49 protein-coding genes are annotated in these 54,037 nt (G+C 58.0%); 23 read left to right on the forward strand and 26 right to left on the reverse strand.

Annotated elements, in window-relative coordinates:
• The 3 genes from B145_RS25290 to B145_RS0111060 all read right to left on the reverse strand — a co-directional run.
• On the reverse strand, positions 1–836 hold an 836-nt coding region (locus tag B145_RS25290; protein WP_018606800.1), incomplete at its 3' end, for a carbohydrate ABC transporter permease.
• A 12-nt stretch (positions 837–848) separates the two neighbouring features.
• Entirely contained in the window at positions 849–1,820 is a 972-nt protein-coding gene (locus B145_RS0111055; RefSeq protein ID WP_018607337.1) for a carbohydrate ABC transporter permease, read from the reverse strand.
• 72 nt (positions 1,821–1,892) lie between these two features.
• Positions 1,893–3,134, reverse strand: a complete 1,242-nt coding sequence (locus B145_RS0111060; protein ID WP_018607339.1) for an ABC transporter substrate-binding protein — start codon at positions 3,132–3,134, stop codon at positions 1,893–1,895.
• Between the two features lie 880 nt (positions 3,135–4,014).
• On the opposite strand from B145_RS0111060, the gene B145_RS0111070 reads away from it, so the two are divergent.
• A complete protein-coding gene (locus B145_RS0111070) occupies positions 4,015–5,037 on the forward strand; it encodes a LacI family DNA-binding transcriptional regulator (RefSeq protein WP_018607343.1) in 1,023 nt (340 codons plus the stop codon).
• Positions 5,038–5,060: 23 nt separating this feature from the next.
• Here B145_RS0111070 and B145_RS27450 read toward each other — a convergent pair whose 3' ends face one another.
• Positions 5,061–6,203 carry a methyltransferase family protein gene (locus B145_RS27450; RefSeq protein WP_018607345.1) on the reverse strand — a complete coding sequence of 381 codons (1,143 nt, stop codon included), beginning with the start codon at positions 6,201–6,203 and terminating at the stop codon, positions 5,061–5,063.
• A 272-nt stretch (positions 6,204–6,475) separates the two neighbouring features.
• On the opposite strand from B145_RS27450, the gene B145_RS0111080 reads away from it, so the two are divergent.
• Entirely contained in the window at positions 6,476–8,248 is a 1,773-nt protein-coding gene (locus B145_RS0111080) for an ABC transporter ATP-binding protein (RefSeq protein ID WP_018607348.1), read from the forward strand.
• Positions 8,249–8,324: 76 nt separating this feature from the next.
• Here B145_RS0111080 and B145_RS0111085 read toward each other — a convergent pair whose 3' ends face one another.
• From B145_RS0111085 to B145_RS0111125, 9 genes are all read right to left on the reverse strand, one after another.
• Positions 8,325–9,332 carry an inorganic phosphate transporter gene (locus B145_RS0111085; protein ID WP_026259042.1) on the reverse strand — a complete coding sequence of 336 codons (1,008 nt, stop codon included), beginning with the start codon at positions 9,330–9,332 and terminating at the stop codon, positions 8,325–8,327.
• A gap of 9 nt (positions 9,333–9,341) precedes the next feature.
• Positions 9,342–9,953 (reverse strand): DUF47 domain-containing protein, encoded by a 612-nt coding sequence (locus B145_RS0111090; RefSeq protein WP_245541852.1) that lies wholly within the window; start codon positions 9,951–9,953, stop codon positions 9,342–9,344.
• Positions 9,954–10,076: 123 nt separating this feature from the next.
• Positions 10,077–11,015 carry a 4-hydroxy-3-methylbut-2-enyl diphosphate reductase gene (gene ispH, locus B145_RS0111095; protein WP_018607353.1) on the reverse strand — a complete coding sequence of 313 codons (939 nt, stop codon included), beginning with the start codon at positions 11,013–11,015 and terminating at the stop codon, positions 10,077–10,079.
• Between the two features lie 38 nt (positions 11,016–11,053).
• A complete protein-coding gene (locus tag B145_RS0111100; protein WP_018607355.1) occupies positions 11,054–11,488 on the reverse strand; it encodes an FKBP-type peptidyl-prolyl cis-trans isomerase in 435 nt (144 codons plus the stop codon).
• Positions 11,489–11,491: 3 nt separating this feature from the next.
• Entirely contained in the window at positions 11,492–11,983 is a 492-nt protein-coding gene (gene lspA, locus B145_RS0111105) for a signal peptidase II (protein ID WP_018607356.1), read from the reverse strand.
• Positions 11,980–14,796, reverse strand: coding sequence for an isoleucine--tRNA ligase (gene ileS, locus B145_RS0111110; protein ID WP_018607358.1), 2,817 nt, complete (start codon positions 14,794–14,796; stop codon positions 11,980–11,982). Before ileS ends, lspA begins: the two co-directional genes overlap by 4 nt.
• A gap of 7 nt (positions 14,797–14,803) precedes the next feature.
• Positions 14,804–15,748, reverse strand: coding sequence for a bifunctional riboflavin kinase/FAD synthetase (locus B145_RS0111115; RefSeq protein WP_018607360.1), 945 nt, complete (start codon positions 15,746–15,748; stop codon positions 14,804–14,806).
• A 192-nt stretch (positions 15,749–15,940) separates the two neighbouring features.
• Positions 15,941–16,507 (reverse strand): YXWGXW repeat-containing protein, encoded by a 567-nt coding sequence (locus tag B145_RS27455; protein WP_211209813.1) that lies wholly within the window; start codon positions 16,505–16,507, stop codon positions 15,941–15,943.
• Positions 16,508–16,634: 127 nt separating this feature from the next.
• Positions 16,635–17,405: a ParA family protein gene (locus B145_RS0111125; protein ID WP_018607364.1), complete on the reverse strand. Its 771-nt coding sequence runs from the start codon at positions 17,403–17,405 to the stop codon at positions 16,635–16,637.
• A 267-nt stretch (positions 17,406–17,672) separates the two neighbouring features.
• Between B145_RS0111125 and B145_RS27460 the strand changes: the two genes are divergently transcribed.
• Together B145_RS27460 and B145_RS0111135 are read left to right on the forward strand one after the other, a co-directional pair.
• On the forward strand, positions 17,673–18,131 hold the full coding sequence (locus B145_RS27460) for a hypothetical protein (protein ID WP_157288375.1): 459 nt from the start codon (positions 17,673–17,675) through the stop codon (positions 18,129–18,131).
• Between the two features lie 40 nt (positions 18,132–18,171).
• A complete protein-coding gene (locus B145_RS0111135; protein WP_018607366.1) occupies positions 18,172–18,537 on the forward strand; it encodes a hypothetical protein in 366 nt (121 codons plus the stop codon).
• A 132-nt stretch (positions 18,538–18,669) separates the two neighbouring features.
• Here B145_RS0111135 and B145_RS0111140 read toward each other — a convergent pair whose 3' ends face one another.
• The 4 genes from B145_RS0111140 to B145_RS0111155 all read right to left on the reverse strand — a co-directional run bounded on the left by B145_RS0111140 (position 18,670) and on the right by B145_RS0111155 (position 22,997).
• Complete coding sequence (locus B145_RS0111140) at positions 18,670–20,907, reverse strand: arginine/lysine/ornithine decarboxylase (protein WP_018607367.1); 2,238 nt, start codon at positions 20,905–20,907, stop codon at positions 18,670–18,672.
• Between the two features lie 161 nt (positions 20,908–21,068).
• The gene (gene dcd / locus B145_RS0111145; RefSeq protein ID WP_026259044.1) at positions 21,069–21,635 is read right to left on the reverse strand and encodes a dCTP deaminase; all 567 of its coding nucleotides are present in this window, start codon (positions 21,633–21,635) and stop codon (positions 21,069–21,071) included.
• A gap of 178 nt (positions 21,636–21,813) precedes the next feature.
• Positions 21,814–22,029: an NF038104 family lipoprotein gene (locus B145_RS0111150; RefSeq protein ID WP_018607369.1), complete on the reverse strand. Its 216-nt coding sequence runs from the start codon at positions 22,027–22,029 to the stop codon at positions 21,814–21,816.
• A gap of 56 nt (positions 22,030–22,085) precedes the next feature.
• Positions 22,086–22,997 (reverse strand): LysR family transcriptional regulator, encoded by a 912-nt coding sequence (locus B145_RS0111155; RefSeq protein ID WP_018607370.1) that lies wholly within the window; start codon positions 22,995–22,997, stop codon positions 22,086–22,088.
• A gap of 136 nt (positions 22,998–23,133) precedes the next feature.
• Here B145_RS0111155 and B145_RS0111160 point away from each other — a divergent pair, with 136 nt between their 5' ends.
• Positions 23,134–24,006: an aldo/keto reductase gene (locus B145_RS0111160; RefSeq protein WP_018607371.1), complete on the forward strand. Its 873-nt coding sequence runs from the start codon at positions 23,134–23,136 to the stop codon at positions 24,004–24,006.
• Between the two features lie 3 nt (positions 24,007–24,009).
• Here the strand turns inward: B145_RS0111160 and B145_RS0111165 are convergent, their stop codons facing one another.
• Both B145_RS0111165 and apbC read right to left on the reverse strand, forming a co-directional pair.
• Positions 24,010–24,384 carry a c-type cytochrome gene (locus B145_RS0111165; RefSeq protein WP_018607372.1) on the reverse strand — a complete coding sequence of 125 codons (375 nt, stop codon included), beginning with the start codon at positions 24,382–24,384 and terminating at the stop codon, positions 24,010–24,012.
• A gap of 3 nt (positions 24,385–24,387) precedes the next feature.
• Positions 24,388–25,479, reverse strand: a complete 1,092-nt coding sequence (apbC, locus tag B145_RS0111170; RefSeq protein WP_018607373.1) for an iron-sulfur cluster carrier protein ApbC — start codon at positions 25,477–25,479, stop codon at positions 24,388–24,390.
• Between the two features lie 266 nt (positions 25,480–25,745).
• Between apbC and B145_RS27465 the strand changes: the two genes are divergently transcribed.
• Positions 25,746–26,552: a YXWGXW repeat-containing protein gene (locus B145_RS27465; RefSeq protein WP_211209814.1), complete on the forward strand. Its 807-nt coding sequence runs from the start codon at positions 25,746–25,748 to the stop codon at positions 26,550–26,552.
• Here B145_RS27465 and B145_RS0111180 read toward each other — a convergent pair.
• The gene (locus tag B145_RS0111180) at positions 26,546–28,066 is read right to left on the reverse strand and encodes a B12-binding domain-containing radical SAM protein (RefSeq protein WP_018607375.1); all 1,521 of its coding nucleotides are present in this window, start codon (positions 28,064–28,066) and stop codon (positions 26,546–26,548) included. The genes B145_RS27465 and B145_RS0111180 overlap by 7 nt on opposite strands.
• Before the next feature lie 181 nt (positions 28,067–28,247).
• Here B145_RS0111180 and B145_RS0111185 point away from each other — a divergent pair, with 181 nt between their 5' ends.
• The 3 genes from B145_RS0111185 to B145_RS0111195 all read left to right on the forward strand — a co-directional run bounded on the left by B145_RS0111185 (position 28,248) and on the right by B145_RS0111195 (position 30,229).
• Positions 28,248–28,664: a GNAT family acetyltransferase gene (locus tag B145_RS0111185; protein WP_026259045.1), complete on the forward strand. Its 417-nt coding sequence runs from the start codon at positions 28,248–28,250 to the stop codon at positions 28,662–28,664.
• 135 nt (positions 28,665–28,799) lie between these two features.
• The gene (locus B145_RS0111190; protein WP_018607377.1) at positions 28,800–29,588 is read left to right on the forward strand and encodes an alpha/beta hydrolase; all 789 of its coding nucleotides are present in this window, start codon (positions 28,800–28,802) and stop codon (positions 29,586–29,588) included.
• Positions 29,589–29,668: 80 nt separating this feature from the next.
• Positions 29,669–30,229: an isochorismatase family protein gene (locus tag B145_RS0111195; protein WP_018607378.1), complete on the forward strand. Its 561-nt coding sequence runs from the start codon at positions 29,669–29,671 to the stop codon at positions 30,227–30,229.
• 129 nt (positions 30,230–30,358) lie between these two features.
• Here the strand turns inward: B145_RS0111195 and cadR are convergent, their stop codons facing one another.
• Positions 30,359–30,790 (reverse strand): Cd(II)/Pb(II)-responsive transcriptional regulator, encoded by a 432-nt coding sequence (gene cadR, locus B145_RS0111200; RefSeq protein ID WP_026259046.1) that lies wholly within the window; start codon positions 30,788–30,790, stop codon positions 30,359–30,361.
• An 87-nt stretch (positions 30,791–30,877) separates the two neighbouring features.
• Here cadR and B145_RS0111210 point away from each other — a divergent pair, with 87 nt between their 5' ends.
• The 7 genes from B145_RS0111210 (at position 30,878) to B145_RS0111240 (ending at position 39,016) form a co-directional block, all read left to right on the forward strand.
• Complete coding sequence (locus B145_RS0111210; protein WP_083917723.1) at positions 30,878–33,175, forward strand: heavy metal translocating P-type ATPase; 2,298 nt, start codon at positions 30,878–30,880, stop codon at positions 33,173–33,175.
• A 50-nt stretch (positions 33,176–33,225) separates the two neighbouring features.
• Positions 33,226–33,543: a hypothetical protein gene (locus tag B145_RS25315; protein WP_018607382.1), complete on the forward strand. Its 318-nt coding sequence runs from the start codon at positions 33,226–33,228 to the stop codon at positions 33,541–33,543.
• A gap of 4 nt (positions 33,544–33,547) precedes the next feature.
• Positions 33,548–33,862: a hypothetical protein gene (locus B145_RS0111220; RefSeq protein WP_018607383.1), complete on the forward strand. Its 315-nt coding sequence runs from the start codon at positions 33,548–33,550 to the stop codon at positions 33,860–33,862.
• A 166-nt stretch (positions 33,863–34,028) separates the two neighbouring features.
• Positions 34,029–36,143, forward strand: a complete 2,115-nt coding sequence (metG, locus tag B145_RS0111225; RefSeq protein WP_018607385.1) for a methionine--tRNA ligase — start codon at positions 34,029–34,031, stop codon at positions 36,141–36,143.
• Between the two features lie 238 nt (positions 36,144–36,381).
• Entirely contained in the window at positions 36,382–38,013 is a 1,632-nt protein-coding gene (locus B145_RS0111230) for a SulP family inorganic anion transporter (protein WP_026259047.1), read from the forward strand.
• A complete protein-coding gene (locus tag B145_RS0111235) occupies positions 38,006–38,287 on the forward strand; it encodes an acylphosphatase (RefSeq protein ID WP_018607390.1) in 282 nt (93 codons plus the stop codon). Before B145_RS0111230 ends, B145_RS0111235 begins: the two co-directional genes overlap by 8 nt.
• A 129-nt stretch (positions 38,288–38,416) precedes the next feature.
• Positions 38,417–39,016 (forward strand): peroxiredoxin, encoded by a 600-nt coding sequence (locus B145_RS0111240; protein ID WP_018607391.1) that lies wholly within the window; start codon positions 38,417–38,419, stop codon positions 39,014–39,016.
• Positions 39,017–39,332: 316 nt separating this feature from the next.
• On the opposite strand, the gene B145_RS0111245 is transcribed toward B145_RS0111240, so the two are convergent.
• Positions 39,333–39,635: a hypothetical protein gene (locus B145_RS0111245; protein ID WP_018607392.1), complete on the reverse strand. Its 303-nt coding sequence runs from the start codon at positions 39,633–39,635 to the stop codon at positions 39,333–39,335.
• A 779-nt stretch (positions 39,636–40,414) separates the two neighbouring features.
• On the opposite strand from B145_RS0111245, the gene yaaA reads away from it, so the two are divergent.
• Both yaaA and B145_RS0111260 read left to right on the forward strand, forming a co-directional pair.
• Positions 40,415–41,209 (forward strand): peroxide stress protein YaaA, encoded by a 795-nt coding sequence (yaaA, locus tag B145_RS0111255; protein WP_018607395.1) that lies wholly within the window; start codon positions 40,415–40,417, stop codon positions 41,207–41,209.
• On the forward strand, positions 41,206–42,333 hold the full coding sequence (locus B145_RS0111260; RefSeq protein ID WP_018607396.1) for a M14 family metallopeptidase: 1,128 nt from the start codon (positions 41,206–41,208) through the stop codon (positions 42,331–42,333). Before yaaA ends, B145_RS0111260 begins: the two co-directional genes overlap by 4 nt.
• A 72-nt stretch (positions 42,334–42,405) precedes the next feature.
• Here B145_RS0111260 and B145_RS0111265 read toward each other — a convergent pair whose 3' ends face one another.
• Both B145_RS0111265 and B145_RS0111270 read right to left on the reverse strand, forming a co-directional pair.
• On the reverse strand, positions 42,406–43,557 hold the full coding sequence (locus tag B145_RS0111265; protein WP_018607397.1) for a type IV pilus twitching motility protein PilT: 1,152 nt from the start codon (positions 43,555–43,557) through the stop codon (positions 42,406–42,408).
• A gap of 205 nt (positions 43,558–43,762) precedes the next feature.
• A complete protein-coding gene (locus B145_RS0111270; protein WP_157288376.1) occupies positions 43,763–45,067 on the reverse strand; it encodes a hypothetical protein in 1,305 nt (434 codons plus the stop codon).
• A 298-nt stretch (positions 45,068–45,365) separates the two neighbouring features.
• Here B145_RS0111270 and B145_RS0111275 point away from each other — a divergent pair, with 298 nt between their 5' ends.
• On the forward strand, positions 45,366–45,821 hold the full coding sequence (locus B145_RS0111275; protein ID WP_018607399.1) for a hypothetical protein: 456 nt from the start codon (positions 45,366–45,368) through the stop codon (positions 45,819–45,821).
• 9 nt (positions 45,822–45,830) lie between these two features.
• Entirely contained in the window at positions 45,831–46,733 is a 903-nt protein-coding gene (locus B145_RS0111280; RefSeq protein ID WP_018607401.1) for a DUF2145 domain-containing protein, read from the forward strand.
• An 8-nt stretch (positions 46,734–46,741) separates the two neighbouring features.
• On the opposite strand, the gene B145_RS0111285 is transcribed toward B145_RS0111280, so the two are convergent.
• Positions 46,742–47,773 (reverse strand): 5'-methylthioadenosine/S-adenosylhomocysteine nucleosidase, encoded by a 1,032-nt coding sequence (locus tag B145_RS0111285; protein ID WP_018607403.1) that lies wholly within the window; start codon positions 47,771–47,773, stop codon positions 46,742–46,744.
• 172 nt (positions 47,774–47,945) lie between these two features.
• Here B145_RS0111285 and argG point away from each other — a divergent pair, with 172 nt between their 5' ends.
• Entirely contained in the window at positions 47,946–49,286 is a 1,341-nt protein-coding gene (gene argG / locus B145_RS0111290) for an argininosuccinate synthase (RefSeq protein WP_018607405.1), read from the forward strand.
• A 92-nt stretch (positions 49,287–49,378) separates the two neighbouring features.
• Here argG and B145_RS0111295 read toward each other — a convergent pair whose 3' ends face one another.
• Entirely contained in the window at positions 49,379–51,484 is a 2,106-nt protein-coding gene (locus B145_RS0111295) for an alpha,alpha-trehalose-phosphate synthase (UDP-forming) (RefSeq protein ID WP_157288377.1), read from the reverse strand.
• A 210-nt stretch (positions 51,485–51,694) separates the two neighbouring features.
• On the opposite strand from B145_RS0111295, the gene B145_RS0111300 reads away from it, so the two are divergent.
• The gene (locus B145_RS0111300; protein WP_018607408.1) at positions 51,695–52,840 is read left to right on the forward strand and encodes an AraC family transcriptional regulator; all 1,146 of its coding nucleotides are present in this window, start codon (positions 51,695–51,697) and stop codon (positions 52,838–52,840) included.
• Between the two features lie 316 nt (positions 52,841–53,156).
• Positions 53,157–54,037: porin (locus tag B145_RS0111305; protein ID WP_026259051.1), on the forward strand; the 881-nt coding region annotated here is incomplete at its 3' end.

Raw genomic sequence — 54,037 nt, forward strand, 5'->3', positions numbered from 1 at the left:
TTCACCGCACCTGCGGTCAATCCGGAGATCAATCGCTTGGACGCCATCACGAAGAGGATCATCAGTGGCAGCACGGCCACGGCCGAGCCTGCCGAGATCGCCCCGTAAGGGGTCTGGCCGGTGCCTTGCAGCGCGCGTAGCGCCAGCGGGATGGTGTACATGTCCATGTCACGCATCACGACCAGGGGGCCCATGAAGTTGTTCCAGGACCCGATGAAGGTCAAGAGCCCCAGGGTGCCCAGTGCCGGTCCAATCAGGGGCAGGATGACCCGGAAGTAGATGCCGAACTCACTGCAGCCATCAATGCGGGCGGCGTCGATCAGTTCCTTCGGGATCGCGGACTCGATGTACTGGCGCATCAGGAAGATGCCGAAGGCACCCACCATGGCCGGCACGATCAGGGCCTTGGGTTGGTTCATCCAGCCGATCCAGCTCATGGTCAAGGCGGTCGGGATGATGCCCACGAAGGAGGGCAGCATCATGGTCGACATGATCAGGCCGAAGATCAGTTTCTTGTAGCGGAACTGGTACATCGCAAAGGCGTAGCCGGCGAGCGAACAGAAGAACAGGTTTGCAGCCGTGGTGGCAATGGCGATGTACACGCTCCAGCCGATGTTGTGCCAGAACGCAGGCAGACGCCCGAGCAAGTCGTTCCAGTTCTCAAAGAAGTGTGTGCCAAACCACAGGGGTGGGGGCACCGAGAGGATCTCGGTGTTGGTGTGGGTAGCGAACACGAACATGAACCAGAACGGGGCGAACATCATCACGCCGCCAACGGCGATGATCAGGTAGGCCAACAGGATGGGCAGGCTGGGTAGAGAGATTTTCGATTTCATGATGGGCTGCTCCTATTCCTTGCTCGCCAGCAGCTTGTTGTTGATCACGGTGAGGACGACGATCAGGGCAAAGACCAGCCAGGCAATCGCAGCAGCGGTGCCGAAGTCGTTATCCATGAAGCCGGTGCGATACATGTGCATGGCAACGGTCAGGCCCGCCATATCCAGGCCGCCCGAACCGCCGGTGATGATGAAGGGCTCTTCAAACAGCTGCAGGTTGCCGATGATGGTGAAGGTCACACACATGAACATCATGGGCTTGAGCAATGGCAAGGTAATGAAGCGGAACTGTTGCACGCGGGTGGCACCATCCATGGTGGCCGCTTCGAACAGATCCTTGGAAATGGTTTGCAGGGCGGCCAGATACATCACCGTGTTCCAGCCCACATAACGCCACCAGACCACAAAGGCAATCATCGGCTTGATGTACTGCGGTTGGCCCCAGTCAATGTTCTGCGCCGGGAACAACCAACCGATCACCGGGGTGTGAGACATCCCGGTCAAGAAGCTGTTGACCGCACCGAAGTCACGCGAGAACAGCGTGGTGAAAACCAGGGAAATCGCCACCGACGAAGTGATAAAGGGCAGGAAGTAGACGCCCACCACGGTGTTGCGCATACGCCCAAAGACCGTATGTAACAGATACGCCAGGGGCAGACCAATCAAATGCTGTGGCAACCCGGAAGCCAGCCCCAGCCAGACGGTGTTGTACAAGGCTTTCCAGAAATAGTCATCCTGAGTCAGGATGTAGGTGTAGTTCTCAATACCGACCCACTTCATCGCCTCCAGGCCCATCGCAGGGTCCCATTGGTGGAAGGATAGGTAGACCGCAAACAGCAGCGGGAACAGCCCGAACAGACAGAATATGATGAAGAACGGGCTCACGAACACATACGGCGCCCAGTCACGACCTTTCAGACGCTTGCGGCGTGCGATCGGTTGTGTTGCGGCTGCGGCGGTTCCGACGTCCTGGTGTATAGGCATGATGGATGACACGATCAAATCCTCTGGACAGCGCCCTCATCGAGGGAGGGCGCTGAGTGCTACGACAAACGATTAACGGCGAACGCGACGCTCAATTTGTGCCTTGGCATCAGTCAGTGCAGTCTTGATGTCCTTGTTTTGTTCAAGAACCTTGTCCAGTTCGGAGTTGATGATGTCTTGAGCGGTAGAGTCATACTTGTCGACATCAAATGCAGCGATGTGCTCTGCTGCAACCTTCCAGAGTTGGCGAGCTTTTTGACCACCGAGGAATTCGATCGGTTGGTTCATGAAGTCGTCATTCTGGGCGGCGATCAGAGACGGGAAGGCTTCAACTTGACGGAAAGCCTCAATCTGTTGGCCCTTGTCAAGCGTCAGGTACTTGATGAAATCCCATGCTTCTGGCTTATGCACAGCCTTCTTGGGGATGCCGTAGAACGAGCCGCCGTAGGATGCAAACGAACCAGCAGGCAGTTGGGCAGAGCGCCACAGACCCTTGGTGTCCGGAGCGATCCAGTTCTTCAGGTGACCACCCAGCCATGCGCCCATCATTTCTGTAGCGATCTGGCCGCGCTTGAAGCCTTCGGACCATTCGTTGGACCATGCGCCGATCTTGCCGTCGATCCCTGCAACGCGAGCTGCCTTGGCGATTTCAAAAGCCTTTACGAAGCGGGGATGATCCACCACAGGCTTGCCCTTGCCATCAAAGTACAGACCTTCGCCGTCCTTCACACCGGAGCGGATGGCGATTGCCATCAGTTCGTTGGCATGCGGGATCATGTAGGCGCCGGTCGCTGCCTTAACCTTCTTGCCTGCTTCAATGTAGGTTTCCCAGCTCTTGGTCAGGTCTTCTTCCTTGACGCCGGCCTTGTCCATGATGTCCTTGCGATAGAACATCGTGCCCGGGCCAATGTCACAGGGGATCGCTGCCAGTGCCCCCGTGCCCGCCATGGCTTGCGGCAGGCTGAACTTGGAGATCTGAGCCTTGTATTGCAGGCCGTTGTAAGGGGCCTTGGACAGGTCTTCCAGACCGCCGGATTCAGCAAACTTGCCGATGAAGCCCATATCCACGGCCATCACGTCCGGCAGATTGGCACCTGTAGCAAGTGCCGTGGTCATGGCGGTGTGGTGGTCGCCATAGGCCAGGCTTACCAACTTGATTTCGACATCCGGGTGCAGCTTTTTGTAACCGGGAATGGCGGCCTTGATCGAACGATCCAGGTCAGGGAATGCAGCCACGGTGAGCGTGGTTGCAGCCATGGCACTGATGCTTACCAGACCCAGGGCGGCAACCAAGGGACGCAGAATGTGTTTCATAAGTTTGCTCCTCTCCTATTTGTGAGAACGTTTTCACGTTTCGCGATTTCTCGCGGGTACTACAAACCTTTTGCAGCAGACGCCGAGACCTGTTTGGGCGCCAGCGCGTAACTTCAGCAATCTTTTGACGTAACTACACGGACAACAAGGGGATTTATGGCGCCAAGTCCGGCGGTTTCAGCTTCTTTGGCCGTACCGGCAGAAGGGGGTTGCCTCTTCATAGACTTGTCTCCTATATTTTTTCGGCCAGACATGTCTGAAACCGTTTTCATCATTGTATGTGAGATTACAGAATTATGGCCCCGCTTTGTCAACGTAAATTATTCGTCGTAAGGGAAATCCCTAGGCCGGCGCATCTCAACTGTTCGTGCGGATTCTACTCCATGAGTTTGGCCTGTGAAGAGATGTAAGGGGGGCGGCGAGGCAAGTGTTGTATTCATACTGAATGAATTCCTGTGTGTGATCGTTTTCTTGAGTTCATGCATCTGGCACATGTATCGATCGGGAAGATAAGGCCACAGGCACTTTGGCGTTTGCTATGGGCGTGGGAAAGAGCGTGCAATTTGAGCAGATGAGCGAGGTGTTTTCCCTTTAGGGCAGGGGGGCGGCAAGAAGTCTTTGTTAACGCAAGTGAATATTTCAGGCCACGGGTGAGATGCGGGGCGCCTGGTGCGGTTCTGCGCTGTTTTGGGTGTTGCGTTTTTGTCTGGCCAGCACCAAGGCATCGCTGATTTATTTGGGCTGAAAGACGAACTTTTGTGAGGGCAAATGTGCAGGAATGCATAGCTCAAGCAAGTTTTCAATTGAAAACGTTGTCAGCTTGACCCGAACGTGCAATCATCGTGCGCATTCGTTATTGCAGTGGTTTCCCAAACAAAGCATGGCTTTAGACCGATTGGTGGCAGACCGACAAGCTGTGACGGTGCTGGACGTGGCACGCGAAGCAGGCGTCTCGGTCAGCACGGTTTCACGCATCATCAATGGCACTGTCAAAGTGTCGGAAGACAAGCGTCTGGCGGTCGAAGATGCAATCCGCAGGCTTGAATTCAAACCCAATCTTTTTGCCCGAAGTTTGAAGAAGGGCACCACGATGACAATCGGGGTGCTGATCCAGGACGTTGAAAGCCCCTTCTTTACCCGTGTGATGTGTGGCCTGGAAGAAGGCGTGTTGGATACCGGGTATGCCTTGATTATCGTCAGCGGCCACTGGGATGCGGCTGAGGAAGCCGAGCGGATCAAGTTGCTGATGGCGCGTCGGGTTGATGGGCTGGTGATCTTGACCGGGCACCTTTCAGATGCCCAGATTGCCGAGTTTGCGCAGATGCAGCCTATCGTCGTGACCGGGCGGAAGATTGATGCTGAAAATGTGCGCTCAGTGTTCTTCTCCAATGAGGAGGGGGGCTATCTGGCTACCCGGCATCTGGTCAGCCTGGGACATCGCAGGATCGCGTTTATAGCCGGGCCACCCACACATAGCGATGCAATCAGCCGTTTCGAGGGCTACCAACAGGCCTTGGCTGAAGCAGGAATCGTGCTGGACCCCGCTCTGATCGTGCAGGGGGACTTCAAGGAAAATGGCGGGGTATTCGCCATGAACCGCTTGCTGGATTCCGGGGCCCCGTTTACAGCGGTCTTTGCCGCCAACGACCAGACCGCGCTGGGGGCACGTATGGTGCTCTCCCGTCGTGGTATCCGCGTGCCAGACGATGTGTCACTGGTGGGCTTTGATGATCTGCCGACTTCTGCCTATCTGACCCCCCCTCTTACCACGATTCGCCAACCTCTGTTCGAGGTCGGGCAACACTGTGCGAGCCTGCTCTTGGGCATGCTTGGTCAGCAAGGCAAGGCCATTGCCTTGCCGCCTCTGGAACTGGTGGTACGGGAGACAACCCGTCGCGTTTAATTCCGGCCCGCACCCAAAGCGGGTTAGATCACGCCGGGGATGAATCTCCAGCGCACCGCCAACATGTATTCCTTGTAGCCATTGTTGGCACGCAGCAGATGGTGTTCCTCGGTGATGGCTCTTGCCGCATAGATCAGACTCCAGGCTGCGGTGCATAGCACGGCAAGGCCCAGGGCCTGAACCCCTTGACCAAACGCCATGTAAAAAGTGGGGAGTGCGCCGATCCACCAGGCCAGATTTTTGGCCGTATAGGCGGGATGGCGCACAAACGCATAGGGGCCGCTGCAGACGATACCCCGGTTGGTCAGGTTGCTGGCCTTCAGGCCCAGCGCAATGGAAGCCCAGGAGTAAATCCCCATCAGAAGCAGGATGCTGCAGTTGGCCAGCAGGTGGATGGTGTCATTGGCAAAATGGGGGAAATCAGCGCTTTGCCAAGCGAAGGCACGCCCGGTCAGAGCATTGAACGGGGGATAGCATGCCAGACAGACGAGCCAACCCAGGAGACTGGGTTCCACTGAGATGATCCGGTTTTTCCAGCGCGGCATCTCGATGATGTAGCCCAGGGTAAATAACAGCGTATCGACAAACAGAATCAGTTGAAACGCTGCCATGAACAAGGCGTGATCAAATAGCCCCCGGCCGGTGACTCCTTGCTGCACATCGCTGCGAACCAGTTCGACGTTGTGCAGCATGTCCCCGATGTGTGCCAGACACCAATTGATCATCAAGGGAGCGAAGAAAAATTTCAAGAGCAAGGCCAGCGCGGCTTGCCGGGTGGTGTGCGAGATCAGCGCCTTGGCAACGGGCTGTTTGCGGGATGACTTGCGCCTCCTGCCTTTGCGTGTCAGCGTCGGGGTGGGTCTATGCCAGCGACCTAGGCCCAGATATAGCCCTCGGAGGGCAGTCCAGGCCTTGGCATGCACATACGGTTGAAATGCGTAGTAGGGCACCAGGATGATGGCATAGGCGATCAGCACGGCGATGAACAAATTGTAGACCGGGATATGGATACTGACGGTCTGGAAGAACTGGATCGTGGCAAACGCCCTGAGAATGCCTTGATGAAAAGGCGACAGGTAAAAGCAGATATACCAGCCTGAAAGCATGAGCGCCAAAGTGGAAAAATAATTTTTGGCAAAACGGGTGGTGGTGATGCGAGCAAGCATGGTGTGGCAATGCAATAAAGGCTGGATTGGTTGTGGGCCCGCAGCGCAGCCATGCTGGGCACGACCTTTCTGTGAAGGCGCGCTCAAGCCCCTATGTGCTGCGGGCAAGCCCGATGGGGGCAATTCTCGCTTGTTTTATGCACGTGATTGCAACCATCCGGCGTTTTTCTACAGCAATTGGTGTTCAATGGGGGCTTGGCATACCCGCAGCAGCGTAAAATGATACCGGTCGCCTGATCTTGCGCCACTTCCCCCTTGCAGTGAGCCTCCCCATGAAGCATATGCCTGCGCCCGATACCCTTCCGTTCCGTGATTTACCCCGCGCCTTGTGGTTCTTTTTGGCAGAAGAACGCTGGCGATTTTTGTTTTTCATGCTGGTGCTGATCCTGGTGCTGTTTTATGGCATGGTGCCGCCATACCTGATCGGCCTGATTGCCAATTTCCTGATCGGCTACGTCAAGGCTCCGGCTGAGTTGAAACCCTCTGTGCATACCCTCTATACGCTGGTGGGGACTTTGGCGGTCTGCCATGCGCTGATTGCCCTGATACGGCTTTCCAGCAAGCGTGTGCTGGGCATGATCAGCCTGAATGCCCGTTACCGTGCCAAAGTCTGGGGGTTTGAACGCCTACTCGATTTTTCCCTAGCCTGGCATCAGCAGGAAAACACCGGCAACAAAGCCCAGCGCATCCTGACTGGCGCCGAAGCAGTGCGCGAGTGGACGGGGGAGATGTTCAACAACCTGCTCGCTGCCTCCACCGCATTTATCGGCGCTCTGATCGCCTGTAGCGTGTTGCACCCGGCCTTCGCGTTGTTCTTCCTGTATTTCCTCGGGGTCTTGGTGAGTATCGAGTTGTATTTTGACTATCGCATCTCGCGGATCTCGGACCAGATCAATCGCTCGATGGAGAACGCCAGCGGCAGTTTTGTGGAGAGTGCCTCCAACATTCTGGCCGTTAAGGCCTTGGGGGCGGCTGAGAGCATGAGCAACAACGTGGCTCAGCGCGAGGAAATGGCACGGCTGCTGGGGCATGAACGCTTGCGCCTGGGCAACACCAAATGGATGTGCTTCCAGATTCACAACGCCTTGTCTTGGGGGGCGTATCTGGTCGCAGTTGCCTACATGGTCATGCATGGCCGCCTGGAGGCAGGGTTTTTCCTGACCTATGCGGTGTATTTTGATCGGCTGCGCGAGTCGTCCATCGACTTTACCGACCGCATCCAACTTATGATTGAGCGCAAGTCCAACCTCGCCCGCATGATGCCTTTCTTTTGGGGAAACAATGCACAGGTCAAGGGCACCCAGGCCTTCCCCAAGGATTGGCAATCCATCCGTTTGCAGGAGGTGTCGTTCCGTTATGGCGACAAGCCCGCAGTCGGCCCCATGTCGCTGGAGATTCCCCGTGGGCAGGTGGTCGGGATTGCCGGGCATTCGGGTTCAGGCAAATCCACCCTGATCAAGTTGTTGCTGGGGTTGTATCAGGTGGAAGCTGGGCGCCTGGATATCGGCAAGGTGGCGGTGGCAGACATCCGTCACGAGGAACTGACTTCGAATGTAGCCGTCGTCTTACAGGAAACTGAACTGTTCAACCTTTCCTTGCTGGAAAACATCTGCATGATGCGCGAGGTGGATTCGGTCCTGCTGGAGCGTGCCTGCCGTGTTGCCTGCCTGGATGATCTGATTGCCCGCCTGCCGGATGGTTTGCAGACCATGGTTGGGGAGAAAGGCAGCACCCTGTCTGGCGGCGAGCGCCAGCGCATCGGAATCGCCCGGGCCCTCTATCGCAACGCCCCGATCCTGCTGCTGGATGAGGCCACCTCTGCGCTGGATTCGGTGACCGAGCAGAAAGTGATGGACGCCCTGATGGCCGAGCGTGTCACAGGTGTCACGATGCTGATCGTGGCACACCGCATCAGCACGCTCAAGGACGCGGACCGGATTCTGGTATTCGAGCGCGGGCAGATCGTGGAGGAGGGGGGCTTTGCCGCACTCTCGCATGACCCCGCGTCACGGTTTGGTGGAATGTTCGCAATCCAGGCTGCCTGATGCGATGGTAGAAATCAAAAAGCGCGACACCATGAATGGGTCGCGCTTTTTGCCATTCAGCAGTAGCCAGTTGTTTTTACAGTACGTGGTGGCCAATCCACCATGCAATGGCCGCAATGATCGCACTGCAAGGGATGGTGAGCACCCAGGCCCAGACGATGCTACCTGCCAGCCCCCACTTCACGGCAGAAAAGCGCCGGGATGAACCCACGCCGACAATGGCACCGGTGATGGTATGGGTGGTCGAAACCGGCACCCCCAGCCAGGAGGCCACGTACAGGGTCAGCGCGCCGCCGCTGTCGGCACAGAAACCGCTGTAGGGGCGCAGCTTGGTGATGCCCTGGCCCATGGTCTTCACAATCCGCCAGCCCCCGAACAGGGTGCCAAAGCCGATAGCCGAATAGCACGCAATGATGGTCCAGTTCGGAATGGATTCGCCTGCTTTGAGGTAGCCCGAGGTCAGCAAAAGCAGCCAGATGATCCCGATGGTCTTTTGTGCGTCGTTCCCACCGTGCCCCAGGCTGTAGGCGCTGGCAGAGAGTACCTGCAGGCGGCGGAACCAGCGGTCTACCTTGGTGGGAGTGGTGCGCGCACACAGGTGGGTGACCAGCAACATCATCAACGAGCCCAGCAGCATGCCCAGTACGGGGGAGATGACGATGAAGGCGACCGTCTTGCCGATCCCCGACCAGATCAGCGGGCCGGAGCCTGCCTTGGCCACCGTGGCGCCGACGATGCCGCCGATCAGCGCGTGGGAGGAACTGGAGGGGATACCGAAATACCAGGTCAGGATATTCCAGCAGATGGCGCCGATCAGGGCACCAAACACCACGTAGTGGTCAACCACGCTGGGGTCGACAATACCCTTGCCGACTGTGGCGGCCACGTGGGTGCCGAACACGCCGATGGCGATGAAATTGAAGGTAGCCGCCAGGGCGACTGCCTGATTGGGCTTCAATACCCCGGTGGACACCACCGTGGCGATGGCGTTGGCCGCATCGTGAAAGCCGTTGAGGAAGTCAAAGAACAGCGCAAGTGCGACGAGGAGGATCAACCCCGTCATGCCTAATTGAGTAAGTTCCATAGCAGGGGATCAGGCGTTTTCCAGCACGATGCCTTCGATGACTTTGCCTGCATCCTGGCAGTGGTCGGTGATCTTCTCCAGCCCCTCGTAGATGGCCTTCATCTTGATGATCTGCACGGCATCGCGTTCATCGCGGAACACGCGGGAGAGCGCGCTGCGCATCACGCGGTCGCAATCGGATTCGAGCTGATCGATTTCGCGGCAGGTGGTGAGCACATCGGCAGAGTTTTCCATGTTGTCGATGAGCTTGACGGCCTGCTTGAGGCGCTCACAACAGGAAAGCGAGAGTTCGGCCAGCTGGATTGCGTCCGGGGTGATGCGGCGGATGTTGTACAGGCTCATGGATTCGGCCACGTCCTGGATCGAATCCACGATGTCATCCGTACTGGTCACCAGTGCGTGAATGGCATCACGGTCGAACGGGGTGATGAAGGACTTGTGCAACAAGGCCATGGCATCGTGGTTGATCTTGTCGGCGCTGGTTTCGATGGCATCGATCTTCTCGATGTGGATGGCAGCGTTTTCCATATCAGTGACCAGCGCGACCAGCTCGCGTGCGGCCAGCACTACCTGCTCGGTATGTGCGTTGAAGTAATCGAAAAAACGGCCCTCACGGGGCATGAAACGTCCGAACATGGATGTAGGGTGACAAAAAAAGATGCGCAATGATAACAGTGTATGAGGCTGTCGAAAGAGGTGTTCTCTGATGCTGGGCAAAACCGGCACAGAGATTTACCGCTTTGTTCAACTTTCGGCCTGAAGTTCCTTGGGAATCGGGAAGGTGATGTTTTCATTGGCACCTTCTACTGAGCGGACCTCCCCAGCCCCCAGTTCGCGCAGGCGGGCAATGACTTCTTCTACCAACACTTCCGGGGCCGACGCGCCCGCCGTGACGCCTACCCGTGGTTTGCTCGCCAACCAGGCCGGGTCAAGCCCCCCCGCGTTGTCCACCAGATAGGCAGGGATGCTGCGCAAGGCAGCCACTTCGCGCAGGCGGTTGGAGTTGGAACTGTTCTTGGAACCCACCACGATCATCAGATCAACTTGCGGGGCAATGAATTTGACCGCGTCCTGGCGATTTTGCGTGGCGTAGCAGATGTCGTCCTTCTTGGGGCCGATGATGGCGGGGAAGCGGGCCTTGAGGGCATCCACGATCACCTGTGCATCGTCGACCGACAAGGTGGTCTGGGTGACGTAGGCCAGCATGCTCTCGTCACGCACCTGCAGGGCCACCACGTCTTCCACCGATTCCACCAGATACATGCCGGAGGTCGATTGCCCCATCGTACCTTCCACTTCCGGGTGACCCTTGTGGCCGATCATCACGATCTCGCGCCCGGCTTCACGCATCTTGGCTACTTCCACGTGTACCTTGGTCACCAGTGGGCAGGTTGCATCAAACACGCGCAGCCCACGGGCGTCGGCTTCTACCCGCACCGCCTGGGATACGCCATGAGCGGAAAAGATCAGGGTGCTGCCATTGGGCACTTCAGCCAGATCTTCGATAAAGATGGCGCCCTTGCTGCGCAGATCATCGACGACGAACTTGTTATGCACCACTTCGTGCCGCACATAGATGGGGGCGCCGTAGAGCTTGATGGCACGCTCCACGATCTCGATGGCGCGTTCCACCCCGGCACAGAAGCCACGGGGGTTGGCAAGGAGGATTTGGGGTTTGTTCATGTTTGCTTCCTGTGGGACAACCCACGCTCCATATTCTGTCAGATGACGCCGATGATCTGGACTTCCACCGCGACGGGTTTACCCGCCAGTGGGTGATTGAAATCCACCAGGGCATAGTCGGCCGTCAGTTCGCGCACCAAGCCGGGATAGCGGCTGCCATCTGGAGCGGGGAAACCATACACCGCATCGGCTTCAAGCTGCATGTCTGCCGGAATGTGGGCACGGTCGATCTTCTCCACCAGTTCTGCGTTGTAGGGGCCGAAGGCTTCGCCTGCCTCAAAATGGAAGGTTTCGTGATCGCCCGCAGCCAGCCCGATGAGCCGGGCTTCGAGTGCTGGCATCAACTCCCCAACCCCCAGTTGCAAGGTGGCAGGGGAGGATTCGAAGGTCGAGAGCATCACGGTGCCGCTCTCGGCGTGGCTGACCCGAAAGTTCAGAGTGACCAGACTGCTGGGGTGGATGCATCCGCTCATATATCAGATCTTTATCGTTGTGTTCTTCTGCTTGCGGCTCTCACGGAACTGGGCCAGTACCATCAGCGCCACCCCCAGGCAGATGGCGGAATCTGCCAGGTTGAAGGCGGGCCAATAGTGGCGATCTACGTGAAAGGCCAGAAAATCGACCACTGCGCCATAGGCGAAGCGGTCGATCACATTGCCCAAGGCACCGCCGACAACCATCGAAAACGCCCAGGGTTGCAGCCATTCGCTACGGTTACGCCAGATCATGACGAGCAGCCAACTGCTGATGACGACTGCCAGCGCGGTGAAGAACCAGCGCTGCCAGCCACCGTGTTCTGCCAGGAAGCTGAACGCCGCGCCAGGGTTGTAGACCAGCACCAGATCGAAGAAGCTGGTGACCGGCAGGCGCTCATAGAGCTGGAAGTGTTGCAAGACAGCGATCTTGCTCCACTGGTCCAGGCCGATCACCGCTGCAATCAGGGCAAGCCACCCCACAAAGCGAATCATGCGTGGCTCCGTGCTTCGCCCGCGCCATGCAGGTTGTCGTCGCAACGCCCGCACAGTTCCGGGTGTTCCGGGTTGCTTCCCACATCAGCACGGTAATGCCAGCAGCGGGAACACTTCTGGTGGGCGCTTGGGGTGACCACGATCTTTTCTTCGGCTGCGCTGGCGACTTCTACAATGTCTGCCGCAGAGGTGATGAAGACAAAGCGCAGATCATTCCCCAACGTCTTCAGTGCAGCGAATTTGTCGCCCGTAGCATGAACTGTCACTTCCGCCTGCAACGAGGAACCCACTTGGCCTGCGGTACGCACGGCTTCGATTTCCTTCATCACTTCGGCACGCACGGCGCGGATCGTGTTCCACTTGGCTTCGTCCTTGTAATCGGCGAAAGACAGCCCGTCGATCATCGCTGCGGGCAGATCATGCCAGCGGTGCAGCATCACGCTGTCGTCCTTGTCGCCACTCATCACGGCCCAGGCTTCTTCGGCGGTGAAGGAGAGGATCGGCGCCATCAGTTTCACCAGGGTCTGGCTGATGTGCCACAGAGCTGTTTGCGCGGAACGCCGTGCCACCGACTTGGTCGCACTGGTGTAGAGGCGGTCCTTGAGGATGTCGAGGTAGAAACCACCCAGATCTTCGGAGCAGAAGATCTGCAGTTTCTGCACGATCTTGTGGAATTCGTAAGTCGAGTAGTCGGCTTGGCAGCGTTCATTGAGTTGCGTCGTCAGCCACAGGGCGTAACGATCCACCTCATAGATTTCCTTGGGCTGTACTGATTCCTTGGCCACATCGAAATCCGAGGTGTTGGCAAGCAGGAAGCGTAGCGTGTTGCGCACGCGGCGATACACCTCGACCACGCGGGCGAGGATTTCCTTGCTACCGGCAATTTCGCCAGAGTAATCGGTGCTGGCGACCCATAGGCGCAGGATGTCGGCGCCCATTTTTTCAGTGATCTCTTCGGGCAGAATCGTGTTGCCCAGCGACTTGCTCATCTTGCGGCCCTTTTCATCCACGGTGAAGCCGTGGGTGAGCAGCGCCCTGTAAGGCGCGTGACCATCGATGGCTGCGCCGGTGAGCAAGGAACTATGGAACCAGCCGCGATGCTGGTCGGAGCCTTCCAGATACAGGTCGGCACGCGGACCGTGTTCGTGGCCTTCGTTGTGCGAGCCGCGCATCACGTGCATGTGCGTGGTGCCCGAATCGAACCATACGTCCAGGGTGTCGCTGATCTTGTCGTACAGCGGGGCTTCGGCACCCAGCAGTTCGGCTGCATCCAGCTTGAACCAGGCTTCAATGCCTTCTTTCTCAACACGCTGGGCGACTTCTTCCATCAATTCCACGGTGCGCGGATGCAGCTCCCCGGTTTCCTTGTTCAGGAAGAAGGGGATCGGCACGCCCCAGGTACGCTGGCGCGAGATGCACCAGTCGGGTCGCCCAGCGATCATCGCATGCAGGCGTGGCTTGCCCCAGGCCGGGTAGAAGACCGTTTCTTCGATGGCCTTGAGGGCACGTTCGCGCAGCGTGGCGCCTTCCTTGGGTTGCTTGTCCATGCCCACGAACCACTGCGCGGTGGCGCGATAGATCAGCGGGGTCTTGTGGCGCCAGCAGTGCATATAGCTATGGCTGATGGTTTCGTGATGGAGCAGCGCACCCACTTCCTGCAACTTGGCCACCACGTTCGGGTTGGCCTTCCAGATGAACTGACCACCGAAGAATTCGAGGCTTGGTGCATACACGCCATTGCCTTGAACAGGATTGAGGATCTCGTCGAAACCACGACCATTCGCGCGCCAGATGTTGAAGTCATCCACACCGTAGGCTGGGGCACAGTGCACGATACCCGTACCGGTATCCACGCCCACATAATCAGCCAGATAGACTGGCGAGAGACGATCGTAGAAGGGGTGATGGAAGGGGATGCCCGCCAGACGTTTGCCTTCGGCCTCGCCTAGCACTTCGCCATGCAGCTTGTAGCGCTTCAGGCAGGCTTCGACCAGTTCGGCTGCGAGGATCAACAGCTTGTCGCTCACGTCGACGAGTGCGTACTTCACTTCCGGGTGGATGTTCAGTGCCTGGTTGGCGGGGATGGTCCACGGGGTGGTGGTCCAGATTACCGCATAGGCGGGCTTGGCCAGACCTTCCTGGCGGAAGGCGATGGAGAGTTGCTCCGGCTCGGTACACTTGAAGGCTACGTCGATGGCGTCGGACTGCTTGTCTTCGTACTCGACTTCGGCTTCTGCTAGCGCAGAGCCGCAATCAAAACACCAGTTGACCGGCTTGAGCCCCTTGAAGACGTAGCCGTGCTTGACCATCTCGGCCAGCGCCCGGATTTCACCGGCTTCGTTGGAATAGGCCATGGTCAGGTAGGGGTTGTCCCATTCACCCAGTACGCCCAGGCGGATGAAGCCAGCCTTCTGGATTTCGACCTGTTCGGTGGCGTAGGCGCGGCAAAGCTCACGCACCTTGGCGCCGGGCAGATGCTTGCCGTGGGTGACTTCCACCTTGTGCTCAATGGGCAGGCCGTGGCAATCCCAGCCCGGTACGTAAGGGGCGTCGAACCCGGACAAGGTTTTGGAGCGGACGATGATGTCCTTGAGCACCTTGTTGAGCGCATGGCCCAGGTGCAGACTGCCGTTGGCGTAAGGGGGGCCATCGTGCAGAATGAATTTGGGGCGACCTGCGGATACCTTGCGAATCTTCTCGTAGAGCTTCTTCTGTTGCCACTGTTGAATCCAACCCGGTTCCCGCTTGGGCAGATCGCCACGCATGGGGAAAGGGGTATCCGGCATATTCAGGGTCTGACGATATTCGGCCATTTTTCTCTCACAAGCTCACAAACTCAGGGTGTGCGGCAAAGTAGTTCCGCACCTCATTACAATCGGTCTGGATGGCGTGCTTCAAGGCATCCAGTGAAGGGTATTTCTGTTCATCGCGTACCTTGTGCCAGAAGCGCACACGCAGGCGCTGCCCATACAGGTCGCCAGAGTAATCCAGCACAAACACTTCCAGCTTTAATGCCAGGCGATCGCCGATCGTGGGGCGCACGCCTACGCTGGCGGCCCCGATGGCTCGCTGGAAAGGCCCGCCATCCACGGTCACGGCAAACACGCCAGCCAGCGGCAGGCTGGGCTGGCGCAACTGGATATTGGCGGTGGGAAAGCCAATAGTGCGGCCAATCTGCGCCCCCGGCAAAACCCGGCCTTCCACAACGAAAGGCTCCCCCAGCAGGCGCGCGGCATGCTCGATCTGTCCTGCCTGCAAGGCTTCGCGCACGGCGGAGCTGGAGGCGCGCTCGCCCGCCACTTCCAGGGTCGGCATGGCTTCTACCGTGAAGCCATGCAGCTTGCCGCCCGCCAGCAGCGCGGCAAAATCGCCGTCCCGCCCTCGTCCGAAGCGGAAATCATCACCAATCATCAGGTGTCGGGTTTGCAGGTCTCGCGCCAGGGTCTGGCTGATGAAGGCATCAGCACTTTGTTGTGCAAAGGCAGCGTTGAAACGCTGGACGATGACCCGGTCAATCCCTGTCTGCGACAGCAGTTGCAACTTGCGGCGCAGGCTGCACAGGCGCGGAGGGGCCGCCTCCAGCGAAAAGTATTCGCGTGGGTGCGGCTCAAAGCACAGGGCTACGGCAGGCAGCCCCAGCGCGTCGGCCTTGGCCCGCAAACGGGCCAACAATGCACGGTGGCCCAAGTGTACGCCATCGAAATTTCCGATGGTCAGAACACAGGGGCCTTGAGCTGAAATGGGGATTTGCCGACAGACCTGCATAAATGCCTGATGAAAAACGATGAATTATAGCGGCAAGCGCCTGATTCGGCATCTGGCAGGTGAAAAACTCGCAAGAAAAGATGGAGGGGGCGGCGCAAGCCTGATCCTGTTGTGCAGACCCGAGGCTTGTTGAAGGGAGGGGGCAGGGCGTAGCCCGGTACTCAGGCTACGTCCCTGATTGGTGAAACCAGACTAGCGATGGTGGTCTCCGCGATCATCATCGTGGCGTTCCCAGCCACGGCCCCAGCGCTCATCATGACGGTCATCGCGGCGATCATCACGACGTTCTTCGTGATCGCGCCGCCATTCGTGTGCGCGGTGGTCTTCCCACTCCCGGCGGCGTTCCCACTCGCGGTGTTCATCCCGGTACTCGTAACGTGGGGGCGGGGCTACACGCCAGTATTCCTCCACCGGGCGTACGTAGTGCGGTTCCCAGCGGCCGGGCTCAAAATGCCAGCGAGGCCCACGTGGTTCCCAGCGTTCCGGTACCCAGGTATAGCCGGAGCGCACCACAACCCATGTACCGGGCATCCACAGGTAGCGACCATCGTCCCAGCGCCAGAAGCCAGATTGCCACATGTATCCGGGGCGGGGTGGAGGGGCGGGCTCATAGCGTATTGGTGGCGGTGGCGCATCCACATCGATACGCACACCTGGCAGCCGTACACCGACCGAGACGTCTACACCCGCGTAGCTGGCGTTTGCTCCCAGGCCAGCCGCCGCCATCAGGCATGACATGACTACTTGTTTGATCCTCACGATACAACTCCTCGTTATCAGCGTGGTGCCATGCACCCTTGATGGCTATAACGCGGGGGAGGAAGGTGCCGCCTACATGCTACTGTAAGTATTTGTAATTGTTGTTTTGTGTCAATGGCTTGCGTTGCTAGGCCATGCCAAGGCGGGCGTGCAGGGCGAGGTATTCCTGGGTGAGTTTGTGGCGGGGATCAAGGTGAATCATGGGCTTGGCCGTCTGGTGGCTTTCGCGGATGCGTACCGAGCTGGAAAGGTAGGTGGGCAGAATCGGCAGGCCCTCTGCCAACAAATCGTCCACCAGTTTTTGTGGCAGGCTGGCCCGCGCCTGGAACTGATTGACGACGATGCCCTCAACCTGCAAGGCTTGGTTGTGATCGGTACGGATCTCCTCCACATTCTCCAGCAGCGCATACAGGGCCCGGCGCGAGAAGTCGTCACAGTCAAAGGGGATCAAGCAGGCATCCGCAGCAATCAGCGCCGAACGGGTGAAGAAATTCATGGCTGGCGGCGTGTCGATATAGATCTGGTCGAATTGATCGTCCAGTTCCGCCAGGGCGTCGCGCAGCTTGTAGATTTTGTAGCGCGATTCAAGCTTGCCCATCAACTCTTCCAGCCGTGGCGAGGACGCCATCAGGTACAGATGCTCAAAAGGGGTGGGGAGTGCATGGTCAGCGGTGGCGCGCTGTTCGAAGCGGATCGTGAGTGTCTGCTCGAACAGGTCGGCCAGATTGGGTTCGATACCCTCTGCCGCTGCCCCCATCAGATAGTGGGTGGAATTGCCCTGCGGGTCCAGGTCAACCACAAGGGTACGTAGCCCGTTGTTTGCCGAGATGGCTGCAAGATTGCAGGTGATGGTGGATTTGCCGACGCCGCCTTTCTGGTTGAATACCACGCGTTTCATCTTGCATCCTTCCCATTTGGCTGAACAGAGGGTGTCCCCATCAGTATATGCTTGACGCGCATGTCATCCCTGCTCTTTAGTGCAGGTCTGCTACGTTTTTTGTGCGCCGGGTCGTTTGCGATGTTGACCAGGGTAAGTCAAGGCTGCATACCTTGGCAGGCGCCACGCATCTTGGCATTTACCGTACTTTGCCAAAATGGTGTTGGATTCGCACTACAAGGTGCCGTGGAATGGAATAATGCGCTTGCTTATGGCTGGGGGGATCTTTTGAAACGTACAAAAATTGCGGCTCGGGCGCTGATGGCCTTTTTTGCATGCGTGGCGGGCAATGCGTCCTGGGCAACCGATCTGGTGAGTTTTGGCGGCGCCTCGTATCACTTTGAACGTGATCTGGGGTATAACGAGTTCAACTATGGGCTAGGGTATGAAAGAGATTTGCGTGATGACTTCTCGATCTCTGGCGGAGTGTTCAAGAACAGTATCCGGCGCGCGGCATTTTATGTGTTGGGCAACTATTACCCGGTGACGCTCGGGGCCGGGTTCCGGCTCGGGCTTGCCATCGGGGGGGTGAGCGGTTATCGTCATCTTGCCGTTGCCCCGGCCCTGTTGCCTGCCTTGGAATGGCGTGGTGAGCGGCTGGCCCTGCAAACCTATGTGATCCCGACCATCAAGCCCCATATTGATGGTGCTGTGGTGCTTCAGGTCAAATATCAGTTATCAAAGTAGAATCATTATTGAAGTGGATTGAACGGAGACGGCGGGCGCAATGAATAGATGGAAGCGAATTGCGGGGGGCGTGGTGCTTTGCGGTTGGGTGGCGTTGGCACCGGTGGCTGCGCAGCAAGTGGTATTGACGCCGGCTCAGACTGCCATGCTCAAACGGGAGCAGGTCAAGGCGGAAGACCAATATGTCAGCCAGGTGGCCAAGATTGCCGGTGTGCGTCAGCGCACCGTGCGCCAGGCCATTCCTGATCACGCCCGCATCACCGATCCGGTGGCCCGGGTGATTTCTGCATTGGAGCATACCTTGGGCGAACCTTTGAGTGACGAGCAAAAGGATGCGATCCGTGCAGCGGATGCGGAGTACACGGCTGCCATCAAGGCTGCTGAAGAAACTGTCATGAAGCGCTGAATGAAACACTGATTTTGACACCGGAATAACAAGCCTCTCTGTCGAAAATCAGGACGTGTGTTTTATGACAAAAAGAAACGGCCTGATGGTTTTCCATCAAGCCGTTTTGTATTCAAGCTGCTCGGGATCGTCTTATTTTACGCAATCCACACAGTAGCGAATGTATCCGTCCTTGTTCTCCTTGACCAAGCCGTGGATATCAGTCTCGAAGCCAGGGAATTGCTCGTTGAATTCGCGGGCGAATTTCAGGTAATCCACGATGGTCTTGTTGAAGCGCTCGCCCGGAATTAGCAGCGGAATGCCGGGTGGGTAGGGTGTGACCAACATCGCCGTGACGCGGCCTTCCAGGTCGTCGATCACCACACGCTCAATTTCGCGGTGGGCCATCTTTGACCACGCATCGGTTGGGCGCATGGCCGGTTCCATGTCAGACAGATACATCTCGGTGGTTAGTCGTGCGACATCGCGCGCCTTGTATACATCGTGGATGCAGTGGCATAGTTCGCGTAGCCCCATTTTTTCGTAGCGTGGGTGCTTGGCGATGAACTCCGGCATCACGCGCCACAAGGGCTGGTTGGTGTCATAGGCGTCCTTGAACTGTTGTAGCTCAGTCACTAGCGTATTCCAACGGCCTTTGGTAATGCCGATGGTAAACATGATGAAGAAAGAATACAGGCCGCATTTTTCAACGATGATGCCGTGCTCAGACAGGTACTTGGTGAGCACGCCTGCGGGGATCCCTGAATCGGCGAAGTCGCCATCCACGTCCAGCCCCGGTGTGATGATGGTGGCCTTGATTGGGTCGAGCATGTTGAAGCCTTCGGCCAGATTGCCAAAGCCATGCCAGCGGTCATTGGCCTTGAGCATCCAGTCTTCGCGCTCGCCCATGCCTTCTTCGGCCAGATAATCCGGCCCCCATACCTTGAACCACCAGTCCGCACCCCATTCCTCATCTACCTTGCGCATGGCGCGGCGGAATTCCATGGCTTCGGCAATCGATTCTTCAACCAGCGCGGTGCCTCCCGGTGGCTCCATCATTGCAGCGGCCACGTCGCAGCTGGCAATAATCGAATACTGCGGGCTGGTGGAGGTGTGCATCAGGTAGGCTTCGTTGAACAGATCCTTGTCCAGATGGCGGGTTTCCGAATCCTGCACCAGAATTTGCGATGCCTGCGACAGACCCGCCAACAGCTTGTGGGTCGATTGGGTCGAGAAGATCATCGACTCCTTGCAGGGGGAGCGGCCCTCGCCAATGGCATGGTAGTCGCCATAGAAGTCGTGGAACGCAGCATGCGGCAGCCACGCTTCGTCAAAGTGCAGGGTGTCGATCTTGCCGTCGAGCTCTTCTTTGATCTCTTCCACGTTGTACAGCACACCGTCATAGGTGCTCTGGGTGATTGTCAGCACGCGGGGACGGATGTTTTTGTCTTTGGCAAACGGGTTTCTGGCAATCTTCTTCTGAATGTTTTCCCACTTGAATTCACTCTTCGGAATCGGCCCGATGATGCCAAAGTGATTGCGTGTGGGCATCAGGAACACAGGGATCGCCCCGGTCATGATGATGGAGTGCAGGATTGACTTGTGGCAGTTGCGGTCGACCACCACCACGTCACCCGGCGCCACGGTGGAGTTCCACACGATCTTGTTGGAAGTCGAGGTGCCGTTGGTGACGAAGAACAGGTGATCTGCGTGGAAAATGCGCGCAGCATTGCGCTCGGAAGCAGCCACCGGGCCGGTGTGGTCGAGCAGTTGGCCCAGTTCATCCACAGCGTTGCAAACGTCGGCGCGCAGCATGTTCTCACCAAAGAACTGGTGGAACATCTGGCCGACCGGGCTCTTCAGGAACGCCACGCCGCCCGAGTGCCCCGGACAGTGCCAGGAGTAGGAGCCGTCTGCCGCGTAGTGGGTCAGCGCACGGAAGAAGGGGGGCGGCAGGCTTTCCAGGTAATCCTTGGCCTCGCGCATCACATAGCGGGCGATGAATTCTGGGGTGTCTTCAAACATGTGGATGAAGCCATGCAGCTCGCGCAGCACATCGTTGGGGATGTGGCGGCTGGTGCGGGTCTCACCGTACAGGAAGATAGGGATGTCTGCATTGCGCAGACGGATCTCTTCAACAAAGGCGCGCAACTCGGCAATGGTGACATCGGCTTCGTCAGAGGAGAACTCCTCGTCGTCAATCGACAGGATGAAGCCCGAGGCGCGGCTTTGCTGCTGGGCGAAAGAGGTCAGATCGCCGTAACTGGTCACCCCCATCACCTCCATGCCTTCGGCCTCAAGGGCCTTGGCGAGCGCGCGGATGCCGAAACCCGAGGTGTTTTCCGAGCGGAAATCCTCGTCGATGATGATGATCGGAAAATGAAAGCGCATGGCCCTTCCTGTCTATCAAAAAAATTGGCTGTATCGAACTATGTGGCAGCCGGGTTACAGATACTCGTGCACGGCGCGTCCGGCAAAGAGTGCAAAGGGCCGCAAAAGCGCGAAGCTTATAGCGGCCCAAATCGAAAAAAGTGTGTGTGCGCTAGGCGGAACTATATTTTTGGCAGTGTGACGCCAATCTGCCCCTGGTACTTGCCCCCACGGTCACGGTAGGAGGTTTCGCAGACCTCGTCGGACTCGAAGAACAGCACCTGGGCGCAGCCTTCACCTGCGTAAATCTTGGCTGGCAGCGGTGTGGTGTTGGAGAACTCCAGCGTCACATAGCCTTCCCATTCCGGCTCGAAGGGGGTGACATTGACGATGATGCCACAGCGGGCATAGGTACTCTTGCCCAAGCAAACGGTCAGCACCGAGCGGGGGATGCGGAAATACTCCATCGTGCGGGCCAGCGCAAACGAGTTGGGCGGGATGATGCAATAGTCGCCTTCGATTTCGACGAAAGACTTCGGGTCGAAGTTCTTGGGGTCGACGATGGTCGAATTGATGTTGGTGAACACCTTGAATTCCGGCGCGCAGCGGATGTCGTAGCCGTAGCTCGACGTGCCGTAGGAGACGATCTTCTGGCCATTGACCTCACGGATCAGCTCGGGCTCGAAAGGCTCGATCATGCCGTGTTGTTCTGCCATGCGGCGAATCCATTTATCCGATTTGATGCTCACGTGTGGTGCCCAGGGTAATCTTGAAAAACGGCGATTCTAACGCGATGTTCCCCGGATTTTGCATGCTTTTTTTGATCAAATGCTGAAAACCTGCAAATCGTAGGGGTGGTGAGGGTGCGGTGTTCCGGTTTTCTGCCCTCAAACGCCCGACAGAAGCCATTGTGCGCAGTCGCCCAGATTATTTGCTTTCTTCTGGCTTATCGTCCTTTTGCTCGGTTTTCTTGCTGTCGCTGTCATCTGTGGCGACGTCAACCACGGCCTTGCCGACCTTGAAGGGGATTTTGACGACTTCGATCCCCACGTCTACGGCAGTGCCGACAATGGTGCCCAGGCAACCGCTCAGACTGAGGGGCAGGGCCAGGATGCAGAGCAGACGAAGGAAGGTGCGTGACATGGTAGGCAGTGTTATTGATGCAGGGGATTTCAATAGCCTAGCATGTACCGCCGGTTTTACAGTACGGCGTTCGTCCGCTGCATGGAAGAGAAAACCTCAGCCAGCCAGTCGATGAATGCCCTGAGCCGGGTAGAAAGTTGGGCGTGGTAAGGGTAGAGGATGGACACCGGCACCGGGGGCGGGCGCAGTGTGGACATAATTTCACACAGAGCGCCGCAAGCAAGGTCCGCCGCAACGTGATGGCGGGGCGCCTGGATGATCCCCAGGCCCGCACGTGCGCAGGCCACATAGCCTTCGGCGTTGTTGATGGCAATGTCCGAGTGTCTCAGGATGGACTGGACCCGCCCCGCCACACAGAAATCAAACGGGGCAGGTTTGCCGGTGGTGGTGGAAAAGTAATTCACCACGGCGTGCTGCATGAACTCTTCAATACTGTCCGGCCGACCCTGGCTGGCCAGATAGGCGGGGCTGGCGCAGGTGAGCTGCTCAAGCAAAGCCAGGCGCCGCCCAACCAGCGGCGAGTCGCCCAATTCTCCTACGCGCACGGCGCAATCGATGCCTTCCCGCAGCAGATCGACCAGCCGGTCTCCCATGCTGACTTCCAACTGGATTTGGGGGAAGCGGGCATGGAATTCGGGCAGGCGAGGAATCACAAAATGCAGCCCGATGGTGGGTTGCAACTCTACGCGCAGAATGCCTTTGGGAATGGTGCGGGTGGCAAAGGCCGATTCGGCATCTTCCAGATCGGCCAGCAGGCGCAGGCAACGTTGATAGTAGGCGTTGCCGTCTAGCGTGACGCTGACTGCGCGGGTTGTCCGGTGCAAAAGCGAGACCCCCAGTCGGCGTTCCAGTTGCTTGATGGTGTGGCTGGCCGTGGCACGGGGAATGTGAAGCTCATCGGCAGCACGGGTGAAACTGCCGAATTCCACGACTTTGGAGAACAGCTGCATGGCTTGGAAACGATCCATCTGGGTGCACCGGTGGGCGAGGTAATTGTTGTGTATTTTTGAATAAATTACCCAATTTATCCATCTTTATCCAATGCGGGCGCGATGAAATGATGTGTGCCAGAAGGTTTTGGTTCATCCACACAGGGAGCACACCATGGCATTACCCGTTGCACTGGGCACCGTCAATTTCGGAACTTCCATCGACAAGGAGCACTGTTTTCAGGTGCTGGATATGTTTCAAAGCCTGGGTGGAACCCGCATTGATACGGCAGACAACTACGCGTTCTGGCATCCGCAGGGCCAGGGCGGCGAAAGTGAGCGTGTGATCGGCGCCTGGCTGGCAGACAAGAATCGCAGCGATTTCGAGATCATCACCAAGATCGGCGCCCAGTCGCTGAGCAGTAAGACCTTTGACAATCTGACGGGGCTCTCCGCTGCGGCTGTCCTGCGCGCCGTCGAAGGGTCGCTGTACCGATTGGGGACCTCCTATATCGACGTGCTGTTTGCGCATCTGGATGATCCGCACACGTCCCTGCTGGAAACCTGGCAGGCTATGAGCCAACTGGTTGCCAGTGGCAAAGTGCGCAAGCTGGGCATCTCTAACTACTCAACCCAACGCGTAAAAGTGCTGGATGAGCTGATCGTGCAGCATGGGCTGGAGCCCGTATCCTATGCGCAGTATCGGCATACAGTGATACCGCCCGTGCCTGGGGCTGATTTTGCGCCGCAGATTGCCATTGATGATGGATTACTTGCGCAACTGCGGAACATGTCAGCCCCGCTTACCATCATGGCCTACTCCCCTCTGCTGGATGGTCATCTGGCTGTGGCAGGGGCAGAACTGCCCGCGCAATATGATTCAGCCGCCAACAGGGAAGCCGTAGCGGCGATGGGCGAAGAGGCCCGCAGCCGCAATGCCAGTCTCGCGGCGGTCGTGCTGGAACGGCTGTGCCAGCAGGGCTTTCTTCCCATTACCGCAACGGGTAATGCGCAACGGCTGAGGGAAAACCTCAAGTTGCTCTGCTGAGCGCTACCTGACGGTTTGTAGATAGGCGATCACGTCGGCCACATCGGCGGCAGATGGCGGGCTCAGCAGCCGCATCTTGGTGCCGGGCAGGTCGGTTTTGGGCGAGGCCAGATAACGGGTGAGCCGTTCAGGTGTCCATTGCAGTTTGGCCGCGCGCGCTGCATCCGAATAGTTGTAGTAGGGCACGCTGGCCGAAGACCGGCCCACCACACCCGCCAGCGAGGGGCCGCGCTTGTTTTTGCCCGTGATGGTGGTGTGGCAATCGGAGCATTGATCCTGAAAGACCTTGGCGCCGTGCGCGGCATTTCCGACGGCGTGGGCGGGCAGGCAGGCCAAGGCGGCCCCGGCGATGAGCAGGGCGGTGAAGCGCGGGGGCATGGCTCAGTCCTTGTTGACAACGATAGTCGGGAACTTCAGTCGCATGTCGCGCTGCTTTTCTGCAATGGTAATGGCCACCTTGCGGGCGATGCTGCGGTAGGCCTCGGCAATCTTGCTGTCCGGCGCCGCGACCACGGTGGGCGTGCCCGAGTCGGTCTGGCTGCGGATCTGGATGTCCAGCGGCAAATCGCCCAGGAAGGGTACGTTATAGTCTTCGCACATGGCAGCGCCACCGCCTGCGCCAAAGATGTGCTCCGCATGGCCGCAGTTCGAGCAGATGTGGATGCTCATGTTCTCCACGATGCCGAGGATGGGGATGGAAACCTTTTCGAACATCTTCAGCCCCTTGCGGGCGTCCAGCAGTGCAATGTCCTGCGGAGTGGTGACGATCACCGCGCCCGTGACGGGGACGGTCTGCGCCAGCGTGAGCTGGATGTCCCCCGTGCCGGGAGGCATGTCGATGACCAGGTAATCCAGATTGTCCCAGCGGGTATCAAAGAGCAACTGGCGCAGCGCCTGCGTGACCATTGGACCACGCCAGACCATGGGCTGCTCGGGGTCGACCAGAAAGCCGATGGAGTTGGCCTGCAAGCCATGGGCTTCCAGCGGAATCATGGTCTTGCCGTCTTCCGACTGCGGTTGCTGATCCGCAATACCCAGCATCTGTGGTTGCGAGGGGCCGTAGATGTCTGCGTCCAGAATGCCCACACGCGCCCCTTCCTGTGCCAGGGCCAGGGCGAGGTTGACCGCCGTGGTGCTCTTGCCCACGCCGCCCTTGCCGGAGGACACCGCAATGATGTTCTTGACCCCCGGAATGAGCTTCACATTGCCTTGCACGGCGTGTGTGACCACTTTCGAGGTCACCGTCACATCCGCTCGCTCGACTCCCGCCTGAGCCAGCGCGACAGCCTTGATCTGTGCAGCCAGCGCAGCATGCTGGCTGGCTGCCGGGTAGCCCAATTCAATTTGAATCTGGGCTGTACCGCCATCGAGTTTGATGCTCTTGATGGCTTTGGCGCTGGCGAAGGTTTTATCGGTGTTGGGGTCGATCTGTGCGCCGATGGCGGTGCTGAGTGCTTGTTCGGTTGTGCTCATGTCGGGTGCGTTGGGGAATAGTTGATGTGTTTACTCAAGTTTACCACGCTCGGCGGCTGGGGGCGGATTTCGGATGAGCGTGGTTGGTATTTGCACGCCTCCAGCGGTAAAAAGTCGTCCTGATAGGTTTGACGCCATCGCTTGCGCGCTTGTTCCACGCGTGTGGCGGCGTTTCATAAATAGCTGCGTGCCTCTGCATCAAGGGGGATTGTCGCAGGCTTGAGCCATCTTTGCATGGGCATGGATGGTATTTCGGGGAGTGCTGAATGTATTTACGTCGCTGTGTCGTTTCCATGTGGGTTGTGGGGGCCTGTCTAGTCATGTCACCCTTGGCCCAGGCCAGAGTCAACATTGATGTGCAGGTGGATTTGTCCCCCGTGCATGTGGATGTGGCTCCGCCTGCTCCACGCAGGGAAGTGGTGCCGCCGCCACGGGAAGGCTACCAGTGGCGTCCCGGCTTCTGGCGTTGGGAAGGGCGCCGTCACCTGTGGGCGCCGGGTGTGTGGATGCGTGCGCAGGCTGATGCAGTGTGGGTGGCGGATGCCTGGGAACGCGATGGCCGTGGCTGGCGTTTTGTGCCGGGGCATTGGGAGCAGGTAGAGCGTGATCGCGATGATGATGAGGATCGTGATGAACATCGCCATCACCATGACTCACGCCGGGACGAGGACTGGGGGCGTGACGAGGGCCAGAGCTTCCAGGTGCCGCCAGACCGAGTGCCCCCGCGTGGCAGTTGCAAGGTCTGGTTCAAGGGCTTGCCGCCAGATCGCCAGTCCCCGCCCATGAACTGCGACATGGCCAGGGCGGATGCCCGCGAGTGGGGTGGCATGGTGATCTGGGCGCGTGGGCCGGGTTCCTTCCAGGATGGCCGAGTGGGGGCTGAAGACTTCGGCCCGCATCACCTCTATGACGTGCCGCCAGATCGCCTGCCGCCGCCGGGGATGTGCCGCGTGTGGTTCGACAACGTACCGCCGGACCGTCAGCCGCCTGCAGAATCCTGCCGTGCTGCTATTCACCACGCCCGCGAGGAAGGCGGGCGGGTGTTGCATATGCCAGGCGATTCGCGCTATTGAGAACCAGCCCCTGCGCCAGCAAGTGCCTCCGCAGCCGCTTGCTGGCGGGCTTCCTCCAGGCTGGGGTCGTACTTGTTGCGGAAGTGGCGCAGCGGCGGGAACATCAGCAGGTTGGGCAGCAGGCGCCAGTAGGGGCCGGGTACGCCCAGCATGTCGAGCCCCGCATAGATTCTGCGCAGCGCCGGAGTGATCGCGCCGTCAGACGCATGCACGATGCAGGCGTTGCGCAAGTGTGCGCGGGTGATGCGGGCGATGACCTTCTTTTCGTCGATTTCCGGCGAAATGTAGAAATGCCCGTCGGATAGATCGGTATCTGCAGCCAGATAACCATTTTCCACCGCCTGCTCTGCAAGCCGGGTGCCGGGCAGGATGCGGATGCCGGTGAAAAAGATGGAGAGGAACTGCTTGCCGACAAGCTGCGTTTCGGCAAAGCGGATGCTTTCCTCGCAGGTTTCCATGGTTTCGCCGGGGCCACCGAGCATGAAGAACCACGAACTGGTGATGCCCGAGGTAGCTGCATATTCGCGGCAGCGGTTGACTTCACGCATGGTGTAGCCTTTGCTGAGGCTCTTTAACATGGGGTCGCAGGCCGCCTCGGCGGATATGAGCATGGAATTGAACCCGGCACGCTTCATCACCGGGAAAAGTTCCGGCGGCACATCGCGCGGGTTCAGCCCCATCACGGTAAAGTTGGCCTTGATGCGGCGGCGGATGATCTCTTCGCAAATCTCAATGGCATGTGAAGCGGGCACGTTGAAGGTGGAGTCCACAAATTCAAACGTCCTGGCCCCGCTCTTGCGCTGCACGCGCTCAATCTCGTCGACCACTTCGCCCGCTTCACGGCGACGGCAACGGAGCCCCTCCACCTGGGGGTAGGCGCAGTAGCTGCAACTCATCGGGCAGCCACGCTTGGTCTGGATCGGCCATGCGCCACCGCCACGCTGGTAAGGCTTCCAATTCACCCAGTCTTCCATTCGGGAGTCGGAAAAAGACTTGAGCAGCACAGTGGGATTGCGGTGCAGCGTGCCATCGACGCGATAGCACAGGCCCGAGATCGTGCTGAAATCCCCTTGCCCCTGGATGGCTGCCACCAGTGCGGGGAAGGCCACTTCGCCTTCGCCGATGATGGCATAGTCGGCACCAAATACATCCAGCGCCTGCTCGGCCAGAATCGAGATAGCAGGCCCGCCCAGCGAAATCGGCACAGCACGGCCATCGGGCAGGCGGGCATGCTGGCGGATCACCGCAATCTGCGCCTGGATTTCCTGCAGGGGCGATACATAGCGCTGGCTGATCACGTTGTCGATATTGCGCACCGACACGCCAACCAACTCCGGCTTGAAGGATTTGATGGCCCGCTCCAAGGCGGTATGTGTGTCATGCTCAAACGCCAAGTCGAGCAGTTTTACCTCATGACCTGCGATGGCGCTGGCAGACGCTACGTAGCTCAGGCCGACAGGAGCCGCCGGTTCCATTTCACGGCTTTGGTTGGAATAGATCAACAGGATTCGCATGAACAGGCAGGCCAAGCAAGCGCAGGGCGGGGAAAAAAGAAGTGACAAGGATAACAAAAGCGCGCGCTTGATCGGCTGTTTTCCGTCAGAACCCATGCAGATTGCAGACCGCCCCGGTCTTGCAGGCAGAAAGGCTTGCGCTTATTGTTATCGGTTTTCCGGTCATGCCTCAAAAAAAGCCATGCTGATACGCAGTTTCCAAGCCGCCGACGAACAAGCCGTGATTGCCCTGTGGCTAGCCTGCGGGCTGACCCGCCCCTGGAATAACCCTGCGCTGGATATCCAGCGTAAGCTCACCGTGCAGGCAGAACTTTTCCTGGTGGGCGAGGTGGATGGGCGCATCGTAGCGTCTGCCATGGCCGGTTATGACGGCCACCGTGGCTGGGTGAATTACCTTGGCGTAGCGCCCGAGCATCGCGGCAAAGGCTATGCACGCCAGATCATGCAACGCATCGAAACCCTGCTAGGCGAACGTGGCTGCCCTAAACTCAATCTGCAAGTGCGTGCGGATAACCAGGTGGCACTTGGTTTTTATGCCGCATTGGGCTATGGGCAGGATGCCGCTGTGAGCCTGGGAAAACGCTTGATTAAGGATTGAGCTGCTGCGGTGATGATTTGATATTTGAAAGTATTATGACGTGCGTGCCAATGGTTGTTTGATTTGTTGAAACCGACCTTTACACGTGCTACACCGCGTGAATGTATCGTTGCGTGAAGTAAGCAAGGAGGACGTATGCGTGTGCTGAGGCTGTGTTGCTTGTGCTGGCTGATCGGGGTGAATGCGGCGCTGGCGGATGTTGTTGAGCGCGTGGTGGATGTGCCGACCCGGCCGGGTGTCAGCCAGAGAATGCTGGTGATGGCGCCAGAGCATCCGCGAGCGGCTGTGGTGTTGTTTTCCGGCGGCGATGGCGGCTTGCGTATCGGTGCGGATGGCAGCCTTGGGGGTGGCAAGGGCAATTTCCTGGTGCGTAGCCGCAGCCTGTTTGTGGCGCATGATCTGCTGACGGTGGTGGTGGATGCGCCGTCTGATCGGCAGACCGAGCCTTATCTGGGTGGTTTCCGGCAAACGCCAGAGCATGCTGAAGACATTCGTGGCGTTATCGCCTGGTTGCGTCGCCAAGGGGCCTGGCCGGTGTGGCTCATCGGCACGAGCCGGGGCACCCAGTCTGCCGCGTATGTAGCCACGACTTTGCAGGGGGCTGATGGACCGGATGGTTTGGTGCTGACCTCCACGATTCTGAGTGACAAAAAGAGCCGCCCGGTGACTGCAATGCCGTTGGAATCCTTGCAGATTCCTGTGCTGGCTGTCCATCATGAGCAGGATGCCTGCAGGGTTTGCCCGCCAAGCGATCTGCCGCGCCTGATGGAAAAGCTCAGCCATGCCAAACGCAAGCAGCTACTGAGTTTCAGTGGTGGCGAAGATCGGGGTGACCCGTGCGAAGCATTTGCGCATCACGGTTACAACGGGATCGAGCAAGCCGTGGTGGATGGGATTACCGCCTGGATTCTTGCGACCCCATAGCCGGGCGCTTGCAAGCGGGCAGAGCCCGCAGCACAATGCCTTGAATGTGCTCGGCTCCCCCGATTTGAGAAGGTACTTATATGACAATCACAACACTTGATCCGCGTACGGCGCTGATTCTGATAGATTTGCAGGCAGGGATTCTTGCGCTGCCCACGGCACACCCTTCAAGCGAAGTTTTGCGACAGTGCTGTGTGCTGGCCGAAGCGTTCCGGCGCCATCAACTGCCGGTGGTGCTGGTCAATGTGGCAGGGGCTGCGCCGGGGCGAACCGAGCAAGGCTCGCGCCCTGCTCCGCCCGCAGGCTGGAGTGAGTTGAGCCCTGAACTGAATCCCCAGCCGCAGGATCATCGGGTGACCAAACATACTTGGGGCGCATTTACGGATACGGGCTTGGCAGAGTATCTGCACCAGCAGCAGGTGACCCAGGTGGTGATCGCCGGGATTTCCACCAGCATCGGGGTGGAGTCAACAGCGCGTCAGGCACAAGAGCGCGGCCTGAATGTGACGCTTGCGATTGATGCGATGACCGACACCAGTGCCGAGGCGCATACCAACAGCATTACCCGTATCTTTCCGCGTTTGGGTGAGACAGGAACCTGTGCTGATATTCTACGTCTGCTGGAGACGCGCACGCGGTAAGAAGCCGTAACAAAATGGTTCTGGCGTTGTTTTGCACCGCCTTGCCGTACTGCTTGTACTGTCTGCGTCGGCGCGTCTAGCCAGAACCGTTGCACTGCATTTTGTTAAAGCTTCTAAGTGCCCTAAGGCTTATCCCAAATGGGTGTGGCGTTTCTGTTTGGGTTCGTTTTCCATTGCGGCGATTCCATCCAGAATGCCGCAGGTGCCTACGGTCTGTTCGGTTTGGCAACGTTCGCGTAGCTGTACCAGGGATTGCTTGAGGTGTTCCAGTTCCTGGATGCGTTCCTCAACGTGTGCGATATGCACATCGAATACCTCATTGACGGCGCCGCAGCCTGCCCCCGGTTGATCGATCAGGGCGAGCAGGCGGCGGATTTCTTCGTGGCTCATGTCCAGGGCGCGGCAATTGCGGATCAGGCGCAGGCGCTCGACATGCGTAGGGCCGTAGGTGCGGAAGTTGTTCCCGGTGCGGGCCGGGGCGGGCAGGAGCCCCTCTCTTTCGTAGTAGCGCACGGTTTCAACCGTGCTTTGGGTCAGCCGTGCAAGCTCGCCGATTTTCATGATGGAGTCCGGGCAGATGAACAAGGGTTGACTCTATAGTAGCTACAGGATGTGGAATGTGCTCATCAAGAATCAGGAGCCTATTCCATGTCTGCCCATCATACCCACGATCAACATGACTCGTGCTGTGGTCACGATCACGCCGAGCATGCACACACGCCTGCCCCAACGCCCCTGTGGAAGCTTGTGGCGCAGCCGTCGCAGCCCGCCTCATCGTGCGGAAGCGGCTGTGGCTGCGCCTCAGGCACTGCAGCGGTAATCGAACCTACGCCCGTGATTGAGATCGCCGGGGCGGTGCAGACCCGTATCCGCATCCTGCAGATGGATTGCCCGACCGAGGAGGCGCTGTTGCGCCGCAGGCTGGGGGGCATGGCAGGCGTTGCCCACCTGGAATTCAACCTCATGCAGCGCATCTTGACGGTGACCCATCTGCCAGCGGTTCTGGAAGAGGTGCTGGTGGGTATCCGCTCCTTGAGCTTCAACCCCGAACTGGTGGATGAAGAGGCACCCATGCAGGCGGTGGTGGCTCCTAACGCATCCTGGTGGCCGCTGCTGGCGGCGGGGGGCGCGGCGATTGCCTCCGAAGCCATTCAGTGGCTGGGCATGCCCGCGTGGTTGTCGGCTGCGCTGGCGGTTGCGGCGGTGCTGATTGGGGGTGTCACCACCTTCAAAAAGGGCTGGATTGCGGTGCGCCACGGCAACCTCAACATCAATGCCTTAATGAGTATTGCCGTGACCGGGGCTTTGCTGATCGGGCAGTGGCCAGAGGCGGCCATGGTGATGGTGCTCTTTACGCTGGCCGAGCGGATTGAGGCGCTGTCTTTGGACCGCGCCCGCAATGCCATTCGCGGCCTGATGGAGCTTGCCCCGGAGCAGGCCACAGTTTTGCAGCCAGATGGTAGCTGGCTGGCCCAAGCCGCCAGATCGGTAGCGCTCGACGCACGGGTGAGGGTGCGCCCCGGCGAGCGCATTGCGCTGGATGGCTGCATCGTGAGCGGCCAGTCCGCCATCAATCAGGCTCCCATCACCGGTGAGAGCCTGCCGGTGGAAAAAGGGGAGGGCGACCCTGTGTTTGCCGGGTCCATCAATGAAACCGGTTCCTTTGACTATCGCGTGACCGCGCTAGCCGACAACAGCACCCTGGCCCGCATCATCCATGCGATTGAAGCGGCGCAAGGTGCGCGGGCGCCCACGCAGCGCTTTGTCGACAAATTCGCTCAAGTTTATACCCCGCTTGTTCTGCTGATTGCACTGGCGGTCGCTATTGTTCCTCCGCTTGTTTTTGCGGGGGCGTGGTTGGTGTGGATCTACAAGGCGCTGGTGTTGTTGGTGATCGCCTGCCCGTGTGCCCTGGTGATCTCGACCCCGGTCACCATCGTCAGTGGGCTGGCGGCGGCCGCCCGACATGGCATCCTGATCAAAGGCGGCGTGTACCTTGAGGAGGGCCGCAAACTGGGCTGGATCGCCTTCGACAAAACCGGCACGCTGACCCACGGCAAACCAGCCCAGACCGATTTCGTCGCCTTGCCCGGTTTTGATGCGGCGCATGTCCGCAGCATCTCGGCCAGTCTGGCGAGGCGATCCGACCACCCCGTTTCGCACGCGGTCGCTGAAGCAGCAAGGTGCGATGGGGCGCTGCTACTGGACATCAAGGGGTTCGAGGCGCTACCCGGCCAAGGTATCCGTGGGCAGGTCGAAGATCGCATCTACACGCTGGGCAATCACCGCCTGATCCATGACCAGGGCCTGTGTTCTGAAGCTTTAGAAGCACAGATTTCCGGCCTCGAATCCCAAGGTAAGACGGTTATCCTGCTTGCCGATGATGACAAGGTACTGGGCCTGTTTGCCGTGGCGGATACCGTCAAACCCAGCAGCCGGGAAGCTGTAGCGCAACTGCATGCGTTGGGCGTCAAGACACTCATGCTCAGTGGCGACAACCCGCATACGGCCAATGCGATTGCCGCCCAGGTCGGCATTGATGAGGCGCAGGGCAACCTGCTGCCAGAAGACAAACTCAAGTGCATCGAAGCACACCTGTCCGCCAAAGCCCGTGTCGGCATGGTGGGCGACGGCATCAACGATGCGCCTGCGCTGGCGCGTGCGGATATCGGCTTCGCCATGGGGGCCGCAGGCACAGGTACGGCAATCGAGACAGCCGATGTGGCCTTGATGGACGACGACCTGCGCAAGCTGCCACGTTTCATCCGCCTTTCACGCAGCACCTATGCGGTGCTGATCCAGAATATCGTCATGGCGCTGGGCATCAAGACGGTATTCCTGGTGCTGACGCTGCTCGGGATTGGCACGATGTGGATGGCAGTTTTTGCCGACGTGGGGGCGAGCCTGCTGGTGATCGGCAATGGGCTGAGATTGCTGCGGCGGTAGTTCATTTGTTATGATCAATGCATCAACGGGCGCATGAGCCGGGAGACAGTATGAAGCGTTTGATGTATATCGAAAACAAGGCTGGGGGGCTGGATGGCCCAGGGCGCATCGGATGGGTTACGTTCTCACGATCTTTGCGTTCGATGTATTACGCCGGACGGGTATTACAAAAAATCAAGTCCGGCTACAAATACAATTGCTTTGACGTCGAGACCGGTGAAGATTTCTGGATTTCCGGACCCAAGAAGAATGGCCAGGACAAGCTGTATGGCGGTATTGTCGAGATTGACGAGGATGCCAGAGAACAGTATTGGACCGAGGTCCGGCAGGCGCCGGAGTGCGTTCATTTGACCCGCTACCGGGGCTGACAGGATGGCGCAAGACGCCAATGGCCGCCCCGTGTTGCAGGGAACACGGGTTCGCTTGCTGTCTCTGTCGGGTGAATGGTTTGATAACTTACCTGCCGACGAAAAGGCAGACGTTCTTTCCATGATCGGGGAGGTGTTCGAGGTCACGGAAATTGATGAGTATGGCTATCCTTGGGTCGGAGAATCCTGGCCTGACGCGGCCAAGGGGGAATGGCGGGGCCACTCCATAGCGCTGGAATCTCATGAAATGGAAGTGGTTGATGAGGTTTATCCGGCACTTTGCGTTGCGAACACGTGGTCAGATTCTGATAAAGGCTAGGTCGGTGGGGGAAAAGGGGCTGTGTGGTGCCCTATGAGCGCTTCCGTGGTGCTGGTTGCAGCTTGTTGAGGGGTGTGTGCAGAGGCGAATTTATCCAGTGCGTTTCTGTTTTGTTCGGTTTACGAGCTAAAATTAACCCTTTACGCTACTGATCGCTTTTCCACTCATGAGTGCATCTGCCCGCAAGTTGTTTGTTACCACCGCGCTACCTTACGCCAACGGCCCTTTTCACGTCGGTCACATCATGGAGTACATCCAGGCCGATATCTGGGTGCGAATGCAGCGCATGGCGGGGCATGAGGTGCATTTCGTGTGTGCGGATGACGCCCACGGCGCGCCGATCATGCTCAAGGCCGAAGCCGAAGGCGTGACCCCGCAGCAACTGGTGGGGCAGATTGCGGCAGGTCGCCCGCAGTATCTGAACGGCTTTTTGATCAGCTTTGACAACTGGCATTCCACCGATTCGGAAGAAAACACCCAGCTCTCGCAGGATATCTACCTCAAGCTGCGTGAGGCGGGCTTTATCGACCGCAAGACCATCGAGCAGTTCTTTGACCCGGTCAAGAACATGTTCCTGCCGGACCGCTACATCAAGGGTGAATGCCCCAAGTGCGGCGCCAAGGATCAGAACGGGGATAACTGTGAGGTCTGTGGTGCCGTGTACGCGCCAACCGAGCTGAAGAACCCGGTTTCCGCGCTCACCGGTGCCACACCGGTGATCCGTGAGTCCGAACACTTCTTCTTCCGCCTGTCTGACCCGCGCTGCGTGGAGTTCCTGCGTAACTGGACGCAGGATGGCCGCCTGCAGCCGCAGATTGCCAACAAGGCGCAGGAGTGGCTCTCCAGCGAATCCGGGCTGGCCGATTGGGACATCTCGCGGGATGCGCCGTACTTTGGCATTCCCATCCCCGATGCACCGGGCAAGTACTTCTATGTGTGGCTGGACGCGCCAGTCGGTTATCTCGCCAGCTTCAAGAACTACTGTGGCAAACACGGCATGGATTTCGCCCAGTTCATGGCGGACCCCAAGACCGAGCAGATTCACTTTATCGGCAAAGACATCGTTTATTTCCACTGTCTGTTTTGGCCTGCGATGATGCACTTTGCCGGGCAGCCCTATAAGGTGCCGGACAACGTCTATGTGCACGGCTTCATCACCGTCTCGGGCGAGAAGATGAGTAAGTCGCGTGGCACGGGGATCTCTCCGCTGCGCTACCTGGATATCGGCCTGAATGCGGAGTGGCTGCGCTACTACATCGCCGCCAAGCTGAACGCGAACGTGGAAGATCTGGACTTCAACCCAGATGATTTCGTGGCCCGCATCAATTCCGATTTGGTCGGCAAATACGTCAACATCGCCAGCCGCTGCGCCGGGTTCATCACCAAGCGCTTCGAAGGCAAGCTGAGCGCAGACCTGCCCGCTGAAGGGCAAGCGTTGCTGGCCGCCTTGCGTGAAGCCAAACCAGGGGTGCGGGATTTCTACGAAGCACGTGAATTCTCCAAGGCCATGCGTGAAGTGATGGCCCTGGCAGACCGCGTGAATGAATACATCAATGCCCACGCACCGTGGGAACTGGCCAAGCAGGAAGGGCGCGAGCTGGAGCTACACCAGGTCTGCTCGGTGGCGCTCAACGCCTTCCGCCTGCTTACCACCATGCTCACCCCGGTGATGCCGCGTGTGGCTGAGTCGGTTGGCAAGTTCCTGAACTGTTCGTTCGCCTCGTGGGACGACGAAACCCCGCTGTCTGTGATCAACAAATACGAGCACCTGATGACCCGCGTCGATGCCAAGCAGATGGATGCATTGTTTGATGCACCCGAAGCGCCCAAGGCGGCAGAGCCCGCCAAGCCAGCCAATGGCAAGGCAGACCCCTCCAAGCATGCGCAGCAACAGGCGCATGTAGACAAGGTTGTAGCCGCTGACGCCGAATCGGATTTTGAACCCTTCATCAGCATTGATGATTTTGGCAAGGTGGATCTGCGTATCGCCAAGATCGTGGGTGCCGAGCATGTGGAAGGTGCGGCCAAGCTGATCAAGTTGCTGCTGGATATTGGCGAAGAGCGCCCGCGTCAGGTTTTCGCGGGGATCAAGAGTGCGTATGACCCGGCGACCCTGGTGGGCCGCCTGACCGTGATGGTGGCCAACCTCGCGCCGCGCAAGATGAAGTTTGGCTTGAGCGAAGGCATGGTGCTGGCAGCCTCCGACGACAAGGGCGAGGTGCCGGGCTTGTTTATTCTGTCTCCCGATAGCGGTGCGCAACCGGGAATGCGGGTGAAATAAAAGGCCGGATCATGAGGCAGGTGGGGCGCGCACGAATGGGAATGACAACGACACTGTTGTTGGATGCCCAAGGTGTGCCTCTCTGCTTGCCTCATGTGTCGGGCTGCGCTGCGGGTACAAGGGGGTGAAATCGTGCCTCTGACCCGCAACAAGCGCTGGATTGTGAGTCATTTTCACCAACCGCCGATGGTGATTGGAATGCCTATGGGTTTTCTTAATCACTGTTATGGAGGTTTTCATGATCCGTTTTCAGCCCAAGCTGCTTGAGACGCTGCGTGGCTATGATAGAAAGACTTTCATCCACGACCTGTCTGCTGGCGTCACGGTAGGGGTCTTGGCCATTCCACTGGCGATGGCGTTTGCCATTGCCAGTGGTGTCAGCCCGTCGTCCGGTTTATGGACGGCGATCATCGCTGGCTTCATCATTTCCGTCTGCGGCGGCTCCAAGGTGCAGATCGGTGGCCCCACCGGCGCATTTATTCCCATCCTGTTCGCCATTGCGGCACGGCATGGTATTTCCAATATGCTGGCGGCAACCTTTCTGGCTGGCGTGCTGCTGGTGGCAATGGGGCTGACCCGCATGGGTAGCCTGATCCGCTTTATTCCCGTATCGGTGGTGATCGGTTTTACCAACGGGATTGCGGTGGTGATTGGTCTGTCGCAAATCAAAGACTTCTTTGGCCTGCCGGTTGATTCCCTGCCTGCTGAGTTCTTTGCCCGCATGAAGGCTTTGGTGGAATATGTCCCCCGCATGGACCCCTATGCGGCGGGGCTGGCGATTGGCACGACTGCACTGGTTTTTGCCTGGTCACGCGTGGTGGAGCGCTTCCCCCGGCTGGTTGTGCTGCCTGCTCAACTGGTGGGGCTGATAGCCGGGACGCTGGTGGCTGTCATATTCCATCTGCCTGTGGAAACCATTGGCACGCGCTTCAATGGCATTCCCCAGGAAATTCCCATGCCCAGCATCCCCTTTCCATCCTTGAGTGTATTGGGGCGCTTGCTGGTGCCTGCCATCACGATTGCTCTGTTGGGGGCGATTGAATCGCTGCTGTCGGCCCGCGTGGCGGACAACCAGATTGATGATCGTCATGACCCTAACCAGGAATTGGTGGCGCAGGGGATGGCGAACATCGTAGTGCCATTTTTCGGTGGGATCGCTGCAACAGGTGCGATTGCGCGGACCTCGACCAACGTCAAGGCAGGCGGGCGCACCCCGATTGCTGGGGTCGTACACTCGGTCACTTTGCTGCTGATTGTGTTGGTGGCGGCTCCCCTGGCATCCTGGGTGCCGATCTCTGTGTTGGCGGCGATTGTGATGGTCACGGCGATCCGCATGGGCGAGTGGCATGAGTTCGGACGCTTGCGGCACTTCTCGTGGAATTACGGCGTCATTTTGATGGCGACCTTCCTGCTCACCGTGGTCTTCGATCTGACCATCGCGGTGGAGATCGGCATGGTCCTGGCCAGTCTGTTCTTCATCTACCGGATGCAAGGGCTGACCAACATCGAATTGGCCGACAGCAAGTTACCTCCTTCCATCCAGTTGTATCGCCTGCGTGGCTCGCTGTTCTTTGGTGCAATTGCCCGGCTGGAAAGCCAGTTTGATCCTGCCAAAACCGATGCCCTGGTTGTTGTGCTGGACATGAGTTCGTTGCTCAACATTGATACCACGGGTGTCGATTGGCTGCAGGCCTTGTGCAAAACGCTCACGCGCAAGCAATGCAGTTTGGTGCTGTTCGGTTTGAACCATCAGCCCGCTTCCATTATCCAACGCTCAGGTTTGGCGGCACTGATTGGGGCGCAAAACCTCTGTACTGATGAGTACGAGGCCTTGCTGCGAACACACAAGATTCTGGAAGAAAATGACTGAGATTGTCGGACGGCGTTTGCTGATTCGTGGTGTGGTCCAAGGCGTGGGCTTCCGTTGGTTCATGGCGCAGGAAGCCCGCCGCCTGGGCGTGGGCGGCTGGGTGCGCAATCTTGCAGATGGCCGGGTGGAGGCGGTGGTCTGTGGCACCGAGCAAGCCGTGGCCGCCGTGCTGCACTGGGCCACGCGTGGCCCGTCGGGTGCCCGTGTGGACGAAGTCCTTGTGGAAGAGAGTGCAGTGCGGCAACGCGCCTTTGAGCGCAGATCAACTATCTAGATGATTGCTTAAATCTATCGAAGAAGGTTTGACCTGTCATGTGTCGCTGACCATAATCATCGCCTGTATAACCCCTAGGTTCGCTCAGGTATCTGGGCGTACCCAACCATTCAAGAGAGAGGAATCATCATGGCCGTTCTGGTTGGCAAGCAAGCCCCCGACTTCACTGCTACTGCTGTGCTGGGCAACAATGAGATTAAGGACATCACCCTGTCTGGTTTTACCAAGGGCAAGTACACCGCGCTGTTCTTCTATCCGCTGGACTTTACCTTTGTCTGCCCTTCCGAACTGATCGCTTTTGACCATCGTCTGGAAGAGTTCAAGAAGCGCAACGTCGAAGTCATTGGTGTTTCCATCGACTCCCAATTCACCCATCTGGCCTGGAAGAACACCTCCGTGGACAAGGGCGGTATCGGTCAAGTCGGCTACACCATGGTGGCTGATGTGAAGCACGAGATCGCCAAGGCGTATGACGTTGAATCCGCCGGTGGCGTGGCTTTCCGTGGCACCTTCCTGATCGACAAATCCGGTGTGGTGCAACATCAGGTGGTCAACAACCTGCCGCTGGGGCGCGATATTGATGAGCTGATCCGCGTGATCGACGCCCTGCAATTTACCGAAGAGCATGGCGAAGTCTGCCCGGCTGGCTGGAAGAAGGGCGCCAAGGGCATGAATGCCTCCCCCGAAGGTGTCGCCAAGTATCTCGCTGAAAATGCCAAGGCGCTGTAATAGCTGATGCACACTGTAAAAAGTCATGACTTGGTCATGGCTTTTCAGACCATAGACAAACCCCCGGATTTTTCGGGGGTTTTGTTTTTCTGGGCGGGATAGCGGGGTGTTTGCAGAACTTAACGAAACAAGGGGGTGACATGTAGTGCTGCCCGCTTGCCTTTTAGGCACGGCGGTTTGGATGGAGGAGGGCTGCGCTGCGCAAGTATGCCTATGAAATAATTTTAACCGCATACGACAAAGCCCTCACAAAGGAGGGCTTTGTCGGTAGTCGGAGGCCATGCAGGCATGGCTTTTTGATTACAACGAACTTTGATCAGGCGGCGCTGGGGATGCGACCACCGAAGCCGAAGGCGCCACGCACGCGCTTGGCGGCAACCGCCAGCTTGGCGAACACCTCAGCCATCACTTCTTCAAACGTCGGGGCGACTGCGAGCTTGCGGTCCAGCAGCCAAGCCTTGGCGTGTGCGCGGTTAGCGAAGTCGGCGGATTGCTCGACAACGTAATCCAGGCCGTCTTCCATCATGATCACTTCGGCCCAGTACATGCCATTGGCTTCGTAGATTTCGCCATATACACGGTCCGGTGTTGTCAGGTCGTATGCTTCATTGGTTTTCATGGTAAAACTCCTTATATGTATTTAGGGGGAATTGTGTTTGCCTCGGGGGCTTTGTTGATTCAATACTAGGATTGGATTCTGCAGTGATCCAATTGAAAGTTTAAATTTGATAATAAGTAGCTTTGAATCATCCCCGAGAGGCGCATGTGTACTGATATTCAAGGGTTTTTCGTTCTGTCGGATGCCGTGTGGCACCGATAAACGGCAAATTCCAAGGTAATTATTGTTTTTTGTTTTATGCTTTTGAAATAGGCGAGCGCCAACACCGAATCAGGCTTTTGCCTGCTTCGGTGCAGAGGGTCTTGTTTGTGACTTGTTTTCAGTGATGGGCTGTTCAGATCAGGGGGAGGGGATCTGTCTGTACAGGCCCATCAGGGGCTGCGCGATTTTTCAGTTGCCTGCGATCATCGACATTACCGGCAGGTAGGCCACTGCTACGGCGGCTACCCAGGTGGCGATGGTGACGTACTTGGGGGTACGGCTGTCTTCTTCGTAAAGGGCTGCATTCATGATGTGATTTCCTTGTTTTGCTAAGATTTTGTTTGTTGATCGAATTATCTAAGTACCCCAGGGCTTTGTCCAAATCGACTTTTGGATTGCCTCATCTATTTGATTTATATGGTGAAATTTATATTTGTTTTATGCGGCTATAAGTTGCACAAATGACCAAAGAGACTGAAGTTCCCGGCAATCGGCAAATCCTTGCGCCAAGCCGTGTATCTGGCGCTGGCGTGGGTATCATTCATGCTTGTCACTCATAGACAAAGCAGACAAAAATTATGTTGATACTCATTTCCCCCGCAAAAAGTCTCGATTTTGAGCGCCCAGTGCCAGCGCTCCCCCATAGCCAACCGGACTTTCTCGACCCCGCCGCTCGTCTGATTGCCGTGTTGCGTGAAAAGACGCCTGCCCAGATTGCCAGCCTGATGTCGATTTCTGATCCACTGGCGACCCTCAATGTGGCCCGCTACGCGGATTGGTCGCCCCCCTTCACGCCTGCCAATGCGCGGCAGGCTGTGCTGGCCTTCAATGGGGACGTATACGAGGGCCTGGATGCATGGTCCTTGAGTGCCGCGCAACTGGATTTTGCCCAGCAGCACCTGCGCATCCTCTCGGGTCTGTATGGGGTACTCCGCCCGCTGGATCTGATGCAGGCCTATCGCCTGGAAATGGGCTCCAGGCTGGCAAACCCTGGTGGCAAGGATTTATACGCGTTCTGGGGGGACACCATCACCCAGGCGCTGAATCAGCAGATTGAAGCGCTCGGGCAGGCAGAGGAGGAGGCCGTGGTGGTGAATCTGGCCTCAGGGGAATATTTCAAATCGGTGCGCCCCAAGAAATTGGCCGCCCGCGTCATTACCCCTGTGTTTGAAGAGCGCAAGGGAGATGGCTACAAGATCGTCAGCTTCTATGCCAAGCGGGCGCGGGGCTTGATGAGTAGGTATGCAATTGTCAATTCTGTGAGCAAGGTTTCTGCGCTCAAGGATTTTGACATGGAAGGCTACAGGTTTGAATCCAAAGCATCGGATGATGCCAAATGGGTGTTTCGCCGTGATGGCGTGGAGAAAGCATGAGCATTACAATCAGCACTGAGTTTGATAGTGGCAATATCGAAGTGGTGGATGCCAGCAATGCGCAGGATATGCGCCTGCGCATCCGGCAGGATACCAACAGCGAATTCTACCAGTGGTTCCATTTCCGCCTGCATGCAGTACGCGGTGTGGCCCTGCGCTTGGTGATCGAGAACGCCGCACAGAGCAGCTACCCCGGGGGGTGGTCGGGTTATCGTTGTGTGGCCAGCTATGATCGCCAGAACTGGTTCCGCATTCCTGGCACAGACTTTAATGGGGAAGTGCTCGCCATCGATTTCACCCCCGCCGCAGATACGGTATGGCTGGCGTACTTTGAGCCTTATTCGCATGAGCGCCACCTGGATTTTATTGCACGCTGCCAGATGAATCCCTTGGTGACGGTCGATAGCATCGGCAAGAGCCTGCAAGGGCGTGATCTGGATCGCATCCAGATCGGGCAGGGTAGCCATCCGGTGTGGATACAGGCGCGCCAGCATCCGGGCGAGAGCATGGCCGAGTGGTTCATGGAGGGGTTGGTTGAACGCCTGCTGGATGTGGCCGACCCCGTAGCACGGCAGGTGCGCGAACTTGCGCAATTCCATCTGATTCCCAACATCAACCCAGATGGTAGCGTCCTGGGGAACCTGCGCAGCAATGCGGCCGGGGCCAACCTGAATCGTGAATGGCTGAACCCGAGCCTGGAACGCAGCCCGGAGGTTGTGCATGCCCAGGCTGCAATGCGTGCCAGTGGTGTTGACCTGTTCCTCGATATCCATGGTGATGAAACGCTGCCCTATGTATTCATTGATGGCAGCCACATGGTGCCGGGCTATGGTGAGCGCAACAAGGCTTTGCAGGCCACCTTTCTGGAGAATCTGAAGACAGCCAGCCCGGATTTCCAGACCATCCACGGTTATACCGAGGATCGTTTTGACGAAGAGCTGCTTACCCTGGCCTCAAAATGGGTGCCGCATACTTTTGGCTGCGTTTCGATGACGCTGGAAATGCCCTTCAAGGACAACAACAATCTGCCTGATCTGCGCAATGGCTGGAGCGGGCAGCGCAGCAAGTGCCTGGGGGCGGCATTTCTGTATCCGATCTTGGCCTACCTGCGCGCCTTGAGCTGACGAATTTGAAATGGCCGGTCGGACAGAGCAACTGAACTCTGCGCGACCGGCCATGAAACGACTTCAATCGGTTCAGCGCGGCTTCTTGAGCTTGAGCAGAGCCTCGGCAAATTTCACCGGGTCGGTGCTGCCACGGCGGGCGTCTTCCACGGCGACTTTGCGGTCCTTGATCAGGCGCAGCAGGTCGTCGTTCATCGCGTGCGAGCCAGAGGTCGGCTCCAGCGTCAGCTTGTCGAGCAAGGGGCGGATGCCCGCAAGATTGTTGGTGGCGATCAGATGGCCCGATTCCGGCGTGATGGTTAGGCATTCGGTGGCCAGATGGTAGGCGTCCCCTTCCAGCGAGGGCAGCAGCGCTTGGCAGATTACCCCACGCAGGGTGCTCGACAGGGTCTGTGCCTGTGCTTCCGTGTTGCCCAACAGACGCAGCATCTTCTGCAAACCCAGCTCAGTGGTGCGGGCGTGCAGGGTGGCGAACACCAGTGGCCCGGCTTCAGAGAGCGCCAGTGCCTCCTGTGCGGTTTGCGCATCGCGGATTTCACCGATCAGGATCACGTCCGGGCGCTCGCGCAGCGCATCCAGCGCACCCAGGTAATAGCTTGCCACGTCCCCATCGGCGCCTACTTCACGCTGGGTGATGATGCTCTTGCGTTGCGGGATCAGCGTTTCGACCGGGTCTTCAATCGTGATGATGTGGCCCGAGCGGGTCTTGTTGATCTGGTCCAGCAGCGAGGCGATGGTGGTCGACTTGCCCTGGCAGGTGTCCCCCACGATCAGCACTAGCCCACTGGTGAGTTTGGCCAGCTCCTGCGTATTCTGGCGCAGCCCCAGCGCATCTAGCGACAGCGGTTCCGCCGGGAAGCGGCGGATCACGCAGCCCAGGCGCTTGCGGCCATGGAAGGAGAAACAGTTGACCCGCAGGCGGGCACTGTAGAGGTCCTTGGCGCGGTCAAAGGCGCGATCCAGAATGCGCTCTTCCCAGTTCGGTTCAATCACCTCGAAGAACTCTTCAAGCTCCTGTCCGGTGATGGGGATGTCTGATACCGCCACGAGCCGCTTGGGCTGGCGCAGCATCAGCGGGCTGTTCTGGTGCATGATGATGTCGCTGAACACGATGTTGGAGTTCAGCAGGCTGAGAATCTGTTCGATTAACGTTCCGCTGCTCGGAAAATCATCGTTTTCCAGAGGGGAGAGCGTTTCAATCAAAGAGTAATGCGATAAATCCATGGATTTCCCCGGCGAATTGGCACAGCACCGACGCGTCAACAGCGCCCCTGATCTGGAGCAGAATCCTTGCGCGCTCTACGGCAGATTGCAAGTATAAGGCCGACTTCAGCCGCCGAACGGTTTGTGTTGTTGCCTTGTGTATCCAAGTCCCCCTATTTTGGGGCTGCGGGCCGTCGGCACAAGGCGGCCCGGTTGCGCCAAGCAATCAAAGGGTAGCACGTGTGACGGCGGCGCTACAGTATGGGCCTGTAAATGCGCCAGGATTGATTGTACCTGTCAGGGGCATGGCTTTGAGCGCTGCCCAGATCACGATATCGGCGTCATCGCCGTTGAGTCCCAGGCTTGTGATGGCATTCCCGATGTTTTTGCACAGATTCTCGGCGGTCTTCTGATCTGTGTTCGGGTTGCCGAATCCTGTCATCGCTGTGGCAAACCAGTCTTGCTGTTGCAGGTAGCTGCGGATGGAACCCAAGGAAGAATTGCCTTGCAGCAGGTTGTAACTGAGCACCTGTCCAGGGTTGATTTCTGCATGTACTGCGTGCAAGGCTGCTGCCCGGGTGGGTTGGCAGCGTGGCTGGGCGCCTGTGCAGATCGACCAGTCGGCAAAGATGGACGGGCGAGGGGCCGCAAAGGAAATCTTCCAGGTGCCCACCTCTTCAAGCGAGTTCACATCCCAGTTGCCTTCCTTGGTGGGGATGCGCAACAACACCGCCACCCCGCCGTTGGGGTTCCAGCGCCGCAGATCCCGGTGGCTGACATGGGTTTCCTTGATTCCGTTGGCAAACAGATTCTGGATGGCTTTGTCGATGGCCTGCGCCTTGTCCTTGCTGGCCTGGGTGGTGAGCTTGGTGAGGACGGAAGCCTCGGGGGACACCTGCTGGATGCCTGCGATGGCGATTTGCAGGGCCGTGCCCGCCATGTTGCTGGAATACTCGCTGCTACCGGAGAGGACGAAGCTGATTTCCGGGATATTCGCATCCCCATCTGGCCGAATCAGGAACAGCGGAAAATTCAGCAATTCGTGCCCCACGCTGCGGTTCCAGAATTCACCATTGCGGTCAGACTGATGGCTGAGTGTGAGGAGTGAGGCGGTCGTCTCGTATTCCCCCACCTTGATGTTGGCGGCCAGGTTGATATCGGATTTCTTCCCCAGCAGGTAGCGGTACAGGGCGTTGCGTTTCTGGTATTGCAGCGAAACCGGGTCCTCTTCACCGTCCTTGGTTGCGCTGATGGTGCTGGAGATGGTGACCCGCGTGTAGGTGTTGCCAAAGTCTTGCCCCTGCGGACCCGCTTTGCTATCCAGATCGCTGAATTCCGTCAGCGGGGTGACATCCACCACCATATTGCGGGGGCTGGCGGGTGCCGCCCCGGCACTTTTTGTGATCACGGAGACAGAGGAGGGCGGAGCCGTCAAGGTGCTGGTTGTCGGCGCATTAGGCAGGTTGGCACAAGCTGCCAGCACTGTGGTGGGGAGTACCAACAGGGCGAAACGACGTATTGTTATGGGCATGATGATCTCTCTTTGGTTGGGGCAAGTCAGGCTGACAGTGCCGAAACCAGCATAGCGGGCCTGATTGGGATCGTGGTGGCTGCGCATACGCAAGTGTGATATTTGCCAAGCTTGATCCAGTTTGGCGGAGAGATGAGCCGTGCGCCATGTGGCTTTTGGGAAGTACGCACCCTCGGGCATGTTGGGGGCAAGGCGGGTGAGGCAGGGGCTTGATGGCAAAAACAGGTGAAAATCCGGGAGGTGCGGGCGGAATGTAATACACTCTGTGGCAGTGAGTCTCATTGTATTGGTCGTTATCATGCTGCAAATTTCCAAGAAGTGGCTGGCTGTGCTGGCGCTGGTTTCAGGTTCGGCCTATGCCGGATCGGTGTCCATGATCTCTGTGTCGGACAGCATTTCCGCTACGGTTGAAGGTATTTCCACCGCAAGTTCAACGGTAGGCAAAAGCTCGGCCAAGCTGCTCAATCTTGCCGAGGGGGACTATAAAGTGGTTGATGTCGCCCAGGCGCAGGAAGCGGGCAAGCTGCGCCTGACCTTGCATCCGGTGGATGAAACTGCTGCGGGCGAAGGGTTTTATCTCTATGTGGTGGCTGCCGATGTGGAGCAGGCCCAGATCCGCCAGGGCGATATTGTGTCGGCCAAGCTACGCCCCTACGGCGTGGCCGTGTTTGGCCAAGGCAAGTCCAGTCCGTTTGCGCTGGTGCTGGACGAGGCTTGGCGCAAGCAGATTCTGCCCCAAGCGATTACCGGCTGAGTCCCCAGGATGACTTGGCGCCAAGCCTGCTTGGGGGTGGCATTGGCTTTGATGCTGGTGCCAGCAGGGCAGGCGGCGAGTTGGTCGTACTGCGATCAGCCTGCCCGGGCGAATCTGGTGCAAACCGACCGGATGCTGCGTTTCGGGCATCTGGTCGAAAATATTCTGGATGAAACTGCGGCACAGGCTGTAGTTGTTTCCCGCTCGGGCTTTGACTTGGAACGTTTCGGTCTGCACTATTCCCATGCTGGAGTCATGTTGCGAGATGAGGTGCAACAAGGCTGGTCCGTTCGCCAGTTATATTTCGATTGCGCAGCCGAACGCCCTCGAATTTATGATCAAGGCATCCCTGGTTTTCTGCTTGGCAATGAAGAAGACTTGCCTACCTTCATCTCCATGGTGTTCTTGCCGCCAGATGAAGAGCGTCGGCTGGCCGTCCAAGCGCATAGTAAACCGGTCGCACTGTCGCTTTTGGGGCAGACCTACAGTGCCAATGCCTACCCGTTTTCTACCCGCTATCAGAACTGCAACCAGTGGGCGCTGGAATTGCTGGCATATGCCTGGGGCAATATTTCCCTAGAGGCGCCGGATCGGCGTGCTGCCGCACAAGGCTGGCTCAAGGCCCAGGGCTACCAGCCTACTCAGATCAGGCTGGGGCCGTTTCTCGATGTGGCAAGCTGGTTTGTGCCGCTGGTGAATCGGGATGACCACCCCGCCAACGAACTCGCGGAAGGCATAGTCTCTTTGAGCATGCCGGATGCCGTGGAAGATTTTGTCCATCAACAGGTGCCAGCGGCCACGCGTTTGGAAATCTGCCTGAAAGACACGCACGTGGTGATCCGCAAGGGCTGGCGCAGGCTGGATGCCAAATGCGTGGCCGAACCTACGGATCAGGTGATGCAGTTGCAATAAGGCGGCGCTTATTTTTTCTGTTGATCCTGCTTTTTCCAGGCTTCCAGAAAGGCCAGCGTGACTTTTGCCTCGTTCGTTTCGGCCAGACCGCTGCCAAAGAAAGCGCCCACATCCTTGAAGTCGTTTCCGCCCGCGAGGTCCGACAGGCTACGGAAGGCAATAAAGGGTATCTTGTTGGCATAGGCTACGTGGGCCAATGCGGCGGTTTCCATGTCAATGGCCTCTGCTTGCAGGGTATCGTACAGATAGCTGCGGTAAGCCGGGTTAGCGAGGAAGGCGGTGCCAGACGCTGCACGGCCGCCTACGCGCAGCACGGGCGGCTCGCTGACGCATTGCTTGGGCTCACGCGGGCCGCATTGATCCAGCGCCAAAGAGAGACCACGGGCGACGGCAAGCATGCGAGGGTCCGCCACATAATCGAAGCGGAATTCGCCTTTGGGGCTGTTGTCGGCATTCATCACGAAATTCTCACGCATGAACATGCCTGTGGATTCCTGGCCTGCCTGCCACGCTGGCAAGGGTTTGCCATCAGCATCCCGGGCGAGCTTCAGGCCCAAGCATTCGATATCCCCCGGTTTGCCACAGGCCGCAGGCGTGCTGCCATCGCCATTCCAGTAAATTTCCATCGGCATGGCCCAGCGCTCGGGCACCACCACATCCCCCACATGGTTGGCAGGATTTACGCCCCCGGCAATGCCGCTGAGGATCAGGCGTTCGATGCGGAAGTGATCCAGCATCAATTGCGTGTTCATCGTTGCATTGATCATGCTCACGCCCGAGAGCACGATCACCACCGGATTGCCGCGCAGGGTGCCCGTAGTGAAGCGGTTGCCGTTGACCTGCCATTCGCGCTTGCCCTGGGTTTGCACCAGCAGGATATCCGCCTCCGCCCCAAAGGCAGAGACGATGCCGATACGGGGTGTGCATTCGCTCAGGCAGCCCTGGTGAGGTGGTGGGGCTGCGTGGCTGGTACTGCTGAAGAACATGCTTGCGGCTGCGAGCAGGCAAGGCAGCAGGGATTGGCGCAATGGTGTCATCATCTCTGGGCTCTACTGGATTGTGGTGTGGCGGTATTTTATCGTGAGGCGGATGGCAAAATGGTTTCTGGATGCCCAGGCGGGAGCAGAGCCGGGGCTTCTTTTTAAATGCCCCGGGGTGGGTGGCTACGGGGTAGAATGGAAGTTTCCCTTGCTTTGCGTGAGATAAGTTCCTATGGCTGCAACCATTCTCCAGAAGATTCCTGCCGGTGAGCGCGTCGGGATTGCCTTTTCCGGTGGCCTGGACACCAGTGCCGCTGTGCATTGGATGCGTTCGAAGGGCGCGATCCCCTGTGCCTACACCGCCAACCTCGGCCAGCCCGACGAGAGCGATTACGAAGAAATCCCCCGCAAGGCGCTTGCTTACGGGGCCGAGATCGCCCGCTTGATCGACTGCCGTCCGCAGCTCGTGGCCGAAGGGATTGCAGCCATCCAGTGCGGCGCTTTTCACATCAAATGCGGGGGCAACACCTATTTCAACACCACCCCGCTGGGCCGCGCCGTAACGGGCACCGCCCTGGTGGTGGCGATGAAGGAAGATGGCGTCAACATCTGGGGCGATGGCTCCACCTTCAAGGGTAATGATATCGAGCGCTTCTACCGCTATGGTTTGCTGGCCAACCCGGCGTTGAAGATCTACAAGCCCTGGCTGGATCAGGACTTCATCAATGAACTCGGTGGCCGCAAGGAGATGAGCGAATACCTCATCACCAATGGCTTTGATTACAAGATGAGCGTGGAGAAGGCTTACTCGACCGACTCCAACATGCTGGGCGCCACCCACGAAGCCAAAGATCTGGAGTTCCTCAATAACGGCATGCACATCGTCAAGCCGATTATGGGCGTGGCCTTCTGGCGTGAATACGTGGTGGTCAAGCCTGAGACCGTGACGGTGCGTTTCGAGGAAGGCGTGCCCGTCGCGTTGAACGGCCATAGCTTTGCTAGCGTGGTGGAGCTGTTTGCCGAAGCCAACGCCATTGGTGGCCGTCATGGCCTGGGCATGAGCGACCAGATCGAAAACCGCATCATTGAAGCCAAGAGCCGTGGCATCTATGAAGCCCCGGGGATGGCACTGCTGCACATCGCCTATGAGCGTCTGGTCACCGGCATCCACAACGAGGACACCATTGAGCAATACCGCGTCAATGGCCTCAAGCTCGGTCGTCTGCTCTACCAGGGCCGCTGGTTCGACCCGCAAACCCTGATGCTGCGCGAAACCGCCCAGCGCTGGGTGGCTCGTCCCATCACGGGCGAGGTGACGCTGGAATTGCGTCGTGGCAATGACTACAGCATTATGGATACGTCCAGCCCGAACCTGACCTACGCGCCTGAGCGTCTGTCGATGGAAAAGGTGGAAGATGCCCCGTTCTCCCCGGCTGACCGTATTGGTCAGCTCACCATGCGCAACCTGGATATCATCGATACGCGCCAGAAACTGGGCGTCTATACCCGCTCTGGTCTGCTCGGTAGCCAGGCCGATGGCAGCATCCCGCTGCTGACGGGCGACAAGAAGTAAGCATACTTGCCCTTTCAAAAAGCCCACAGCGATGTGGGCTTTTTTGTGTGCGGCATTTCAAGGCGCTATTTTTCAGTAAGCTTTGTTTGGTCTCAGCCCGCCTGGAGATGGCTGTAGCGCTTGATTCTGTCATACGCGCGTTCGCGCAGGCGCCAGCGCTCGGCGTCCGAGAGCATGTTCGCCGCCCAGTTGAAGACATTGGCATCCTGCACCTGTTGTCGCAGACAGATCATGCGTTCCCTTTGTTCGGCTTCGCTCATCTGCAAGGCCTGCAGCATGGCGTCTGTGAGTTCTTCCATGAGATAGGGATTGACGATGAGCGCTTCGCGCAATTCCAGGGCCGCGCCTGTGAAGCAGCTTAGAATCAGCACACCTTGTTCGTCCTCGCGCGCAGCGACGAATTCCTTGCTGACCAGATTCATGCCATCATGCAGGCTGCTGACGACGCAGACCTGAGCGGAGCGATATAGGGCGCAGAGTGTATCCGCATCCTGGTAAGCTTCGATGAAGGTGATGACTGGTGTTTGCCCGTTGGTAGTGAAACGGGCATTGATGTGTGCGACCAGCGCACGCACGCGCTGTTGGAAGCTGCTGTAGTCCCGTACCATATCCCTGGTGGGGCTGGCTATCTGCACAAAGTGTACGATGTGGCGCAGGGCTTCATGCTTGTCCAATAGGTGTTCAAAAGCCAGCAGGCGTTCCTCTATGCCTTTGATATAGTCAAAGCGATCTACGCCCAGAATGATCTTTTTGTCTGCGGGAATCTTCAGGCGCTCTAAGCACTTGTCCTGCAGGTAGGTAGTGGGTGGGCGTTGTGCGGGCCAGGCGATGGAGATGGGATAGGTCTGGATCAGTGTTTCACGCGCGTTGCAGAAGACGCTGGAACGGTCATGCTCGATGCGCGCTTCAAGAAACCGATCCACCGAGGCCAGAAAACTCTGGCGATGGCCTGCGGTCTGAAAGCCGATAATGGTGCTTCCCAATAGCCCCTGAAGTATTTCATGACGCCACGGGCAGATGCTGAAAGCGTCGGCGTTTGGCCAGGGGATGTGCCAGAAGCTGATGATGGTGGCATCTGGCAGATGCCGCCGGATCATGGCAGGTGCCAGGGCCAATTGGTAATCCTGAACCAAGACAATGGGATTTTTGCAGCGTGCTTCTTCGAGCACAGCATCGGCAAAGCGTTGATTGACTCTCTGGTAGTATTGCCAGTCCGTTTCACGGAAAACAGGCCGGACATGGGCCATATGACAAAGTGGCCAGATGCCGCCATTGGCGAATCCGGCGTAGTAGCCCGTATGTTCTTTCGCACTGAGCCAGAGGCGCCGTAAGGTGTATCCGCCTGCGCCTCCGGTGACGACTACCCGATCGTGATTGTCGACTTTCTCTGCGTCGGCCGTGCCGTTGCCGTGCGCGATCCAGGTGCCACCGCATGCACTCAGCACGGGTTCCAGCGCAGAGATGAGGCCGCTGGCCTGCCGTATGACTTGTATGCCCTCTGCCGTGCGGATGTGGCTGAAAGGTTGATGGTTGGATAGCGCGATGACCTGTTCACCGCTGAGCTTGCCTTTCAGAAGGGCTTGGAGACGCTCCGCATCCCAGACAAGGTGTGCCTGTGTCCCCAGGTGTCGGCAACTGTCTTCAATATCACGTAAGTGGGTACGCAGGTCATGCATCCAGGGGGCAGAGGGGGTGTTTGCAGTATTGCTTTCATGCAGCAGTCTTTGCAGGCTGAGAGACCAGTAGCGCCGGTGCTGACGCAGTACCAAAGCCATGATCAGGATACATACAACCGTCAGGGAACTGATGACGATGAACAAATGCTGACGGGATGTAGAGACTCGATTTTTGGCAAATTCCAGGCTGTGAATGATGACCAGCTCGCCAATATTGTCTTTGTCGATTTTGACTGGAAACACGCCGACATGTGCGGTTTCTGACCCCAGCGTGATCTGTGGCCGCTCCTCTTGCTGGATGAGTTGCGCCGTCTGGCAACTCATCCAGACCGGATAATCTGTGGTCTGGTAGCGAAGGGCGCCTGTTGGCGAGCAGAAGCCGATGGCGATCAGCTTTTCATCCTGTACTGCACGTTCGAACAGTGCCTCAATACGTTCACCTTCCTGCTTGGCCAGGGCATGGCTGATTGTGTCTGAGAATGCGTTTGTCAGCACCGCGCCGCGTAAAGTGATGTCTCGCACAGCCCATCTGAAAGTCAGGTGGTTGACAGCGTAAAAGGACGCCACAGTAATCAATGTCAAGGAGACAAGGAAGAGTAGCAATACCGGTAGACGGACAAAAAATGTCATGAAAGAAATATGGCCGCGAAGATTATGGTGCGGTGCAATGCGCAAGAACCGCAGCTTGTCTCATATAATGCGCTTAATAGGCACTTATCGCCTTGATTGAGCATGAAAGTCAAGCGCCCTCTTCAGATTATTCTGGTTTTCAATACCCGTGGCCCATTCAGTAGAGAAGTGCTGGCTGGTGTGGGGGCGTATGTCAAATCTCGCAAGCTTGATTGGCGGATGACGATCTGCAATGCGCTGGCAGGTTCATTGGATGGGGCGGACGGATATATTCTGGATACCGAGAGCGTGCATCCAGAAATGTCAGCAATGCCCGGCAATGTGCCCTGTGTGTACGTTGCCCCTGCGCTGACTGCCGCACCGCAAAGCGCGGTGCCACTGGTGTACCCCGATAATGCTGCTTTGGTTGCTGAGGCAGTGGGGCATCTGCGGGAAACATCGGCTACACGAATGGCATTTTATTCCCGGCCCCGTTACAGAGAGCAGCCGTGGGCCCAGGAACGGATCGCGGCGTTTCGTCAGCTGCTCGGGCCGCAGGCCGATATTTGGCAAGGAGGCGATGCGCCAGCCAATTCCGCTGAGGAAGCGCTTAAGACCATGGCCTGGATCAGACGCCTGGGGTTTCGTACAGGCATTGTTGCCGTGAATGATTCAAGCGCCAGGGAACTGCTGAGTTTGTGCCAACAGCTTGGTCGTGACATTCCGCAGGATATTTCAATCGTAGGCATCGATCACGATCCGCTGGTTGCTGCATTATCGCCGATCGATTTCTCTTCGGTGCGACAACCACATGACCGTATCGGCCAGACTGCGGCGGAGCTGTTGCATCGACGGATACAGATGCCAGACGAAGCCACGCCGATGTACACGCCAATTGCTCCCGAGGGGTTGCACCTTGCCAACTCTTCGGGCAAGGCGCCGGGCACACTTTACGCGGCATTGGGGTTTATCAGGCAAAACCTCGGGCAGAGCATCAAATCCCAGCAGGTGGCAGACCATGTAGGGGTCTCTCGCGCAACGCTGGAGCGCCTTTTCCTCAAGCAGTTGGAAAGTACCGTCCACGATGAAATCTTCCGCCAGCGTATCGCCTTGGCCAAAACCCTGTTGCGCAGCGGCGACATGGCAACGGCTGATGTGGCGAGGCAGAGCGGATTCAAGACCGCGCAGTACATGCACTACGTTTTCAAAAAAGAGTTTGGCACTTCGCCCAAGGAGTTTGCCGCAGGTAATACCGATGCAGATGATTAAACCAAGGACAAGTGGCTAGACCGATTATTTGTTGCATCAGTACAACACCTTATGTCTTTGGTCGTGGTTTTTCTCATGCGTCCATAAATAATTTTTCTTGCGATAAGTGTTTGTCAGTCCTCATGTTTCCGCTACGTGTGAGCGGATTTCGCAATGCCTGTGCGCCAATATCGAAATTGAGGCCTCCCCAGGCTATGGGTACAAATGCCTGACCTCTTCTCCAAGAGGGTAAACCTTGATCCCTTCGGTCAGTGACGAATTGGCATTAAGCCTGTCTTGGAGCGAGCGTTTTATACCTATATCGGGAGAAACACACATGCAGATGAGAATAATTGCTCTGGCCGTTCTCGGCCTGATGTCCAGCGCAGCCTTCGCAGAAGCCACAGTCAAGATCGGCGGCAAGTACGACGCTGGCTACCAGTTCAAGCACACAGCCCTCTCGGACGCTGCTGATGGCACGTATGGCGGAGCCAAGACCACTGAAACCCTGGGTGACGGCTCTGCTTCCACCTCCCGTATCACGGTGCAGGCCAAGGAAGACCTGATGCCGGGCTGGAACGCCATGGTTGACCTGGACTTGCGCTTCGGTACCGTTGAAGAAGGCAAGACCGGTATCACCAGCAACGATAAGAAGGCCCTGTACCTGACCTCCCCGTACGGCAACCTGCGCTGGGGCGTGATGAACCTGGTGAGCCAACAGTACTGGGATTACGAAGAAAAGCCCTACATGGTTAACGTGAAGGACTTGGAAATCGTCAAGTACGGCGTCATGGCCAAGCGCGTCTCCTCCCTGAGCAGCCGTGCTACTGAATATGACACCCCCGTGTTCAACCTCGGCCCGGTTGCTTTCCGCGCCAAGGCCAACTTCGTCTTTGGTGACAACCAGACGACGGGTGCCAACAACGTGGACAATGGCGCCACCGGGGCGGTTAACGGCGGTAACGTACGTGCGCTGGCTGTGACGGGCGCTGTCGGCAAGCTGGTGAACTGGACGCTGTCCACCCACGAACGTGCTCGCACCACCTTTGGTCAAGGCCTGAGCAACGGCATGCACTGGCAAGAACATTCGATCAGCATCCACCCGATCGAAGGCCTGAAGATCGGCATGAACTACAACATCTACAAGGGTGGTGACGGTACGGCTGCAGGCGCCTTCAAGGAAAAGAACACCAACTTCGTGGTGGCCTATAACCTGGG

It is taken from the genome of Uliginosibacterium gangwonense DSM 18521 (assembly GCF_000373965.1).
Lineage (GTDB): Bacteria > Pseudomonadota > Gammaproteobacteria > Burkholderiales > Rhodocyclaceae > Uliginosibacterium > Uliginosibacterium gangwonense.

Coding starts and splice junctions, on each gene's coding strand:
- B145_RS27450 (WP_018607345.1), bottom strand. CDS start 6,203: ATGCTTGCTCGCATCACCACCACCCGTTTTGCCAAAAATTATTTTTCC.
- lspA (WP_018607356.1), bottom strand. CDS start 11,983: ATGATTCGCTTTGTGGGGTGGCTTGCCCTGATTGCAGCGGTGATCGGC.
- cadR (WP_026259046.1), bottom strand. CDS start 30,790: ATGAAAATCGGCGAGCTTGCACGGCTGACCCAAAGCACGGTTGAAACC.
- B145_RS0111235 (WP_018607390.1), top strand. CDS start 38,006: ATGACTGAGATTGTCGGACGGCGTTTGCTGATTCGTGGTGTGGTCCAA.
- B145_RS0111230 (WP_026259047.1), top strand. CDS start 36,382: ATGATCCGTTTTCAGCCCAAGCTGCTTGAGACGCTGCGTGGCTATGAT.
- B145_RS0111060 (WP_018607339.1), bottom strand. CDS start 3,134: ATGAAACACATTCTGCGTCCCTTGGTTGCCGCCCTGGGTCTGGTAAGC.
- B145_RS0111140 (WP_018607367.1), bottom strand. CDS start 20,907: ATGCGCTTTCATTTTCCGATCATCATCATCGACGAGGATTTCCGCTCG.
- argG (WP_018607405.1), top strand. CDS start 47,946: ATGGCTGCAACCATTCTCCAGAAGATTCCTGCCGGTGAGCGCGTCGGG.
- B145_RS27465 (WP_211209814.1), top strand. CDS start 25,746: ATGTATTTACGTCGCTGTGTCGTTTCCATGTGGGTTGTGGGGGCCTGT.
- ispH (WP_018607353.1), bottom strand. CDS start 11,015: ATGAACAAACCCCAAATCCTCCTTGCCAACCCCCGTGGCTTCTGTGCC.
- B145_RS0111155 (WP_018607370.1), bottom strand. CDS start 22,997: ATGGATCGTTTCCAAGCCATGCAGCTGTTCTCCAAAGTCGTGGAATTC.
- B145_RS0111115 (WP_018607360.1), bottom strand. CDS start 15,748: ATGCAGGTCTGTCGGCAAATCCCCATTTCAGCTCAAGGCCCCTGTGTT.
- B145_RS0111285 (WP_018607403.1), bottom strand. CDS start 47,773: ATGATGACACCATTGCGCCAATCCCTGCTGCCTTGCCTGCTCGCAGCC.
- apbC (WP_018607373.1), bottom strand. CDS start 25,479: ATGAGCACAACCGAACAAGCACTCAGCACCGCCATCGGCGCACAGATC.
- B145_RS0111085 (WP_026259042.1), bottom strand. CDS start 9,332: ATGGAACTTACTCAATTAGGCATGACGGGGTTGATCCTCCTCGTCGCA.
- B145_RS0111240 (WP_018607391.1), top strand. CDS start 38,417: ATGGCCGTTCTGGTTGGCAAGCAAGCCCCCGACTTCACTGCTACTGCT.
- B145_RS0111280 (WP_018607401.1), top strand. CDS start 45,831: ATGACTTGGCGCCAAGCCTGCTTGGGGGTGGCATTGGCTTTGATGCTG.
- B145_RS0111265 (WP_018607397.1), bottom strand. CDS start 43,557: ATGGATTTATCGCATTACTCTTTGATTGAAACGCTCTCCCCTCTGGAA.
- B145_RS0111055 (WP_018607337.1), bottom strand. CDS start 1,820: ATGCCTATACACCAGGACGTCGGAACCGCCGCAGCCGCAACACAACCG.
- B145_RS0111125 (WP_018607364.1), bottom strand. CDS start 17,405: ATGAAACGCGTGGTATTCAACCAGAAAGGCGGCGTCGGCAAATCCACC.
- B145_RS0111275 (WP_018607399.1), top strand. CDS start 45,366: ATGCTGCAAATTTCCAAGAAGTGGCTGGCTGTGCTGGCGCTGGTTTCA.
- B145_RS0111100 (WP_018607355.1), bottom strand. CDS start 11,488: ATGAGCGGATGCATCCACCCCAGCAGTCTGGTCACTCTGAACTTTCGG.
- B145_RS0111185 (WP_026259045.1), top strand. CDS start 28,248: ATGCTGATACGCAGTTTCCAAGCCGCCGACGAACAAGCCGTGATTGCC.
- B145_RS0111190 (WP_018607377.1), top strand. CDS start 28,800: ATGCGTGTGCTGAGGCTGTGTTGCTTGTGCTGGCTGATCGGGGTGAAT.
- ileS (WP_018607358.1), bottom strand. CDS start 14,796: ATGGCCGAATATCGTCAGACCCTGAATATGCCGGATACCCCTTTCCCC.
- B145_RS0111160 (WP_018607371.1), top strand. CDS start 23,134: ATGGCATTACCCGTTGCACTGGGCACCGTCAATTTCGGAACTTCCATC.
- B145_RS0111300 (WP_018607408.1), top strand. CDS start 51,695: ATGAAAGTCAAGCGCCCTCTTCAGATTATTCTGGTTTTCAATACCCGT.
- yaaA (WP_018607395.1), top strand. CDS start 40,415: ATGTTGATACTCATTTCCCCCGCAAAAAGTCTCGATTTTGAGCGCCCA.
- B145_RS0111135 (WP_018607366.1), top strand. CDS start 18,172: ATGAATAGATGGAAGCGAATTGCGGGGGGCGTGGTGCTTTGCGGTTGG.
- B145_RS0111165 (WP_018607372.1), bottom strand. CDS start 24,384: ATGCCCCCGCGCTTCACCGCCCTGCTCATCGCCGGGGCCGCCTTGGCC.
- B145_RS0111245 (WP_018607392.1), bottom strand. CDS start 39,635: ATGAAAACCAATGAAGCATACGACCTGACAACACCGGACCGTGTATAT.
- B145_RS0111270 (WP_157288376.1), bottom strand. CDS start 45,067: ATGCCCATAACAATACGTCGTTTCGCCCTGTTGGTACTCCCCACCACA.
- B145_RS0111210 (WP_083917723.1), top strand. CDS start 30,878: ATGTCTGCCCATCATACCCACGATCAACATGACTCGTGCTGTGGTCAC.
- B145_RS0111195 (WP_018607378.1), top strand. CDS start 29,669: ATGACAATCACAACACTTGATCCGCGTACGGCGCTGATTCTGATAGAT.
- B145_RS25315 (WP_018607382.1), top strand. CDS start 33,226: ATGAAGCGTTTGATGTATATCGAAAACAAGGCTGGGGGGCTGGATGGC.
- B145_RS0111180 (WP_018607375.1), bottom strand. CDS start 28,066: ATGCGAATCCTGTTGATCTATTCCAACCAAAGCCGTGAAATGGAACCG.
- B145_RS0111220 (WP_018607383.1), top strand. CDS start 33,548: ATGGCGCAAGACGCCAATGGCCGCCCCGTGTTGCAGGGAACACGGGTT.
- metG (WP_018607385.1), top strand. CDS start 34,029: ATGAGTGCATCTGCCCGCAAGTTGTTTGTTACCACCGCGCTACCTTAC.
- B145_RS0111090 (WP_245541852.1), bottom strand. CDS start 9,953: ATGCCCCGTGAGGGCCGTTTTTTCGATTACTTCAACGCACATACCGAG.
- B145_RS0111150 (WP_018607369.1), bottom strand. CDS start 22,029: ATGTCACGCACCTTCCTTCGTCTGCTCTGCATCCTGGCCCTGCCCCTC.
- B145_RS0111080 (WP_018607348.1), top strand. CDS start 6,476: ATGAAGCATATGCCTGCGCCCGATACCCTTCCGTTCCGTGATTTACCC.
- B145_RS0111070 (WP_018607343.1), top strand. CDS start 4,015: ATGGCTTTAGACCGATTGGTGGCAGACCGACAAGCTGTGACGGTGCTG.
- B145_RS0111260 (WP_018607396.1), top strand. CDS start 41,206: ATGAGCATTACAATCAGCACTGAGTTTGATAGTGGCAATATCGAAGTG.